General features: G+C 37.3%; 47 protein-coding genes, 1 pseudogene and 1 riboswitch. Of the genes and pseudogenes, 29 read left to right on the forward strand and 19 right to left on the reverse strand.

Translation table 11 applies throughout. The annotated features are described in order from the left end of the window. The 3 genes from BT999_RS00010 to BT999_RS00020 form a co-directional block, all read right to left on the reverse strand. On the reverse strand, window positions 1-183 hold a 183-nt coding region (locus BT999_RS00010; RefSeq protein WP_425429651.1), incomplete at its 3' end, for a hypothetical protein. A gap of 479 nt (window positions 184-662) precedes the next feature. After that, window positions 663-1,175: a permease gene (locus BT999_RS00015; protein ID WP_218587500.1), complete on the reverse strand. Its 513-nt coding sequence runs from the start codon at window positions 1,173-1,175 to the stop codon at window positions 663-665. Beyond that, the gene (locus tag BT999_RS00020) at window positions 1,172-1,648 is read right to left on the reverse strand and encodes a permease (RefSeq protein ID WP_072695249.1); all 477 of its coding nucleotides are present in this window, start codon (window positions 1,646-1,648) and stop codon (window positions 1,172-1,174) included. Before BT999_RS00020 ends, BT999_RS00015 begins: the two co-directional genes overlap by 4 nt. A 268-nt stretch (window positions 1,649-1,916) precedes the next feature. Here BT999_RS00020 and BT999_RS00025 point away from each other — a divergent pair, with 268 nt between their 5' ends. Genes BT999_RS00025 through BT999_RS00050 form a run of 6 tightly spaced genes read left to right on the forward strand, consistent with a single transcriptional unit; the run spans window position 1,917 to window position 5,287 of the window. Further along, window positions 1,917-2,336 (forward strand): DUF134 domain-containing protein, encoded by a 420-nt coding sequence (locus BT999_RS00025; protein WP_072695251.1) that lies wholly within the window; start codon window positions 1,917-1,919, stop codon window positions 2,334-2,336. Beyond that, window positions 2,314-2,667, forward strand: coding sequence for a NifB/NifX family molybdenum-iron cluster-binding protein (locus BT999_RS00030; protein WP_072695252.1), 354 nt, complete (start codon window positions 2,314-2,316; stop codon window positions 2,665-2,667). The genes BT999_RS00025 and BT999_RS00030 overlap by 23 nt, the downstream gene beginning before the upstream one ends. Window positions 2,668-2,670: 3 nt before the next feature. Continuing rightward, on the forward strand, window positions 2,671-3,573 hold the full coding sequence (locus BT999_RS00035) for a 4Fe-4S binding protein (protein WP_072695254.1): 903 nt from the start codon (window positions 2,671-2,673) through the stop codon (window positions 3,571-3,573). After that, entirely contained in the window at window positions 3,566-4,462 is an 897-nt protein-coding gene (locus BT999_RS00040; protein WP_072695256.1) for an ATP-binding protein, read from the forward strand. The genes BT999_RS00035 and BT999_RS00040 overlap by 8 nt, the downstream gene beginning before the upstream one ends. A 30-nt stretch (window positions 4,463-4,492) precedes the next feature. Further along, window positions 4,493-4,870, forward strand: coding sequence for a NifB/NifX family molybdenum-iron cluster-binding protein (locus BT999_RS00045; RefSeq protein ID WP_072695258.1), 378 nt, complete (start codon window positions 4,493-4,495; stop codon window positions 4,868-4,870). Between the two features lie 3 nt (window positions 4,871-4,873). After that, complete coding sequence (locus BT999_RS00050; protein ID WP_072695260.1) at window positions 4,874-5,287, forward strand: hypothetical protein; 414 nt, start codon at window positions 4,874-4,876, stop codon at window positions 5,285-5,287. Window positions 5,288-5,592: 305 nt separating this feature from the next. Here the strand turns inward: BT999_RS00050 and BT999_RS00055 are convergent, their stop codons facing one another. From BT999_RS00055 to BT999_RS00090, 8 genes are all read right to left on the reverse strand, one after another. Continuing rightward, complete coding sequence (locus tag BT999_RS00055; RefSeq protein WP_072695262.1) at window positions 5,593-6,909, reverse strand: SLC13 family permease; 1,317 nt, start codon at window positions 6,907-6,909, stop codon at window positions 5,593-5,595. 280 nt (window positions 6,910-7,189) lie between these two features. Continuing rightward, window positions 7,190-7,735 (reverse strand): Fe-S-containing hydro-lyase, encoded by a 546-nt coding sequence (locus tag BT999_RS00060; protein ID WP_072695264.1) that lies wholly within the window; start codon window positions 7,733-7,735, stop codon window positions 7,190-7,192. Then, window positions 7,735-8,574 (reverse strand): fumarate hydratase, encoded by an 840-nt coding sequence (locus BT999_RS00065; RefSeq protein WP_072695266.1) that lies wholly within the window; start codon window positions 8,572-8,574, stop codon window positions 7,735-7,737. Before BT999_RS00065 ends, BT999_RS00060 begins: the two co-directional genes overlap by 1 nt. A gap of 12 nt (window positions 8,575-8,586) precedes the next feature. Next, window positions 8,587-9,375 carry a fumarate reductase iron-sulfur subunit gene (locus BT999_RS00070; protein WP_072695268.1) on the reverse strand — a complete coding sequence of 263 codons (789 nt, stop codon included), beginning with the start codon at window positions 9,373-9,375 and terminating at the stop codon, window positions 8,587-8,589. Between the two features lie 66 nt (window positions 9,376-9,441). Then, window positions 9,442-11,310 carry a fumarate reductase flavoprotein subunit gene (locus tag BT999_RS00075; RefSeq protein ID WP_072695270.1) on the reverse strand — a complete coding sequence of 623 codons (1,869 nt, stop codon included), beginning with the start codon at window positions 11,308-11,310 and terminating at the stop codon, window positions 9,442-9,444. 13 nt (window positions 11,311-11,323) lie between these two features. After that, on the reverse strand, window positions 11,324-11,977 hold the full coding sequence (locus BT999_RS00080; RefSeq protein WP_072695272.1) for a succinate dehydrogenase/fumarate reductase transmembrane subunit: 654 nt from the start codon (window positions 11,975-11,977) through the stop codon (window positions 11,324-11,326). Window positions 11,978-12,354: 377 nt separating this feature from the next. Further along, window positions 12,355-12,936 carry a DNA-3-methyladenine glycosylase I gene (locus tag BT999_RS00085; protein ID WP_072695274.1) on the reverse strand — a complete coding sequence of 194 codons (582 nt, stop codon included), beginning with the start codon at window positions 12,934-12,936 and terminating at the stop codon, window positions 12,355-12,357. A 29-nt stretch (window positions 12,937-12,965) separates the two neighbouring features. After that, window positions 12,966-13,514: a nitroreductase family protein gene (locus BT999_RS00090; RefSeq protein WP_245790969.1), complete on the reverse strand. Its 549-nt coding sequence runs from the start codon at window positions 13,512-13,514 to the stop codon at window positions 12,966-12,968. A 176-nt stretch (window positions 13,515-13,690) separates the two neighbouring features. Between BT999_RS00090 and BT999_RS00095 the strand changes: the two genes are divergently transcribed. The 5 genes from BT999_RS00095 (at window position 13,691) to BT999_RS00115 (ending at window position 19,964) form a co-directional block, all read left to right on the forward strand. Continuing rightward, a complete protein-coding gene (locus BT999_RS00095; protein ID WP_084650516.1) occupies window positions 13,691-16,402 on the forward strand; it encodes a tetratricopeptide repeat-containing diguanylate cyclase in 2,712 nt (903 codons plus the stop codon). A 169-nt stretch (window positions 16,403-16,571) separates the two neighbouring features. Then, on the forward strand, window positions 16,572-17,471 hold the full coding sequence (locus tag BT999_RS00100; RefSeq protein WP_072695276.1) for an aldo/keto reductase: 900 nt from the start codon (window positions 16,572-16,574) through the stop codon (window positions 17,469-17,471). A gap of 4 nt (window positions 17,472-17,475) precedes the next feature. After that, complete coding sequence (locus BT999_RS00105) at window positions 17,476-18,783, forward strand: aminotransferase class III-fold pyridoxal phosphate-dependent enzyme (RefSeq protein WP_072695278.1); 1,308 nt, start codon at window positions 17,476-17,478, stop codon at window positions 18,781-18,783. A 43-nt stretch (window positions 18,784-18,826) separates the two neighbouring features. Beyond that, complete coding sequence (locus BT999_RS00110; protein WP_072695280.1) at window positions 18,827-19,423, forward strand: SMI1/KNR4 family protein; 597 nt, start codon at window positions 18,827-18,829, stop codon at window positions 19,421-19,423. A gap of 31 nt (window positions 19,424-19,454) precedes the next feature. Further along, a complete protein-coding gene (locus BT999_RS00115; RefSeq protein WP_072695283.1) occupies window positions 19,455-19,964 on the forward strand; it encodes a hypothetical protein in 510 nt (169 codons plus the stop codon). A 532-nt stretch (window positions 19,965-20,496) separates the two neighbouring features. On the opposite strand, the gene BT999_RS00120 is transcribed toward BT999_RS00115, so the two are convergent. Then, window positions 20,497-21,315, reverse strand: a complete 819-nt coding sequence (locus tag BT999_RS00120) for a tetratricopeptide repeat protein (RefSeq protein ID WP_072695285.1) — start codon at window positions 21,313-21,315, stop codon at window positions 20,497-20,499. A gap of 305 nt (window positions 21,316-21,620) precedes the next feature. On the opposite strand from BT999_RS00120, the gene hypB reads away from it, so the two are divergent. From hypB to BT999_RS00160, 8 genes are all read left to right on the forward strand, one after another. Beyond that, on the forward strand, window positions 21,621-22,286 hold the full coding sequence (gene hypB, locus BT999_RS00125; RefSeq protein WP_072695287.1) for a hydrogenase nickel incorporation protein HypB: 666 nt from the start codon (window positions 21,621-21,623) through the stop codon (window positions 22,284-22,286). Further along, a complete protein-coding gene (locus tag BT999_RS12240; RefSeq protein ID WP_178139286.1) occupies window positions 22,252-23,310 on the forward strand; it encodes a Smr/MutS family protein in 1,059 nt (352 codons plus the stop codon). The genes hypB and BT999_RS12240 overlap by 35 nt, the downstream gene beginning before the upstream one ends. Window positions 23,311-23,410: 100 nt before the next feature. Then, a riboswitch (TPP riboswitch) is annotated at window positions 23,411-23,560 on the forward strand. Between the two features lie 140 nt (window positions 23,561-23,700). Continuing rightward, window positions 23,701-23,916 (forward strand): sulfur carrier protein ThiS, encoded by a 216-nt coding sequence (gene thiS / locus BT999_RS00135; protein WP_072695289.1) that lies wholly within the window; start codon window positions 23,701-23,703, stop codon window positions 23,914-23,916. A 6-nt stretch (window positions 23,917-23,922) separates the two neighbouring features. Continuing rightward, complete coding sequence (locus BT999_RS00140) at window positions 23,923-24,789, forward strand: thiazole synthase (protein ID WP_084650518.1); 867 nt, start codon at window positions 23,923-23,925, stop codon at window positions 24,787-24,789. Window positions 24,790-24,793: 4 nt separating this feature from the next. Then, window positions 24,794-25,987, forward strand: a complete 1,194-nt coding sequence (gene thiH, locus BT999_RS00145) for a 2-iminoacetate synthase ThiH (RefSeq protein WP_084650519.1) — start codon at window positions 24,794-24,796, stop codon at window positions 25,985-25,987. A 30-nt stretch (window positions 25,988-26,017) separates the two neighbouring features. After that, complete coding sequence (thiF, locus tag BT999_RS00150; protein WP_072695291.1) at window positions 26,018-26,623, forward strand: sulfur carrier protein ThiS adenylyltransferase ThiF; 606 nt, start codon at window positions 26,018-26,020, stop codon at window positions 26,621-26,623. 96 nt (window positions 26,624-26,719) lie between these two features. Further along, complete coding sequence (locus BT999_RS00155) at window positions 26,720-27,175, forward strand: universal stress protein (protein ID WP_072695293.1); 456 nt, start codon at window positions 26,720-26,722, stop codon at window positions 27,173-27,175. A 177-nt stretch (window positions 27,176-27,352) separates the two neighbouring features. Further along, window positions 27,353-27,802, forward strand: coding sequence for a universal stress protein (locus tag BT999_RS00160; protein ID WP_072695295.1), 450 nt, complete (start codon window positions 27,353-27,355; stop codon window positions 27,800-27,802). Window positions 27,803-27,915: 113 nt separating this feature from the next. Here the strand turns inward: BT999_RS00160 and cobJ are convergent, their stop codons facing one another. Beyond that, on the reverse strand, window positions 27,916-28,695 hold the full coding sequence (gene cobJ / locus BT999_RS00165) for a precorrin-3B C(17)-methyltransferase (protein ID WP_072695297.1): 780 nt from the start codon (window positions 28,693-28,695) through the stop codon (window positions 27,916-27,918). 206 nt (window positions 28,696-28,901) lie between these two features. Between cobJ and BT999_RS00170 the strand changes: the two genes are divergently transcribed. The 4 genes from BT999_RS00170 to BT999_RS00185 all read left to right on the forward strand — a co-directional run bounded on the left by BT999_RS00170 (window position 28,902) and on the right by BT999_RS00185 (window position 32,941). Next, the gene (locus BT999_RS00170) at window positions 28,902-30,188 is read left to right on the forward strand and encodes an ABC transporter permease (RefSeq protein ID WP_072695299.1); all 1,287 of its coding nucleotides are present in this window, start codon (window positions 28,902-28,904) and stop codon (window positions 30,186-30,188) included. Beyond that, window positions 30,189-31,409: an ABC transporter permease gene (locus tag BT999_RS00175; RefSeq protein ID WP_072695301.1), complete on the forward strand. Its 1,221-nt coding sequence runs from the start codon at window positions 30,189-30,191 to the stop codon at window positions 31,407-31,409. 61 nt (window positions 31,410-31,470) lie between these two features. Further along, entirely contained in the window at window positions 31,471-32,577 is a 1,107-nt protein-coding gene (gene cobT, locus BT999_RS00180; RefSeq protein WP_072695303.1) for a nicotinate-nucleotide--dimethylbenzimidazole phosphoribosyltransferase, read from the forward strand. A gap of 52 nt (window positions 32,578-32,629) precedes the next feature. Next, entirely contained in the window at window positions 32,630-32,941 is a 312-nt protein-coding gene (locus tag BT999_RS00185; protein WP_072695305.1) for a hypothetical protein, read from the forward strand. 202 nt (window positions 32,942-33,143) lie between these two features. On the opposite strand, the gene groL is transcribed toward BT999_RS00185, so the two are convergent. From groL to BT999_RS00215, 6 genes are all read right to left on the reverse strand, one after another. After that, the gene (groL, locus tag BT999_RS00190; protein WP_072695307.1) at window positions 33,144-34,790 is read right to left on the reverse strand and encodes a chaperonin GroEL; all 1,647 of its coding nucleotides are present in this window, start codon (window positions 34,788-34,790) and stop codon (window positions 33,144-33,146) included. A 118-nt stretch (window positions 34,791-34,908) separates the two neighbouring features. Then, complete coding sequence (groES, locus tag BT999_RS00195; RefSeq protein WP_072695309.1) at window positions 34,909-35,196, reverse strand: co-chaperone GroES; 288 nt, start codon at window positions 35,194-35,196, stop codon at window positions 34,909-34,911. A gap of 480 nt (window positions 35,197-35,676) precedes the next feature. Beyond that, complete coding sequence (locus BT999_RS00200) at window positions 35,677-36,177, reverse strand: hypothetical protein (RefSeq protein WP_072695311.1); 501 nt, start codon at window positions 36,175-36,177, stop codon at window positions 35,677-35,679. 434 nt (window positions 36,178-36,611) lie between these two features. After that, on the reverse strand, window positions 36,612-38,516 hold the full coding sequence (locus BT999_RS00205; protein WP_072695313.1) for a diguanylate cyclase: 1,905 nt from the start codon (window positions 38,514-38,516) through the stop codon (window positions 36,612-36,614). A 13-nt stretch (window positions 38,517-38,529) separates the two neighbouring features. Continuing rightward, window positions 38,530-40,269, reverse strand: a complete 1,740-nt coding sequence (locus tag BT999_RS00210; protein ID WP_072695315.1) for a hypothetical protein — start codon at window positions 40,267-40,269, stop codon at window positions 38,530-38,532. A 124-nt stretch (window positions 40,270-40,393) separates the two neighbouring features. Beyond that, entirely contained in the window at window positions 40,394-41,188 is a 795-nt protein-coding gene (locus BT999_RS00215; RefSeq protein WP_072695317.1) for an undecaprenyl-diphosphate phosphatase, read from the reverse strand. 506 nt (window positions 41,189-41,694) lie between these two features. On the opposite strand from BT999_RS00215, the gene BT999_RS00220 reads away from it, so the two are divergent. The 6 genes and pseudogenes from BT999_RS00220 to rpoC all read left to right on the forward strand — a co-directional run. Further along, entirely contained in the window at window positions 41,695-41,910 is a 216-nt protein-coding gene (locus tag BT999_RS00220; protein WP_072695319.1) for a hypothetical protein, read from the forward strand. Window positions 41,911-41,931: 21 nt separating this feature from the next. Continuing rightward, window positions 41,932-43,110 (forward strand): LPS export ABC transporter permease LptF, encoded by a 1,179-nt coding sequence (lptF, locus tag BT999_RS00225; protein WP_178139287.1) that lies wholly within the window; start codon window positions 41,932-41,934, stop codon window positions 43,108-43,110. Window positions 43,111-43,154: 44 nt separating this feature from the next. Next, on the forward strand, window positions 43,155-44,231 hold the full coding sequence (locus tag BT999_RS00230) for an LptF/LptG family permease (protein WP_072696071.1): 1,077 nt from the start codon (window positions 43,155-43,157) through the stop codon (window positions 44,229-44,231). A 954-nt stretch (window positions 44,232-45,185) separates the two neighbouring features. Then, window positions 45,186-49,280 (forward strand): annotated as a pseudogene (gene rpoB, locus BT999_RS00240) (DNA-directed RNA polymerase subunit beta); the annotation flags it as partial. 238 nt (window positions 49,281-49,518) lie between these two features. Continuing rightward, window positions 49,519-49,692 (forward strand): hypothetical protein, encoded by a 174-nt coding sequence (locus BT999_RS12455; protein ID WP_178139288.1) that lies wholly within the window; start codon window positions 49,519-49,521, stop codon window positions 49,690-49,692. Between the two features lie 316 nt (window positions 49,693-50,008). Continuing rightward, window positions 50,009-54,088: DNA-directed RNA polymerase subunit beta' (gene rpoC / locus BT999_RS00245; RefSeq protein WP_072695323.1), on the forward strand; the 4,080-nt coding region annotated here is incomplete at its 3' end.

Below are 54,088 nucleotides of genomic sequence, written 5' to 3' on the forward strand. Positions count from 1 at the left end.
AGGACTTGCACGCAATGGTATATTTTTTATGCTTCTCCAAAAACTATCCTTGATACGCAGTTGCTTGCTGCCACAATGCGGGCAAACAGCCTGTCCCATCCAAGAAACTTGTAATACCACGGGTTTGGCGGAAACAACATTTTCTATTGTAAATTCTGGCAAACCGATTAGAATTCTTTCCACAGGGCGATCTCCTTTCTTTGGTCGGAATCGCGTTTTGCCCTGTTAGGCATACCGCTTTATGGCAGTATGTCTTTTTTATTAGATTTTTTCTACCTGCCCCCGTCTTTGAGGGAGAGCCGTTATGTACAATAGTTGCAAAGAGGCTTCCTTCAGAATACTCTTCAAAAAGCCCGAATAAGGAAAATTTAATTGCCTGTAAAATGAGTAGTTTTGCTTAAGACGCTTTATGTGATGCAGGCAGAGTATAAAACGATGATAAAAGCACGCAAACGGAGTTTTGCAATGGTCTTTATTAGAATGAAATAGAGTATTATTGCTCCTTGAGCAAAATTCTTGAGCAAGATGTCTGTCGCCATTTAGCATTCGTTATGTAGATTTGTGTTTTTGTGAAAGTAAAAAAATCTAAGTATAAAAGCTAATTAAAGCGTTTTGTATTTAGATTTTATGAAGATAAAAAGTAAAATGCCAAATCTTGTTGTTTAGCCGATATGCTCCAATTTTTCATTTTTTAACAGAAAAGCAATTACAACAATACCAACAATATTCAATAATAAACGTAAAAGAGTAAAATTAATACCGAGGCTTGCCGATTCAAAAAGAAGCAAGGGGAGTTTTGTGGTTGACCATGCTCCTATGAAAATAAAAATATTGAATAATGTTGAACCTTTATCTTTTAATATTCCGGCAACAGGAAAGGCAGCATATAAAGGCCCTGCGGCAGCGGAACCCAGAATAAAAGCGAGTAGTGAGCCTCTTATACCTGATCCTTGCCCCATATATTTCACCATTGTTTCTTTGGGTACCCAAACATCAAGCAACCCCAAAAGAATAAAAATAGGCGGTACAATTGCCAACATTTCTAAGGTGTTTTCTTTGGTGATTGCAAAAATACGTTCGCCGGTTTGGGGTTTTATAAAGCCAACAGCAATGCTTACAACAAGAAGTATGATGGCAAATTTATACCTGTTTAGAATGGATATTATGGTTTTCACATTATTGCTCCGATAATCAGTGATGAAATAACTGCATAAATAAAGGCAAAAAGATTACGTTTCATAGCGATATTTTTTCCAAAAAATTTTATTTCTAAAGGTAGGGTTACAATTCCGACCATCATTAAAGTTGTTACAAACATGGCTATTTGCCCGTATCCCGCACCGGCAGACAAAAGCGAAGCCGCCAAAGGAAAAGCGATAAAGCCGGGAATCAGCGTAATCGAACCCACAATGGCGGCAATCACCATGCCTTTAAATCCTGATTCTTGCCCAAGTAAAAGAGAAATGGTTTTTGCATCAATGATTGCTAAAATAAAACCTATTATGAGAAGTATGAATAAAAATTGTGGTAAGATATTTTCAAAAGATTTCCATGATTTTTTTAGAGCGACTTGAGTTTTTTCTTTGTTTTTTGAATAAGATAAAACTAATGAACCTAATGCAATACAGTATAAAATAATAGTAAACATAAAGTTTTTAATGCCTTTTGGTGTTTTGTTTTTTATAAATATTATTGACATATGTCATAAAAAAATTATAAAAGATTAATGACATATGTCAATAACTAAAACTTTCAATATGATTCATTTTAGTAAAATAACTTGGCATGAATGTGTTTATTTTTTTCAAGAACGATGTTTTTATGATAACTAGTTTGTTTTTGGTTATATTTATCGATTTTAATTGGATTAAAAGATATTAATTAGTATATTTGTCGTTTTATTGTGGAGTGTTTTTATGTCCAGACCCAAAAAATGGAGAAAGGTTTGTTGTTTGCCTGAACTGACTCGTTTTGGTCCTTTGGGTTTAGTGGCGAATGCAGGCTGTATTTTAAAGATGAGCGTTGAAGAATATGAATCTATTCGCTTAATTGACCTTGAGGGAATGACTCAAGAAGAGTGTGCGGAAAACATGCACATTGCTCGCACGACAGTTCAGGGAATTTATAACTCGGCAAGAAAAAAGATTGCCGAATCTTTAGTAAATGGAAAATCTTTACAAATTGAAGGTGGTCAATATAAATTATGCAATGGGGGGAAAGGTGAAGCTTGTTGCAACGGCGGTTGCAGGAAACATCAACAAAAACGCCCCTGTGAGCAAGGTTTTGAGACATTAAACGAAGGAGAAGGAAAAAATGAAAATAGCTGTTTCGAGTGAAGGACCTACTTTAACTGATTTGGTTGACCCACGTTTTGGACGAGCCGGCGGTTTTATCGTCTTTGATACTGTAAGCAATGCAGTAAGTTATATTGATAATGGAAGTTCTCAGGCAAAAGCCAGAGGTGCGGGAATTGAAAGTGCCGAACGTATGGCGGAAGCCGGTGTGAGTGTTGTGCTTAGTGGTTATGTCGGGCCTAAGGCGTTTGAAGCCCTTATGCTTGCCGATATAAAAATTTGTCAAAACCTAGACGGAATGACCACAGGTGAAGCCATTAAAAATTTTCAAGATGGAAAGGTTCCGTTTGCCGATGCTTCCAATAAGGAATAAAATATGAAGTTAGCTGTTGCCAGTGGGAAGGGCGGTGCCGGAAAAACCATGGTTAGTGCCGCATTGGCGATGGTTTGGGAAAGACCTTGCGTGGTGGTTGACGCCGACGTAGAAGCCCCCAATCTCCACTTGTTTTTATCGCCAGAAATGAAAGAGAGCGAGCCGGTCTATCTTGAAGTTCCCGTATTAAATAAAGAGCTTTGCACTTTATGCGGAGCTTGTCGCAAGCTTTGTAAGTTTGGAGCTATTGCTAAGCTTGGATCTTCTCTCAATATCTTTCCAGATTTGTGTCATGGTTGTGGCGGATGTTTTGAAGTTTGTCCCGAACTTGCTTTTTCTGTTGGACAAAGAGAACTTGGAACTTTAGAAACAGGCACAATACTTTCGGGTAAAAATCTTTTTATTATGGGGCGTTCAAGAATTGGGGAATCTATGACTCCGCCTTTGTTGCGAGCCGTTTATGAACATACCAATCAGCTTTTGAAAACTTATGCTCAAAAAGATGGGGAACTAGACGTTATTATAGATTCTCCCCCCGGTGTTAGTTGCCCTGCCGTTACTGTCGCACGAGATGCGGATATACTTTTATTGGTTGTTGAACCGACGCCTTTTGGTTTTTATGATTTTAAGTTGGCACATCAGGCTTTTCAGAACCTCAATAAGCCAATCGGAATCGTCATGAACAGAGTGGGTATACAAGGTAATGAGCATGGGGAAAAGCTTGTGCGAGAATATTGCTTGGAATACTGCTTGCCGATTTTTATGGAATTGCCGTTTGAACGAGGTGTTGCGGAAGCTTATTCGCAAGGTGTGGTTATTTCTACTCTTTCTTTTGAGTGGAACAAGCGTTTTGTTGTTTTAGCCGAGGCGTTACAGCGTTTTGCAAAAGGGGGGACTCATGTATGAAATTGTTATTATAAGTGGTAAGGGAGGAACGGGAAAGACCTCTGTGGCGACCAGTTTTGCCCACCTACTTGATAGAGGTGTAATTTGCGACCTTGACGTTGATGCCCCTGATTTACATATTATTCTTGAACCAAAAAATGAATTGCATACCGAATTTATTTCAGGCTATGAGGCGGAACTTTCTCAGGAAACCTGTAGCCTTTGCGGGCTTTGTTATGATAAATGTAAGTTTGGTGCTGTCATCAAAACCCATGAGAATAGCTTTAAAATCGACTCGCTACGCTGTGAGGGGTGTGGCGTTTGTGCTGAACTTTGTCCAACAAAAGCAATTAAATTGACTGAAAAAAAATCAGGTGATTGGTATTATAGCAAGAGCCGTTTTGGTCCTTTTATTCATGCCTTGCTTTTACCCGGTCAGGAAAACTCTGGGCGTTTGGTTTCGCTTTTAAAACAAAAATCAAGAGAATATGCCAAAAAAGAAAAGCTCGACTTTATTCTCTATGATGGTTCACCCGGAATAGGTTGCCCCGTAATAAGCTCAATATCTGGTGCTGATTTGGTTGTGGCGGTTGTTGAACCCTCTCCCTCCGGGCGACATGATTTTGTGCGTGTGGCTGATTTGTGTGAACACTTTGGCATTCCTGTTGTCGTCTTGATTAATAAAGCAGATATAAACAGTTCCGAAACTCAGGCTCTTAAAACTTTTTGTAAAGAGCGAAAATATAAAGTTATCGCCGAACTACCTTTTTCCCATGATGTAACTATGGCTATGGTAAAAAAACGTGCAATTACTGAAACCGAATCTCCTTTAGGCAAAATTTTGATTTCTGCTTGGAACGAGGTGAAAGAGATTGCGTTCTCTAAATCGAAAAAAATCAATAAACTGTAACTTATTAAACTAGTAAAAAGGAGAATAAACATGAATAATCTTAGAATAGCAATTCCTTCAAATAATCCCGGTGGTCTTGATGCGGGTATGGGTATGCACTTTGGACATTGTGATATTTATACTATTGTTGATATTGAAGGCGGAGCTGTGAAAACTGTTTCTACTTTGGAAAACGTACCCCATGTTCAGGGCGGTTGTTTGGCTCCGGTTCAACATTTAGCCTCTCACAACGTTAAAGCGTTATTGGCTGGCGGAATGGGAATGCGTCCGCTTATGGGTTTTCGCCAGGTGGGTATTGATGCGTACTTTGCCGGCTCTTTTGCAACAGTAGGTCAGGCGGTTCAGGCATTCATTGACGGTAAATTACCGGCTTTTTCAACTGAATTCACCTGTGGTGGCGGAAAATAAGTTATGAAGGTTTTAATTGTTACTAAGCGATTGGAGTTTTGGGAAGGGGTTCAAGATGACTTTTCAAAATATACTTTAACTATGGGTTTTGTTTCGACAATTAAAAATGCCTTAGAATTTGTTAAAGCAACTCCGCCTGTTTTGATTATTTTGGATCAGGTTTTTTCAGATATTCCAAATTTATCCGAAACGGAAAACGAAAAAGCTCTACGTGGAACTTTGACTGATATTTTAATGATTAATGCGATGATACATAGTGTTGTGGTTACTGACATGGACAAAGAAATTTTTCATGAATTAACCGAAGGACTTGGCATTTTATTAGCTCTACCTGTTAAATTGAATCAAACCGAGCTTCAAAAGTTGTTTGACGCTTTGTCTGAAGTGCAAGTTTTGACTCAAAGTAGTAATAAATAAAATAGCTTATGTGTATTGAGACTATTGCACAATAGGCTCAAAGTGGCTTTCGTCAGAAAAACACTCCAAAAACCCTCGAAACAAAGGAAAATTTAATTTCCCTGTAAAATTAGTGGGTTTTGTGATTTAAGATGTTTTATGCTATTTGCATACAGGGCATAAAACGATGACAAAAGTACGCAAAAAGTAGCTTTGCAATGTTTTGTATTGCGTTATATTAAAAATTTCGTGCTAGCTTAATAATAAAAAGGTTACATTTTTTTATGTAACCTTTTTTTATAACTTTTTATTAATGTTTGTTATTTTTATTGAGCTACTATAGGGGCAACAATATTAAACGGCCAAATAATTGGAATTAATATGGAACATAATATGAAATATATAAAAACCAGCGGACCGCCGACTTTTACATAATCCATAAATCTATAGTTTCCTGCTCCTAAAACCAGTGTGTTTGGCGGAGTTCCGATAGGAGTAGCAAAAGCACAGGAAGCCGCAATGGCAATAGCCATAATAACTCCGTGTGGTGATGCCCCGATTCCTTTTGCGATAGATATTCCAATCGGGCACAATAAAGCAGCCGAAGCGGTATTTGACATAAATTGTGTCAGTATGGCACTTAATAAAAATAGAATTGCAGTTAGTGCATAAGGAGAGGGATTTCCGCCCATTAAACTTATTACACCGTCTGCAATCATTTTACCCGCACCGCTTTTATCAAGGGCAGTCGCAACAGGCATCATTCCTGCAAAAAGGAAGATCGTTACCCAATCAATGCCGCGGTAAGCTTCTTTTTCTTTAAGACAACCGGTTAGAACAAGGAAAATAGCTCCGGCAACAGCAGCCATTTCTAAAGGGATTCTCTTTATATCAAGAGCCATAACGACAACAACAGCTAAAAGAGTAAGCCCGGTGATCCACATTTTTTTAGGGTCATTTGATGTGGGTTTGGCGTCTGCGGTTAAGTCGCCGGCTTCTGCGGCGGCTTCTGCGTTACCTTCTGTTTTGGGTAATAACTTGTTTCCGATAAACATCATGTAAAGCATACCCACAATGGTTATAGGAATGCCTATCAAGGCAAATTCAAAAAAGCCAAACGGTGCTAATGCCGCACCTTTTAATGCTCCGTTGGCAATAATATTAGGTGGAGTTCCGACGAGTGTGATTGTTCCGCCAAAACCTGCGGCAAAAGCAAGAGGCATTAATTGTCTTGATGCCGGAATTTTAGCAACAGAACAAATACCGATAATAACAGGCATTAAAGCCGCGGTTGTCCCTGTGTTGGAAGAAATGGAAGATAAAACGGCGGCGATGAGCATAGTTCCAAACATCAAGCTTTTTTCGCTAGTTCCAAAGCTTTTAACGGCAAATACACCGACTTTTTGAGCCAAGCCCGTGTGGAACATTGCCGCACCGATAACAAACATACCGGCGAAAAGTACGACAGTTGAATTAGAAAGTCCGGAAAAAACAGTTGATGCCGGAATAATTCCTAAAAGACCTAAAGTAATAGCACCTCCCATCGCAGTGATGGTTAGAGGAACAAGCTCGGTTACAAATAAAATAGCCATAATCCCAAGTACGATTAATGTCATAACCGCAGGAGAGCAAATATCTTCCATAAAACAACCTCTTTTTAGATTAGTGTGAAGTAAAATACATATGTTTCTAATCATTAATCAAACCACAAAAATAACTAGTTTGATTTTTTAACTTTTTAATATGAGCCATATTTTAAAGTTAGTGTTTTTGGGCGTAAGGTTGATTTGTTCTTTTTACCTCCAGAGTTTAAGTATATTAAAAACAGTGAGTTTTTTTATAACTGACTTTTTCAAGAGAGTGAATTATAAAGCCAGTTTGACCTATATACTCTTCTCACTGTTTTTATGTTTATTTAATATGTTAAAATTCAAAGTTTGGTTTTACATAAAGTTCACCACCAACAGAATCGTTAATCACCAAAAGAGGAAAGTCTTTTACTGTTAATTTTCTGACGGCTTCTGCTCCAAGGTCTTCATACGCGATAACCTCTGAGGCGGTGATACATTTTGAAATCAACGCTCCTGCTCCGCCTGTTGCTCCAAGATAAACGCCGGTATATTTTTTCATTGCGTCTATAACGGGTGGAGTGCGTTTCCCTTTACCTATACTTGCCCCTAAGCCCAAACTATAAAGTTTGGGAGCATAAGCGTCCATGCGGTAAGAGGTGGTTGGTCCGGCTGAACCTATAGCAAAACCTTTTGGTGCAGGGGTTGGCCCCATATAATAGATAGCGGCTCCTTCAAGCTCAAAAGGTGGTTTTTGTCCTTTTTCAAGGGCGTCTATAATGCGTTTATGGGCTGCGTCTCGTGCCGAATAGATTATTCCGCTTAATAAAACCAAATCTCCGCTTCTAAGTAAGGCAAGATCTTTTTTTTGCAATGGTGTGGTTAAGTGATAAGTTGCCATTAGAAGGTTACCTCCCCGTGTCTTGAAGAGTGGCATTGTACATTAATCGCAACAGGTAAACTGGCAATATGACAAGGCATAACTTCTATTTTAACACCCAGACAGGTGGTTTTTCCGCCTAAACCCATAGGTCCTGTTCCAAGTGCGTTAATTGCTTCAAACAACTCTTGTTCCAAAGCGGCAACAGCAGGGTCGGGGTGTGGAGTATCAAGCGAGCGAAAAAGGGCTTTTTTAGCCAAGCCTGAAACGATATCAAAGGTTCCGCCTATTCCGACACCAACAATCGTAGGGGGGCAAGGGTTTGGTCCGGCTTCTGCCATACGGCGTACGACAAAGTCTTTTATCCCTGCCCAACCTTGAGATGGGGTAAGCATGGTGGTTCGGCTCATATTTTCCGAACCTCCGCCTTTTGCCATATAGCGAATACTGAGTTTATTTCCGGGAACAATTTCGGTGTGAATCATCGCCGGAGTATTATTGCCTGTATTTTTACGAGTAAAAGGGTCGCAAACGGATTTTCTTAAACAGCCTTTATCATAAGCTTCTATGGTCGCTTGGTTAAGAACTTCTTTAAGACTGCCCCCTTCAATATGAATGTCTTCACCATATTCGACAAAAAATACGGAAACGCCACAGTCTTGACATAACGCTAAACCACTTTCTTTTGCGTAATCAGCATTTTCAAGGAGTTGGCGGAATATTTCTTGGGCAACCGGAGTTGTTTCGTCTTTTTGTGCTTTTACAAAAGCCCTGCGAATATCATCGCGTAAGATACGATTACAATCTAAAATCATATCAACAACGGCTTTGTGTATTTCTTTTGCTTTAATATTTTTCATATAATAACCTTATTATTTATGCTTGTCTTGACAGCCGCACTTTTTTTCCATCTTATTTAAGATACTGCGAGGAATAATATTTTTTACGGAATGTAAAGCAAGCATTCTTCTCATTATACCTAATTGGTCTTGAAGCGGAAGTTTTTTAGGACAAACATCTTCACAACCAAGTAAGCCCATACAACCAAATACGCCTTGATCGTTTCCGATCAGTTCGTAAAAATCTTGGACATCACGATTATCACGAGGGTCAAGACAAAAGCGAGCCATACGGTTAATTGTTGTTGCACCCATAAAATCTTCACGCATTCTGGCTGTTCCGCAGGCAGCAATACAACAGCCACACTCTATACAGCGGTCAAGCTCAAAAATCTGTACGGCAAGCTCATTTTCCATGCGGTCTTCTTGAGCATTTTCGTCAAAAGTTTTGTTGTTGTGTATCCACGATTCGATACGAGTTCCAACATTACGAAACCATGATCCGGTATCGACGGAAAGATCGCCGACAAGTTTAAATACCGGAAGCGGGTGTAAAACAATATGATCGGGGAGGTCTCTTGTTTGAGTGCAACAGGCAAGCCCGGGGCGACCGTTTATTACCATTCCGCAAGAACCACAGATACCCGCCCTGCAACAAAAGTCGAACTGTAAAGTCGGATCTTGAGTTTCACGAATTTGCATTAGTGCGACAAAAAGAGTCATGCTTGGGTGTTCTTCTAAGTGATATGTCTGCATGTGTGGGGTACTGGCAGGGTCTAACGGGTTATAGCGTAATACTTCAATGCGTAGTTTGCGTCCCATATTTTCTCCGTATATAAAAAATGTTTTATCGGTGTTATTTTTGTATATAAACTACAGAAAAGTCGCTTAGACCTTTAGCTCTGCGTTGCCGAATGGTTTAATTTGTTCAGCGGGAATTTTGGCTTCAATAATTTTTCCACCACCATACCCTCTGTCTCCCGGAGGAATTTCAAAATAAGGAGTAGCCGGCTCATAAGTTAAAGTTGGAAGCGTATCTCCTTCTTTCCAAGTCGCAAGTGTACGGTTAAGCCATTTTTCGTCGTTACGCTCAGGATAATCTTCACGAGAATGAGCCCCACGGCTTTCGGTACGCATTAACGCCCCGTAGGCAGTACATAAACCAAGTTTAATCATGCCACGAATACGCAACGCCATTGAAAGCTCGGGGTTAAAACCGATATTATTCCCGACAAGAGCGATTTTTTCAGAGCGTTGTAACAACTCTTGAAGTTCATCAACAGCGGTTTGAAGGTCTTTTGCGTTACGGAAAATTCCAACGTTGTCCATCATGGTTTTATGAAGCTGAGAACGCAACTCGTAGCAATTTTCTTTCCCTTTGCGTCCGTGAACCATATTATTGATACGCTCTTCAACTTGTTTGTAAGTAGAGTTGACCATAGCGGTATTAAAAGTAGTTTCGTTGCCTTGTAAATATTCTACTACTTTTTTACCGATAATACGACCGGCAACAATGGTTTCGGCGAGAGAGTTTCCACCAAGACGGTTAAAGCCGTGCATATCCCAACAGGCGGCTTCTCCGGCTGAGAATAAGCCTTTTAAGCCATAAGAGGCACCGTCTTTATTGGTACGCACTCCGCCCATGCTATAGTGGTGGGTCGGGCGAACGGGAATAAGCTGATGAATAGGGTTAACGCCTAAGAATTTTGTGGAAATGTCATAAACTTCACGCAAGTTAGTGGTAATATGTTTTTCACCAAGATGACGAATATCTAACCAAAGATGTTCACCATATGGACTTTGTACTCCAAAACCTTTACGCATATGTTCAACCATACGACGAGAAACAACGTCTCTTGAGGCGAGTTCGGCTTTTTCTGGTTCATAATCAGGCATAAAACGATATTCGTTTACGTCTAATAAAGTTCCGCCGTCTCCGCGACAACCTTCGGTTACTAAAATATCGGTCGGAACTGTTCCGGTTGGGTGAAACTGTACGGCTTCCATATTTCCCAGAGCAACGACACTGGTATCAAGAGCGGTTATTTGCCCGCCTCCATCACAAATTATGGCGTTGGTGGTTGCCGGATAGATACGACCGTAACCGCCTGTTGCGATTAGGGTTACTTTTGCCAAATATGCCATAAGCTCGCCCGTACGCAAACAACGCACGATACAGCCCAAACATTTTTCACCGTCATGAATCAAAGCTTCGGCTTGAGTGCGGTCATGGACTTCAACGCCAAGTTGTAAAAGGCGATTGTCTAGAGTAAATAAAACTGAGTGTCCTGTTCCGTCTGAGGTGTAACAGGTACGCCATTTTGCAGTACCTCCAAAGGCACGGGAGTGGATTAAACCGCGTTTTTCTTCTTTTTCGGTGGCTTCAAAGGGTTTTCCGCCTTTATAATAGGTATGAACACCCGGAACAACCCTACTCCAAGGAACGCCCATCCACGCCATTTCACGCATGGCGATAGGGGCAGTATTGGCGAAAAGTCTGGCGACTTCTTGGTCGCAACCCCAGTCAGAACCTTTAACCGTATCGGTAAAGTGAATATCGGGGCTATCGCCTTCGCTCATTGCTGAGTTTCCGAGAGCCGCCTGCATACCGCCCATTGCAGCGGAAGAGTGAGAGCGTTTTGGTGGTACAACAGAAAGGCAAATAGCGTTAAATCCTGCTTGAGCGGCTTCTATAGCGACGCGTTCACCGGCAAGACCTGCTCCCATACATAATAAATCTGTTTGAAATATACGCATTATTTGTTGCCTCCTAGTTTGGGATTGTGATGAAGTGAAAACGTATTATTGTAAGCAACCCAAGACCAATATAGGCAGCCAGAAGAATATATATGCGTTTTTGCCAAACAGCTCTGTTTTCGGCTGTAATATAGCCATATTTAACACATACGCGAAATAGACCGAGAGATAAATGAATGCCGACAGCCGTTAAAAGAACAATATAAAAAGGAGTCCAACCGTGTTGTTCACGTAAAGCACTTTTTTCTACGGTAATAGGTAAGGTTGAAAGGATTTCACTCATATGAATGATGCTGAAAACCAAGACTATAATGGCGGAAATTACTTGTGCGAACCATTCCCACGTGTATTGATGACGCATACTTTTTGCGTGTTCCCAATAAACTTTAAGACCACCGGTTAAAAAAGGCATTTTACGAGCAGCCAAAATAAAGTGGAAAATTACGAGTAAAAGAATAATTGGTCCAAAAACTTGTGCCAAATAAAGCTCTTCCAATATCCAACCGATTCCGCCCATAAGCCTAGGGCTTATAATAACCGTACTGGTTAAGATAAGGTGGATAATCGTAAAAACAGCCAAAACAACGCCGGAAAGTGCCTGCATTACATCAAGACGACCCGGAAGGGTTGTTTTTCCAAGACTTTTTAGAGTAACAAAACTCTCCATAAACACTCCTTAAAGGCTAAATGTATTATCTTTTTGTTAATAAACAAAAAAATTAAGATAACATTTCATATCATTCATAATATGAATAATATAAACACATTAATCACACTTTGACAAAGAGAATGATGTAAACCAAAATGATATAAGAATACTTATTTTTTAAATAAAGAATATTTTTGGAGAATATAAAAATGGAGTGAGTGAACGTTTTGTTTGTCTAAAAGATACAATGTATAAATATAGAGGGTTAAGTGAAGTACGAGTTTAATGAGATTGTACAATAAAATCTATATATTGCGTTCAGTAAGATATTTTATGCAAGTGATGGTAAGATGTCAATAATTAATTAAGGGCTATAGATAGTATTCTTTTTATTATTATTTAAAGTTCTTAATAGTTTCGTAACGAAAACAAGAGGTTAAATGATCATTCACCAAACCCGTTGCTTGCATGTGGGCATAAATTGTTGTTGAACCCAAAAACTTAAAGCCTTTTTGTTTAAGGTCTTTGGCGATCAAATCTGATAATTGAGTTTTTGCGGGAAGTTCCGTTATTTCTTTCCAGCTATTGCAAATTGGTTTTCCATCAACAAAATCCCAGATATATTTAGAAAACTTTCCGTATTTTGCGACAATTTCTAAGAAACAACGTGCGTTATTGATAGAAGCTTCGATTTTCTTGCGATTTCTTACAATACTGGGGTCTTGTAAGAGGCTTTCTACGTCTTGTTCTGTAAATTCTGCTACAATTTCAGGTTTAAAGTTATGATAACATTTTTTATAGCCCGCTCTTTTATTTAAAATAGTTGACCATGATAAACCGGCTTGAGCAGATTCAAGCACTAAAAATTCAAATTGTTTTTGGTCGTCTCTACAGGGAACGCCCCATTCTTCGTCGTGATAAATAGTTTCTGTTTGGGTTTTTATAGACCAAGGGCAACGTATGAGAGTGTCTGACATCGAGCATTCCTAATAATTTATTTAATATATTATTTTTTTCTAAAATCTTCTAACATAAAATGTTCAAGTGGCTTGCGTTCCAAACTACCTTTTTGATCAGGGTAACCAAGGGCAATTAGCCCCATAAATTCATAAGGTTCCGGGTTTACGCCCATTGCCTTAACAGGTTCGTCGCCGTAATTAATAATCTCGCCAAGCCAAACACCACCAAGACCTAAAGAATGAATTGCCAACAACATATTTTGCATGGCGGCACCGGCGACTTGGTGGTCTTTTATGGTGTTATAACAAGCGTCTTTTTCTAAAAAGATAGCAATATTTGCTTTTGCGTCTTTGATGATGTGTCCATATTTTGATAATGCTGCCAAGGCTTCTAGGCGTTTGTCGCCTTTATGTAAAACTAAAAAACGCCAAGGTTGGTTATTTAATCCGCTTGGGGTTAAACGCCCGGCTTCTAAAATAAGCTCAAGCTGTTCATTACTGATAGCTTCATCGGTATAACGGCGAATAGAGCGTCGTTCCGCTATACATTTTAGAATAGGATTATCGAACATTTTTTTATTTACTTTGTTTGACATAATAAAAAGCTCACTTTTTTATTGTATAATGATTTTTGTGCTAATGACTTTTAAGAGAAGTTTTATTGGTTTAAACTTGAAGTTTTTTATAAAAGTCTATTGTCTAAAAAAAATCTACCGATAGTCTAAAGACAGCTTTTATAAAATCAACCTCGCTTAATTTTTAGGATTACAAAATGAATAATCAAGACAAAAACGAACAAAACGTTGGCAATAAAAATAACAAATTAGTTGATAACGCACAAGACAATTCCAACGCAAACCTTAAACAGACGGAAAAAAAGGAAAACAATAATACTTTTTTTTCTGATTTAAGTCGTAAAGATTTAGTAAATTTTGAACCTAGATTAAGAGAAGCTTTGCGTAATATTCTTAAGTTTGAACAGGGACTTTTATATTTTCCTCGTTTAAATGCGATAAAAGAAACGCAGTATAAACCTGAGTATCTTGAAGAAGAACAAACCTTATTGTTTCCTTTATATAATTTAAACAATGAATTGCTTGCCTTGTTTAGTGCTAAAGGGGTTGAGGCTCTTTTTGCTAAAGCGTTATTGCCTATTATGCCAAATATAACTAGGCTTTGTATTGAAAATTTATCTTTATATAAACAGATTATTTCTGACCCCTTAACAGGTTTAGCCACAAAAGAACATTTTTTGGCTACTGTTGCCTCTGAGCTGGAATTGTTAAGGGAAGGTTTACGTTCGTGGGCTTTGTTTGATAAAGAAAATACGCAAAATAAGTTGAACAATGCCGGCGAGGCAAAGCGTAGTGCTTTATTAAGCGGAACTACTCCTTGTTGTTTTAGTATTTTATCGGTAAAATTAAGTAATTTTAATCTGTTATTAAATAAATATGGGCAAGAATTTACCAATGAAATGTTGGTTGCCCTTGCGAAAGGTTTAGAAAAATGTATTGGCGGAAAAGGTTTAATCGGGCGTAGTTCCGAGCGTGGATTTGCAATCTTTTTGCCCCAACTTATGCCAAAACAGGCAAAAAAAATTGCCCTTGAGTTAGTTCATTGTTTAGCAGGTGTCGGTGTTTACAATGAACTTATGGCGACTCAGGTTTTAGCTGAAATCTCTTTGGGTTTAAGTGCGTGTCCGCAAGATATTGGCAATGTTGCCAACGCTTCTTTTTCTAAGGAAAAGACTCTGAAAACTTTGTCTCGTGCTGAAACTTTAAATTATGATCATGCAAAATTATTGCTTTTTAAAGCGGAACAAGCGGCTTTAACCGCAGATGAACTGCCCGTGAGTGCTTTGTGGCCTCCGCAATATTATTCAGACTCGCAAACAGAAGACGAAGGGGGCAATAACTCTAAAGCTTCGGCTCATATTATGAGTTATTCTCGCATATTATACGAAGGTGGAAAAATAACAGAACTTTTACCTTTAGCCAGAGTAAAAATAAACCTTGGACACAATTTTAAGGTTATGGAAGGTATGCGTTTTGCGGTTTGGGGAATAAGTTCAGGTGTGATTAGTTCTAATGCGGAAGTTTTTTATAAAGGCGAACTTTCGGTAATCAGTGTAAAATCAGATTACGCCCTCGCCGAATTGCATAGTTTAACTGACCCGACTTTTAGTTTAAATGTGGGCGATCGTTTAACCCTACTTCAAGAGTTTACTCCTAGCAATTCATTACAAAATACTCACTCTGACGAGCGTGATAGTTTAACCGGTTTATTGCGTTATTCTGATTTTATTAATGTTTGGAGCGAAGAAAGAGAGAAACATGCTAATTTTCATTTAGCTTTATTGCGTTTAGCCCATAACTCTGAGCTACGTTTTAATTTATTAGAAAATGATATCAATGAATTAACTGATGAATTAAGCAATCAAAACAATGTTGTTCTTAACTCTGATCAAAAATTAGCTTATTTAGTAGAGCTTTGTCATAAAAAGTTTGGAGCTAAGTTAATTGGTGGGCGTTATGGTTTAAATAGCATAATCTTTTTTCATACTGAGAAAAATACTGAGGAAATCGCCAGTTTGTATGCTGAAATAAATAATGAATTTGAAGATGACCTTGTGATGAACAGCTCTTTGGCTGTTGGGATAGTTCCGCATCCTTTTTTAAATTTTCGTTCAGCCGATGCTTTGGCAAATTGTCATAAGGCGTTGGAATATGCTTTATTATTGCCGAGTCCGCAAGTTGGGGTGTTAGATTCGCTCGCTTTAAATATTAGCGCCGATAAAAAGATGAGCATGGGTGATTCTTTTGAAGCATTGGAAGAATATAAACTTGCTATTTTAGCCGATGAAGATAATATTTTGGCGTGGAATTCCATGGCGGTTTGTTTAGCTGAATTAGGGCGAACAGAAGAGGCACGCCGTTATTTTGAAGAAGTTTTAAAACGAAACCCCAACGAGTTGGAAGCTCACTATAACTTAGCACAGGTCTTTCAAAAACTCGGCGAAATTAAAGCGGCTCAAAAACATTATGAAGCCTGTATAAAACTAGAACAAGAACATCTCTTTGCTTATGTGCGTTTAGGTCAAATAGCCGAACAACTCGGAGCCAACAATGATGCACGCAATTTATATGAACAAGCTTTAAGTTTAGTTGGCGGAGAAGCAATAATCAGTCGCCAACTCGCTCGCCTTTGCATAAAAGAAGAGAAAATAACAGAGGCTCGCTCATTTCTTTATAAAGCCTTGGAACATAACCCTCAAGATGCTATTGCTCGTTACCTACTTGCTGACCTTTACTTACAAGGTGGTGAAGACCCGGAACTAGCCGAAAGCCAAGCAAGACAGGCGATTATGGTAAACCCAAAACTAAAACAAGCTTGGATAGTTTTGGCAAAAGCCTTGACGGCGGGCGGTAAAAAAGAACAAGCTAACGAAGCCATGTATAATGCCGATTTGGCGGGACGTAATTAATATTTTGCAGTGAATAATTAAATGAGTTAGATTGATTTTTTTATGATAATGTTTATTGTTTTTTTAAGTATTTTTAAGCGAAGAAACTCTTTAACCAAACTATCTTGCTTATACTTTTTATTGAGCGTTAACAAACTCTTAACAATAAACAAACTAAAATATCAAAATTATGAATGCACAAACTTCTCGTTTAGTTTTAGGTACTGTTCAACTGGGAATGAATTATGGGCTTAACAATCAAAGTGGTCAGCCCGACATAAAAAAAGCCGAAGAAATTATTCATGCGGCTTATGCGGGTGGGGTAACTTGTTTTGACACTGCCCAAGCTTATGGAAACAGTGAAAGTGTTTTAGGTCTTTGTTTAAATAAGCTAGGTTATAGCGATAAAGTTAAGGTTATTTCTAAGCCTTCGCCTGATTTTCAAGGTAAACCGGGAGATTTAAGCACAGCATTGGCTTATTCTTTATCTGAGTTAGGCATAAAAAAACTAGAAGCGTTTTTGTTGCATCGTGAAGAACATCTGAACTTATTAAGTTTAGAACAGATAAAAGAAGGTCAAGTTTTATTACAAAATGGTCTGCTTAAAGGCTTTGGAGTTTCAGTTTATACCCCAAGTGTCGCTTTAACAGCCTTAAAACACCCTTTGATTTCCGCTTTACAAATCCCTGCGAGCGTTTTCGACCACCGTTTTAATCAGGCCGGTGTTTTTAACATAGCTAAATCATTAAATAAACGCATTTATATTCGCTCCGCTTTTTTACAAGGCGTAGTGTGTATGGATTTAGATAAAATTCCGCCGTTTTTATCCTCTCTAAAACCCGCCTTAGAAGCATATCAAAAATTATGTGTTGAATGTGGATTAAGCAGAACAGGACTGGCTTTATCTTGGCTTTTACAAGTATATCCCAACGCTTATGTTCTTTTTGGAGCAGAAACTCCGGAACAAGTAGAAGAAAATTTAGCTTCTTTAGCGTCAACCCCCTTGCCAGTTGATGTAGTTGAGCGTATAGCGAAATTATTCCCTGAACAAGGTGAAAATATTCTTAACCCCGCCCTATGGCAAAGATAAATATATGACTATTAATAAATCTATGGCAGCTCAAGAGCACGCCAAAAAAACTATCCCGGGTATGACACAACTTTTATCTAAACGTCCGGACTTATTTAGCTATGGTGTTTGGCCGGGCTATTATAGCAAGGCAAAAGGTGCTAAAGTTTGGGATTTAGACGGTAATGAATATCTTGATATGAGCATAGCAGGTATTGGTGCTAACGTTTTAGGTTATGCTGATGATGAGATTGATGACGCTGTTTGTTCCGCCATTCGCAAAGGCGTTTCCAGCACTTTAAACTGCCCCGAAGAATTAGAACTCGCCGACCTTTTATGCGAGATTCACCCTTGGGCAAAAATGGTGCGTTATACTCGCTCAGGTGGCGAAGCCATGACTTTGGCTGTGCGTATTGCCAGAGCGCATACTAAACGTAGCGTAGTAGCTTTTTGTGGTTATCATGGTTGGCATGATTGGTATTTAGCCGCTAACGTGGGTACTGATAACGCATTAGGTGAGCATCTTATCCCTGGGCTTGAGCCGGCTGGTGTGCCTGTTGAACTAGCGGGAACAGCTCTTCCTTTTTATGTAAATGATTTAGAAAGTTTAAAAAATATTGCTGAAAAAAGTAAAGATAAACTAGCCGCCATAGTAATGGAACCAGTGCGTAATATTTATCCTACCCCTGAATTTTTAGCTGCCGTACAAAAACTAGCTAAAGATACTGGTGCGGTTTTGATTGTTGATGAGATTTCTGCCGGTTTAAGAATAAATACGGGTGGGGCTCATTTAACTTTTGATAACTTTACCCCTGATATTGCTGTGTTTTCAAAAGCTTTGGGTAATGGCTACGCTATTTCTGCGGTTATTGGTAACGCTGATGTAATGCAGTCCGCTCAAAAAACTTTTATTAGTAGCACAAACTGGACAGAAAAAGTTGGTCCAACTGCCGCCCTCGCCACTTTAAGAAAACATGCGAGAGTGAATGCGGGTGTGCGTTTAGTTGAGTTAGGTAGAACTGTTCAAGCTGGTTGGTCAAAACTCGCTGAAAAACATGGCTTATCTTTACATGTCGGAGGTTTAGAGCCTCTGAGTCATTTTAGTTTTGATGAAAATCCTTTAGAAACCAAGGCATATTTTATTCAGCTTATGCTTGATAAAGGCTTTCTCGCTTCTAATCTTTATTATGCTATGTTTGCACATAGCGATGCTGATGTTGAGTCATATTTACATGCTTGTGATCAGGCTTTTAAAACTATATCCGAAACCAAAGATATTAAAGCTGTTTTAAGGGGTGCTCCGTCTGGCGCCGGCTTTAAACGTATTTCGTAAAGCTTAGATGGCTTTACACTTTTAAAATACAGGTAGGTATTTTTTGAAAAATACACAATTTAAAGACTTGCAAGAGTCAGGCATTACTTTTGCTCCTGCAGCCGTTCCAATTACTGTACATGATATTCAGGAATTTGAGTCGCACATTAACGCAAAATTGCCAGATTGTTACAGAGATTATTTGCTTTATTCTAACGGAAAGCGTTTTAACTTAAACGTATCTCCCAATGATAAATTTAGGTATAATGCTCCGGTAGAGTGGCCTGTAGGGCACCCGCTGTATAGAGACGATTACAAAGTGCGATTAGACTATATGCTGGGCATTGACCATAGTTTAACAGAAGAAGACAGTATGATTGTAACGACCCTACAATGGCGCTATGATCTTATGTCTGGTGCATGGCCAAAGAATACTATTGCGATAGCGGTTGATCCAGGTAATGACCTTATATTACTGGGTGTGGGTGAGGAGAATTATGATCAGGTTCTTTTTCTAACCTATGAAAAACTTGATGCACGACTTTACGAGGAAAATGAGGGTTCACTGCTTATAGCGTACCACGGCAAAGTAGCGAATAGCTTCTATGATTTTATAAAATCACTGGAACTTGCACCTCCTATTTCTTCATATCAAAGGTAAAACTTCATTTTTTGTTTTAGGTAAATATGCAATGATTCACATATCTGAGAGCCAACTTACTGATTTTCATAATAGTGAGATTGAGCAAGCTATTACAGAATTGCAGGGAAAGATATTGGAAGACTTCCCTTGGGCACACGAGGCTTACTCCCCGTTGCAGCTTCGCATAGACATTAAATATGCCATTATGAGAGCGGTCATTGCCAATGAACTTGTGGAACCATATGATATTGAAGCATATGTTGACTTAATGTTCCGAATTTCGCCAGACTTTGACCAAACACCAGAATTGCATAAGCTGATTTTTGATAAAACCCTTACTCCCCATGAGCGTTGGGATAGTCTTATCTTAGACCCGCAGTACAAACCTATATTGGAACGATTGGCAGACATCGACAACATGGCAACAAGCCGCCCAGAAAAATATGGGAATATAGCGAAAGCTTACCCCCTCACTTACAATTTGTCAGGATTTCAGAAGCTATATGCCCGCTTACGCAAAACAGCATATCATTTTTTAGAAGATGGAGAAGACCTTTAACCGCTTGCTTACTTATTTGATGTATGAATTAACAATAAAGTATTTCGTAAAGCTTAGAATAAAAAACAAAAACCGCCGGATAATGACTAGTAAACAACTTAAGTTATTATTTGGCGGTTTTTTTGTTGATTAAACAGAATCAAGACCATTGCAAAACTCCGTTTTGCGTTCTTTTGTCATCATTTTATGCTCTGTATACACATAGCATAAAACGTCTTAAGCCACAAAACCCACTCATTTTACAGGAAAATTAAATTTTCCCTTTGTTTCGGGGGATACCCCCGAAGCCCCCAAGTCCACTGGCAGGCAAAGCCAGCCTAGTGTCCTTATGTTTCGGGGGATACCCCCCAAGCCCCCAAGTCCACTGGCAGGCAAAGCCAGCCTAGTGTCCTTATGTTTCGGGGGATACCCCCCAAGCCCCCAAGTCCACTGGCAGGCAAAGCCAGCCTAGTGTCATTATTCGTGGTTTTTGGAGTGTCTTTCTAACGAAAGCCACTTTGAGTCTATTGTGCAATAGTCTCAAATCAGTTTATCACTTCTTCTTTATAAATTTTAAAAACTGTTTCGCTTCTGCAAAGTCGGGGTTAAGATCTAAAGCTTTTTCCAAATAAGTTATGACTTTTTGCTTGTGTTCTAAGTCATAATGCAGTCTTGCCATATTAAAAAGAATGTGTGGGTCATTTGGCGAGAGGCTTTTAGCTTTTTGGTAAGCTTTTAGCGATAGGCGATAAAGTTTTAACTTTCTTAATTCTCTGGCAATTTCACAAAATAAACCGGCGTGTGCCTCAGTAATTTTGGCTTTTTGTTTTATAACTTTTTCAATTAAAGATAAGGCAGCACTATGGTTTGCACCGTTTAGATGTTCTTTGGCGATTTGAAATTCTTTCCTGATGCCTTCGCTAAGCATATCAGTCGCTTGTACGCCGTTTTCTGTAATTCTTTGACTGCTGACAATAGGAAAAAACTCAGTCAGTTCAAATTGAGGAGTTCTAGGTTTTTTTAGTGGTTGTTTGGTCGATGCTTCGAGTGGGTAAGTGTTTGTGCCTATAAAATTATCGCTGAACATATCAACGGGAGCAGAGGCGGGCGTTGGAAAAATATCCAATAACTCTTCGCGGGTTAAAGAAGGGGGGTTAGGCGTTATTGTGGCACTTAGTTCTTTGTCTTTTGTATATTCAAGTTCTAGCTTTATTTCGCTTATACCTTGATATTTCCCGTTGCGTTCAAGTTTTTCGTTGATGTGTTCAAGAATAATTTGATCATAATTGTATTGCCATACAAAAAATAAAGGTCTTGACTTGCTTTGTTTTTTACTGAAAAATACTTTTGAATAAACGCCCATAAACTCCATAATAACACCTTTAACCGCATTTTTTAAGAATATTCTCAAACTTGTTTGATTTACATAAGCGAATATTTTTTATATGATTGTAAAAATTTCTTTATATTAAGACTATTACATAATAGTCTCAAATAAATTTAGTAATTTTTGTGTTTTAAGACGTTTTATGCTATGTACATACAGAGCATAAGATGATCAAAGTACGCAAAATGGATTTTTGCATTGGTCTTATATTAGAGAATTTTTTGTTTTTTACAATACCCTGATTATCATAAAAATATTTTATATTGCAAGAAAATAAGGAAGAACCGATTATGCAAGTTACTGTTATCAGAAATATTTTAGAAGCTAACGACAATGTTGCGGCTGAACTCAAAAAATTTTTTAAAGAAAATAAAATTTTAGCAGTAAATTTAATTAGTTCTCCGGGTGCGGGAAAGACTACTCTTTTAGAAAATACTTTAACCGCCCTTAAAGACAAATTTAAAATGGCAGTTATCGAAGGAGATTTGCAAACCGATAATGATGCCAGAAGAGTTGCCGCCACCGGTGCTCAGGCGGTTCAGATTAATACCGAAGGCGGTTGCCATCTTGATGCAAAAATGGTGAGAGAAGCCTTACAAGCGATAGATACAAAAGATTTAGATATTTTATTTATTGAGAATGTGGGAAACTTGGTTTGTCCTGTTGAGTTTGATTGTGGAGAAGACCATAAAATTGCTTTGTTGAGCGTAACCGAAGGCGACGATAAGCCGGAAAAATATCCCCAACTTTTTAGTCTTGCCGGTGCTATGTTGTTGAATAAAGTTGATTTATTGCCATATGTTGATTTTGATGTAGAAAGATCAATAAAATTTTCTCGCCAAAACAATCCGAGTTTACCTGTTTTCTCTGTTTCTTGTAGAAAGCCCGAAGGCTTAAACCTTTGGTATGAGTGGCTTGAGAGTGAAAGAAACAAAAAACTGTCGGATAAAAAATAAAGAAATGGCAAAGCATAATGATGCGTTTTTTATGCTTTCAGAACTTTTTTCAGTAAAAATAAAGCATAAACAAAACAGTTCCTTTGAAGAAACAAACTCTAAAGATGTTTTAAAGTCGCAAAAGCGGAGTAAAGAGGCGTTTTCTTTTTTTCCGAAAGACAGAAAAAAAACAGAACTTGACGATGTCGAATTGTTTCAAAAAGAAATGCAAACTCTTAAAAAAAGTAAAGGGAAGTGCGTTGAAACGACGCATGGCTATTTTTCTTTGGCAACCCAGCTTGGCGATAAAGTTAAATTAAAAGAGCAGATTATTTCAGAAAGATCAGAACAAAAAAATTTAGCTTCCAAACAGTTGATGACAAAAAAGACAATAAAAAAACCAGCGAAAAAAAAAGAAAACGCCAGCAACACCGAAACTATGTCGGAATATTTGAATCCAAATGTTAATGATGATTTATTTACTAAGGCTATGTTTGGAGTTGTTCCCGTTAAATCAAAAGGTAGGGAACTTGTTGTTGCAAAACCGAATAAAATTCTTATTTCTCCCGAAGAACACAATAAAACCTTACAGGGCTTGATTGACGGGAGTGTTGAGTTTTCTCTTGAATACTCCGGCGAGTTTATGCAATGTCATGTAAGGGGTTTAGACCCTTTGGTTATAGAAAAATTAAAGGCGGGAAGTTATAGTTATGAAGCTAACCTTGACCTACATGGGCAAACAACGGAACAGGCATATCGCTCTTTAATTTATTTTATTCAAAATTCTTACCAAAGAAATTTGCGAACGCTTATTGTTGTAACCGGTCGAGGTTTAAATTCGCCAAACGGTATTTCTGTTTTGAGAGAGCGTATTCAAACTTGGCTTACTAAAGATCCGTTTAAGCGTGTTGTTTTGGGGTTTTGTACGGCACAAGCTTATGACGGCGGAACGGGGGCTCTTTATATACTTTTAAGAAAATATAAAAAAACTCGCTTTAAAATTGCTTGGGACAGACCTATTGATTTAGATACTTTAGATGGATAAACTTTAATATATTTTCTTTATTTGACTGAGACAAAGCTTGACTTTTTCAACATTCTTTATATATTTTTTTTAGGTAAAATATCTTGATTTTGCTTTAAGATATTCCGGCTGGGGGAGCTTAAAATTTTAACTTATTGTTAAGCGATTTAACTTTAATTTAAGAGATCTTTTAAGCTGAGAGTGGTTTAATGCCTGACTCCTCGTACCTGATGCAGTTAATACTGACGTAGGAAAGCTCGATAAAATTAAGCTGAAAAACAATCTTTCAATTAGATTGCTTTGGTTTATATTTATAATTATTATTTCACAATGCATAATATATTGTATTTATTATAATAAAAAATATCGAGACCTTCGTAAAGGTCTTTTTTTATTTTAAGGAGCGTAACAATGCCGAACTCTTCATTTGAAATTACAGTTAACGGTGAACAGCGTTTTTGCGCTCATCAACAAACTGTCTTAGAGCTGTTGCAACAACTGAATTTACAACCTGAAACCGTTGTTGTTGAAATTAACCAAGAAATTATTCCGCTTGAACTCTATAAATCTCATATTATAAACCCTAAAGACAATGTTGAAATTGTTTATTTTGTGGGCGGAGGTTAAAAAAACATGCTTGATGTTCAATCAAATCAGCTTAATACAAGTTTTGATATTTCAGATGACTTATTTAATATTGGCGGAGAACAACTAAAAAGTCGCTTGTTTATCGGAACAGGTAAATATGGACAAGATGCTCTTATCTCAGAAGTTGCTAAGGCTTCGGAAGCAGAGGTGATTACTGTCGCCATGCGACGTGTGGATATTTCTTCAGCTCCTGACAAAAGGCATAATATCCTTGATTTTATTCCTAAAACCATGCGTTTATTGCCGAATACCTCCGGTGCAAAAAATGCCGATGAAGCAGTGCGTATAGCTCGTTTGGCAAAGGCCAGCGGTTGTGGAAATTGGATCAAGATTGAAGTGATTTCAGATTCTCGCTATCTTTTGCCTGATGGTTATGAAACCGCAAAGGCAACTGAAATTCTTAGTAAAGAAGGTTTTGTGGTCTTGCCTTATATGAACCCAGATCTTTATGTTGCAAGATCTTTGGTTGATGCCGGTGCCGCCGCCGTGATGCCTTTAGGGGCTCCGATTGGTAGCAATAGAGGGCTACAGACTAAAGAGATGATTCGTATTTTAATTGATGAAATCAAATTGCCGATTATTGTTGACGCCGGAATAGGTCGTCCGTCTCAGGCCGCTGAAGCTATGGAAATGGGAGCGGCTGCTTGTTTGGTTAATACGGCGATTGCCGGGGCGGCTGATCCTGTAACAATGGGAAGGGCGTTTGGTTTGGCGGTTAAGTCGGGACGTTTGGCTTATTTGTCGGGCTTAGGTCAAGTTTTAAATAAGGGTGCGTCTGCGTCTTCTCCGATTGAGAATATATCGACTGTTTCAGGTGATTCTGAGGCTGGCTTAACAAGCTTTTTAGGATAATCTTATGAAGGTTTTTAATGCGAAAAACGGACATGGTTTAAATTTAAAATCTGAACATTTTTCTGATTTAAGTGTGTTATATGAAGATTTTTCTTTTACTTTGAAAGACGTTTTGAAAGAATTTTCTCGTTCCGATATTTTATCGGCTTTAAGACAACATAGAATAGACTTACCGGCTTTGATTGCCCTACTTTCTCAAGAGGCGGGAACAGAGCTTGAAGCTATGGCAAAGCGTGCCAGTGAGCAAAGTTTAAGACAATTTGGACGCACTATTCAGCTTTTTACGCCGTTATATATTTCTAATCACTGTATAAATCGTTGTGTTTATTGTGCCTTTAGCTCTAAAAACCATCTTAAACGCCATAAACTAAGCCTTAGTGAGATAGAAAAAGAGGCGGAAAATATCGCTTCTACGGGTTTACGCCAGATTTTAGTTTTAACGGGAGATTCTCCAAAGTTTTCCTCCGTTGCTTATATTGCTGATGCCATAAAGATTTTAAGTAAATATTTTAGCAGTGTCGGTGTAGAAATCTATGCTTTAAGCCAAGATGAATATAAACAATTGGCAGATGCCGGTTGTGATAGCTTGACTATCTATCAGGAAACCTATAATAAGTCCCTGTACGCTAAGTTACACCCGGCAGGTCCTAAAAAAGATTATGCTTTTCGCCTTAATGCACCCGAAAGAGCGGCAAGAGCCGGTTTTAGGTCTGTAAATATAGGTGCTTTATTGGGCCTTGGTAGTTGGCAGGAAGATGTTTTTATGACAGCAATCCACGCAGAGTGGTTACGACAAAACTTTCCGCATTTGGAACTTGGAATTTCTTTGCCGAGAATGCGTCCTTGTTATGAAGATACAAAAGAAGCAACAGGGGGCGATATTGATACTTTTCAAGTGCAAGTTGTCTCCGATCGTGATTTTGTTCAGGCACTTTTGGCGTTGCGTTTATTTTTGCCGGAAGCCGGGTTAAGTATTTCTACCAGAGAAGAGGCGAGCTTTAGAGATAATTTAATATCTTTGGGGGTTACTCGTATGTCGGCGGGGGTAAGCACGGCGGTTGGCGGGCATGTTGTTGACACAGATGATAATATTCCGCAATTTGAAATATCAGATACACGCTCGGTTGATGAAATGGTCAACAGTATTTTAAAAAAAGGTTACCAACCTGTATTTAACGACTGGTTTGGCAGATATTAATTTAATTTTTAACTTTAACACCTTAAAATAATGAACGATTTGAATTCAGGTTTAAAACAATATCTAACAGACGCACAACTTGCAAAACTTGCTTCCGTGCGTGTTGGAATTATCGGTGCGGGCGGTCTTGGTTCTAATGTTGCCCATATGCTTGTTCGCTGTGGAGTGAAAAAAATAACTATAGCTGATTTTGATCGTATTGAGGCGTCTAATTTAAACCGTCAATTGTTTTGGCCCGATGATATAGGCATGTTTAAAGTTGTTATGTTGGGTCGTCTTTTAAGGCGTTTAGACTCAAAACTTGATCTTTCTTTACATATTAGCGAGGTAAAAGAAGGTAATATCAGAGAAGTTTTTTCCGATTGTTCCATTATTGTTGAAGCGGTAGATAACCCCAAAACTAAGGCAATGATTTGTCGAGTTTTTAAAAAGCATGTTGATTTGCTGGTTACCGCATCAGGAATATCGGGAATAGGCGGAAAGCCTCTTGGTGTAAAGAAAATATCTGATAACCTGATTTGTGTTGGAGATTTTACAACAGAAGTAAGTCAACAAAATCCACCTTTTATGCCAAGAGTTATGATGGCGGCCGCTTTACAAACAGAGGCAGTTTTTGAATATTTGTTAAATAAATAACTTTCACGCTCTTGCATATTTAATTTATCTGTATTAAGATTTAGCTAATAGTAAGTTTTTTGTTGTTATAAACTTTTACAATAAAAGGGGGCTGTTATGCCTAATATAAAGAAAATTGTTTGTACTGTTGATTTAGCCGAACATAGCACGGCTGTTGCTTCTTATGCTAAAGAATTTGCACAAAAGTTTGATGCCGAAGTTTTGGTTTTATATGTTGCTCCGGCTTTAACTCAATATGTTGCCGGTTTTCATATTCCTGATTCTTCCGTAGATAGTTTTGTTGGTGAAATCGTTTCCGGTGCTGAAGCCAATATGAAAAAATTTGTGAATGAACACTTTTCAGGTGTTAAAGTTTCAAGTAGTGTTGCGACCGGATATGCCGCAGAAAAGATATTGGAAATCGCCGAGAAAGCTAAGGCTGATCTAATTATTATGGGAACTCACGGACGTCTTGGTATTAACAGAATTATCTTTGGCTCAGTCGCAGAGAAGATAGTTAAAACTTCTACAATCCCGGTTTTAACAATTCGCCCACAAAAAGACAGCAAATAATAATTTTTTATATTGTCTTAGAGAAATACAATTGTTTTAACAGCTTGAGATTATCTCGTTACTTTTATTAACTATAAGTTTTTTTGTACATAATTTGCTATTGAATTTTATAAATAATTAGATTAGTATAATTTCGTCATTGCTTATTTGTTAACTTATAACAAGAAGGAGTCTTTTATGCCCGCTGTAAAAAAAATTGTTTGTACGGTAGACTTTGCAGACCACAGCTCTTTAGTTGCGTCTTATGCCAAAGAATTTGCACAAAAGTTTGATGCCGAGGTATTGGTTCTTTATGTTGCACCAGCTTTGGCCCATTATTCTGTTGACTTTGAAGTTTCTGACGATTCTGTTCAAACCTTTGTTAAAGAGGTAGTTACAGGTGCAGAAGCCAATATGAAAAAATTTGTTGCGGCTAACTTTAGCGGAGTTAAAGCTTCGGGGCGTGTGGCAACTGGTTATGTTTCCGATAAAATATTGGAAATTGTTGACGAGGTTAAAGCCGATATGATTATTATGGGAACTCACGGACGTTCCGGATTAGCCGGATTTATCTTGGGCTCTGTGGCTGAAAAAATAGTTAAATTGTCTAAAGTTCCTGTTTTAACCGTTCACCCTCAAAAAAAGTAAGAACTGATTTTTAATCTGTTTCTTTAATCTTAAATAATATAACTCATACTTACTTTGTTAAAGTTTTACAACACTTTAGCTCTGATAAGTATGAGTTTTTTTGTTGTTTAAAATTAAAACTTATATTTATCAGCATAGCCTCTTGGAGTAAGCAGTTTTGGCTGTTTTGAATCGGGGAATATAATGCGTGTTTGTGAATTCCCTATAATTAAAATACTAAGCATATCAACAGATTCGGGGTTAAGCTCTTTTAATTGCAGTACTCTCACTTGTTCGTTTGGACGATATGCTTCTTTGACCAAACCTATGCCATGATTGGGTTTTAGTTTTTTATTCAGCAATTCCAAAACTTTTATAAAATTTTCTGAACGTCTTTTAGAGCTAGGATTATATAAAGCGATAACAAAATCAGCATCTAAAGCGGCATTTAAGCGTTTTTCAATTAAGTTCCAAGGTGTTAAGAGGTCTGATAAACTTATGCACGCAAAATCATGGGTTAAAGGGGCACCAAGCCTAGCCGCGGCGGCACAAACCGCCGGAACCCCGGGAATAATTTCCAGATTAAGCTGTTCAAAATTAATGTTTTGTTTTTCCAACAACTCTAAAACCAAGCCGGCTAAGGCATATATTCCCGGATCGCCGGAACATATCAGGCTTGTGTTTTTTCCTGATAAAACACTATCTATTGCTTTTTGACAACGTTCTATTTCTTTCATCATACCGCTAATGATAAGTTCTCGATTGCTTAACAGTTCTTGTGGCAACAGTTCAATATAAAGATTATAACCAGCGATTACGCTACTGTCTTTGATAGCGTTAAGAGCTAAAGGCGTTAAGAGCTTATTGTCTCCCGGACCTATACCAACTATATATAAAGTAGCTTTGTTTTTCATTGTATTCCTCATAAAATATAATTACCTTGACCCTTATATTAAGAATGCAGTAGAATTATTTTAGTAAGTTTTTAATATCTATTTTTTATGAAATTAAATTTTTGTTACAGTTTTATCTAAAAAGAAGCTATAAATTAAAAGATTGATATTCACAACAAAATTAACCTGTTTCTTTGAGCTTGATATTTGAGCTGAAATTTATATATATGCAAACCACAACAACAAGACTTAAAACAACTTTTTATTCTCAAGGCTATGCGTTAAAGATTATTTTTTTATTACGCTTTTTAGTCCTCTCTTTTCAGGCTCTTTTAGCATATAAACTTAGAAGTTTGTTTGTTATCTTGGCAATTTCTTTGGGAATAGCCTCGCTAACCATTATTATTGCCTCTATTGACGGAGCCAATAAAAAAGCCGATGAAATTAGCAATGTCTTTGGCCCTGATGCTTTAATGGTTTTTGGTGGCGATATTTTGGCACAATCGAGCGGAAAACGCACACTTACTTTAACGTGGGAAGATGCGAAAGTAATGCGAGCCAGCCTGCCGAGTGCATATATTGTTTTACCCATGCGAGCTAAGAGCCAGGTTCTTTTACGTTATCAAAACAACAGCTTTACTACTAATATCGTAGTTGGTTCAACTGAAAATTATGCAACAGCTTGGAACTGGCCTTTGGCAGAAGGTAGAGATTTTACAGCAGAAGATGTTGAAAAAGGTGCAAGTGTTTGTCTTTTGGCACATTTACCGGCAACGAAACTCTTTGGAAACGCAAATCCCGTAGGGAAAAATATTTTACTTAACGGAGTTCCTTTTACTGTTATCGGTATTTTATCTTTTAGGGGGTTATCCACTCCCGGCGGAGGTGAGATTGATGACCGTGTTATTATTCCTTTAACTACATTAACCAAACGTTTTAATATGGATAAATTGTATTTTAGAGCTTTAAGGGTAAAATTTTTAGATAGCGAAAATATGGAGTATAATAAAGAGCAAGTTGCGAGTTTGTTGAGAAAGTTACATAAAATTGAAGATGGCGGTTCTGATGATTTCAGTATTATTACAGCAATGGACATTCAAAAATTTTTAAATATGCTAAAGGGCGGTTTGGTTATATTTTTAGGTATAACGGCGGCGGCGGCAATGAGTGTTGGCGGCTTTGTCTTGGCTAATTTATTTTATTTGTCTGTTGCGGAACGTAAGGTTGAAATTGGTTTAAAAAAAGCTTTGGGAGCGACTTCAAGAGATATTTTAATACAATTTATGTTTGAGTCGGTTTTGTTAACTTTATTGGGGGCTGTTTTAGGGTTAGTTATAGGTTTGTTTTTTGGGCAAATCTTGACGAGCTTAGGCTTAATCGAAATAGCCTTATCTTTTAAAGTCTTTCTTTTGGCATTATTGGCATCTGTTTTGATTGGGCTTATTTTTGGTTTGCGTCCGGCTAAAGAGGCTGCACGTCTTGACCCTATTTTAGCCTTAAAGGGTGGCGATTAAATGCATAATATTAAGCTTGCCCTTGCTTCTTTGGCGGCTCATCGTTTAAGAGCCATACTCGCCATGCTTGGTGTTTTTTTAGGAGCTTTGGTTTTAACGGCGATTTTGCATATTTCTCAAGCCATGATTTTAAAGGCTGATCTGGAAACTCAAAAACTTGGTCCTAACTTAGTACAGGCAGTCGCAGGGCAAGTGCGTTTTGGTGGCGGTGGTAGTGCAAGAGTGCGTGGTCTTAGCACTACTTTTACCTTGGAAGATGCTGAAGTTTTAGGACGACAAGTACCTTGGGTAAAAGCTTATACTTCATATACAAATGCCAATCGCAGTATAAAGTTTGAAGCAAAAGCCACTCAAACCCAAGTTGTTGGAACTTTGGATAGTTACCCCAATGTACGCACTTTTTTTCCTCAAATCGGACGTTTTTTTAATGCCCTTGAAGTTGAAGAAAAGGCAAAGGTTGTGGTTTTGGGTTCTGATATTGCCAAGAGATTATTTACAAACATAGAAGACGCAATAGGTAAAACCGTTTTGGTTCAAACCACAAGCCTTAAAGTTATAGGGGTTATGGAATCAAAAGGGCAAGATCTTTCGGGGAGTAACCAAGACGAACAGGTTTTTGTGCCTATAACGACTTATATGCGTCGCATGAATAATATAGATTATATTTCCGGTGTTTATTTTACCTTGTATAATGCCGAAAATGAACAGGCGACAATGGAAACTATGCGGAATATATTAAGAAAACGTCATAATATTAAGAATGTAAAAGCTGATGATTTTTCGGTTTTTTCCGCAAGAGACGCAAGCAAACTTCGCACGGAAGCTTTAAATTTAGTGCAAACTTTGGGTTTTATCAGTGCAACTGTTTCTTTTGCCGTTGGCAGTCTTGGAATTTTATCAGTTATGATTTTATTGGTTAGGGCAAGACGCTTGGAAATAGGAATACGCCGTGCTGTTGGGGCGAGTGCCGGAAATATTGTCAGTCAATTTTTGACCGAAGCGGCTATTATGTCCGGTGTAGGCGGAATTTTAGGCGTTTTTGTCGCAGTAATCCTGTGTATTGTGATATATATATTGGGAAACTTTCCTTTTTATTTTAACGTATGGCTTTGCATTTTATTGGGCATCGCCTCAATCGTTTTAGGGGTTGTTGCCGGGGCTTATCCGGCTTGGGTCGCCTCAAAAGTACAAGTTCTTGATGTTTTAAAGAATCAAGAGTAGTATTATGTCTAGTTGAATTTCGCCTTTCAGTATCTTTTAACCCTTTAGCAATGAAATTAATATGCACACAGAAGAACAATTAAACATTAAAATAAATAATATCATCAAAAATATAAAAAAAATTGATACTTCGTTATATAGCTTAGCCCAAGCCCACCTTGATTCTCTTGCAAAACCTCTTGGTTCTTTGGGACAGTTGGAAGAAATAGCGGCGAGAATTTTTTGCATTCAAGCTGGGCAAGATGAGTCCCCAAAAAAAATGCCTAAAATATCCGTTGATCCGGCGTGTATTTATACGATTGCCGCCGCTCACGGTGTTAGTGCCGAAGGGGTTGCCGTTCACCCTGATGTTGTGAATAATGTGATGGTTAAAAACTTTCTTCAGGGCGGTGCGGGAATAAATGTTTTTTGCAATACCGCAGGGGTTGAGCAATTTGTTGTTGATGCCGGTTGTACGGGGGCGGAATTTGAAAAACACCCGCGTTTACTTTCCGAACGTATAGCAAACGGGACAAAAAACCTTGCCAAAGAAGCTGCCATGAGCAGGTTTGAGTGTTTGAAAGCTTTAGAGTTGGGAATCCGTCTTGCCGAAAAAGCCAAGAATGCAGGCTATAAGGCGGTTGGTACGGGAGAAATGGGAATAGGTAATACAACTCCGTCCACAGCCTTGTTTGCGGCTTTTACTGGTCTTGAAGTTGAAAAATTTGTTGGAGCGGGAGCAGGGCTTGATCAAGCAGGCATCAAGCATAAAAAGAATGTTATTACCAATGCCCTTAAACTGCATAAAAAAGTTGTTGACGGTCAAGACCCTATTGAAATTTTAGCGACTCTTGGCGGTTTTGAAATAGCGGCTTTGGCGGGGCTTTGTCTTGGAGCCGTTTATTATAATTTAGTTTTGGTGATAGATGGTTTTATCAGTAGTGCGGCATTTTTAACGGCTTATAAACTCAACCCTGATGTTTTGGATTATGCGTTTTTTAGTCATCTTTCGGCGGAACAAGGACATATTGCTTTTTTAACAACCTTAAAACAAAAACCTATTTTAGATTTACAGTTACGCTTGGGCGAGGGCACTGGTGCCGCTTTGGCTATCTTTCTTTTAAGGGCAGCCTGTAATATTTTTAATGATATGGCTACCTTGGAGAGTTTGAATGTTTTGTTGGAATAAAACGAATATAATTTAACATCTTACTTGATTTTTTCAAAGTGAGGAAAGAAATATGTTTATTGTGCAATCTTGTCAAACTTGCGGTTTTTTAAGGGCTTTGTTTATAGGCTGTGCATTAATGCTGATTGTTTTAAGTTTTGGCTGTAGTAAAAACGAATATTCTTATTATAATTCCGATGCTTACTATAGCGATCAAGAAGGCATTTCTGCGTCCGGTGTGTCTGACCCGCTTTCTATTTATCCCGGTATTCAAAATAATAGGGATAGAGAACGTAATTATTATAATCAGAAAATACCAAACGAAAGATCTCGTAACGTTTGGGACAGCGGATCTTCTCGCAATACGAAAATGTTAATAAAATAGAGAAGTTGCAATCGCTTAAATTTTATTTGTCATAATAATGTGTTATTTTAATATGTTAACGACTAAAACATTATTAAAATCTTGAGAAGAGCATGAATTGATAATTAAAAAATATCTAACAAAAAAGGGTACTTCTTTTACGAAGTACCCTTTAATATTAACTAAGCTAAAGAGCAAGAGTTTAATGTAAAAAGCTAAAAGCTTAGTACATGCCACCCATTCCGCCCATGCCACCCATTCCGCCACCACCGGGCATCATGTCTTTTTTAGACTCAGGCTTTTCAGCAATGGCACATTCGGTAGTAAGAAGTAGAGAAGCTACGGAAGCAGCGTTTTGTAATGCGATACGGCTAACTTTTTTAGGATCGATTACACCGGCTTGGATAAGGTCTTCGTAAACGCCGGTTGAAGCGTTAAATCCGAAACCGTCTTTGCCTTCACGTACTTTTTCAACAACGATAGAACCTTCAAATCCTGCGTTAGCGGCGATTTGACGTAAAGGCTCTTCTAAAGCACGACGAACAATATTAACACCGGCAACTTCATCGTCATCAACGGTTTTAATGCTGTCTAAAACTTTAGAACAACGTAAAAGAGCAGTTCCACCACCAGGAACGATACCTTCTTCAACTGCTGCACGAGTAGCGTTAAGAGCATCTTCTACGCGGTCTTTCTTTTCTTTCATTTCAGTTTCAGTCGCTGCACCAACGTTAATAACGGCTACGCCACCAACGATTTTAGCAAGACGTTCTTGAAGTTTTTCACGGTCATAATCAGAAGTTGTATCTGCGATTTGAGCACGGATTTGGCTGATGCGAGCTTTAATGTCTTCAGCTTTACCGGCACCATCAACGATAGTAGTATTTTCTTTGTCGATAACAACACGCTTAGCAGTACCAAGCATAGCAACAGTCATGTTTTCAAGTTTAACGCCCATTTCTTCTGATACAACAGTACCACCGGTTAAAATGGCAATATCTTGTAACATGGCTTTACGACGATCGCCAAAGCCAGGAGCTTTAACAGCAACGATTTGTAAAGTTCCGCGTAACTTGTTAACAACAAGAGTAGCAAGAGCTTCGCCGTCTACATCTTCAGCAATAATTACCAAAGGACGGTTCATTTTTGCGATTTGTTCAAGAACAGGCAACATTTCTTTCATGCTGGAGATTTTCTTTTCATTTACTAAGATGAAAGGTTCGTCAAGTTCACAAATCATTTTATCAGGGTTGGTTACGAAATAAGGAGAGAGGTAACCACGGTCAAACTGCATACCTTCAACAACGTCAAGGGTAGTTTCTAAGCCTTTAGCTTCTTCAACGGTGATAACGCCTTCTTTACCAACACGGTTCATGGCTTCAGCAATGATGTTACCGATAGTAGCATCAGAGTTAGCGGAAATAGTACCAACTTGAGCTATTTCTTTTTGGTCACGAGTTGGCTTAGCAAGAGTACCGAGTTCTTTAACGATAGCTTCAACGCCTTTGTCGATACCACGTTTAATTGCCATTGGGTTACGACCGGCGGCAACAAGTTTAACACCTTCGCGATAAATAGCTTGAGCTAAAATAGTAGCGGTAGTTGTTCCATCACCGGCGATATCGCTGGTTTTAGAAGCAACTTCTTTAACCATTTGAGCGCCCATGTTTTCAAATCTGTCTTCAAGTTCGATTTCTTTGGCTACGCTAACGCCGTCTTTGGTAATCACAGGGGAACCAAAAGATTTTTCTATAACAACGTTACGACCTTTAGGTCCTAAAGTAACTTTAACTGCATTTGCAAGTTTATCAACACCAGCTGCAAGTTTTTCACGAGCTTTAACATCAAAAAGAATTTCTTTAGCAGACATTATTATCCTCCTGCCGGTCTTGCCGGCTAAGACTTATTTTTATTTTTTTATAAGTGAACAATAGATAAAGGTTTAACAACAAAGGGGTAAACTTTGGTTAAACTTTAATTTAGCAAAATTAGCCGATAATAGCGAGAATATCATCTTCGCGCATCATGATATAGTCATTTACATCGTCTTTAACTTCGCTACCAGCATACTTATTGAAAAGCACCTTATCGCCAACTTTAACAGTCATTGGGATAGCCTTGCCATCTTTAGATACTTTACCTGGTCCAACGGCGATGATTTCGCCTTTAGATGGCTTTTCTTTAGCTGTGTCAGGAATATAAAGACCACCGGCGGTTTTTTCTTCTGATTCTAGACGTTTTACCAATACACGATCGTGAAGTGGGGTTAATTTCATAGTATTCAATCCTCCAATTTAATATATATTTTATTTAAAAAAACAAAACAACACACAAGGAGCTGTTTGTTTTAATTTAACAAACATTGTTAAATCACATAAAATCAAAAGTTTTATGTATTATATAAAGAGAGCTTATGCAAATAGAATCAGGGTGTGCCAATTAATACGAAAAAGGTAAAGACATTTTTGTTAAATTAAACCATTCTTGTCTTAAGCACATAAAAGAAAAACTGATTTTTATTTGGATAAAAGCACCGAATGAATTATTCAATCCATTCTTGTAGCTAAATAAAACCCATTTGAACTTTGTAAAGGGGTAAATCTTATTTTTTTATATTTTTTATTTTACCCCTGATTTGATAAGTAAGCAGGCTTTTTTAAAAGTAAAGAGGGATAATAAAAAATATTTGTAAAATAAAAGCTAAGATAGATTTTTTATTATTATATTAAAAAAATCAAAGTATTGTAAACGTAAGTTTATTGCTTTTTGATAATTGTATCAAAATCTTGAATATTTAACTCTGAATTAAAAAAACGGGGGAGGTAATCATAATAAAAACGACAAACTAAGGTCTCATCAGTCGGAAGCCAATCATCATGATTTTTAAAGTAAGATAAAAAAGAAGTTTCAAACGTTCCGGTTTGAACATTTGGATTTAAGTCTCTTTCTCTAAAAAAAATAACCATTTCTTCAAACAAAGAAAAACATACTTCATTGATATGTTCTAAGTAAGAGGGAATTTGTTTTTTTGAAAGTTGTTGTTCCATTTGTGAGAGGCTAGTGATATTTTCTTTAAAATAAGTAATAAAAGGTTTGCTTGCTTTTAAGCTTTTTCCAAAGGTGTCAATGTTTTCCAAAATATGTAAAATACCTGTGTAAACATATTTAATATGTACATTTTTTTTGTTTACCACCATGACTTTTTCCAATAGGTTTTTGGCATCGTTGAGTTGGTTTTCGAGAAGTAGCAGTTCCATAATGTGCCTCGCTATTTTTATTAGTATATTGCAAAATATCTCTTATTGAATATTACTATAGCATACGCTATTAAAAAAGGCAATTATTTAATATTATTTCTTTCAATAAAGCATTCTTTTTTATGTTTATTATATTTAGTAAAATCAGCGAGGGTGTAATATTTTATAAAAGTTGCTTTTATTCTCTTCTCAAAACGTTATTTTTTGTGTACTATAAAGCAGGTTAATATTATTCGGGACTATTGCACAATATAAAATAAAGAGGAGTTTGCTATGGACTTTTTATTCTTTTTTGCCGGTATTATCGCTGTTGGTTTAGGGCTTAGTTATATTAAAAAAGTGTCTAAAAATTTAGACTAAACTTTTTGATTGATTTTAGACTAAGCTTTTTGATTTGTTGCTTTTTATCAGGCTAAAGGCAAACCATAAACTATTTATATTAAGAGAAAGTTTGCTTTATTTTTTTTCTTGTTTTTTAAGGAATATAGATTGCGCTTGGCTTCTAATAACAACTCAAGAGAATTTTTACGGTTTTTATAATTGCTTTCAGCGTAACCCAGGCTAAACTTAAGCTCATAATCCGAATAGCTAAAGCCTGCGTCTTTTTTTAGCATATCTGGCAGTTCTGCAAAAAACTCTTGGGCATTTTCCAAACTAACGTTTTGCATACAGATAATAAGCTCATTTAGGTTGGTGCGAATAATTTCGTAATCAACCTTTCTCATTTTTATGGTTCTAACGACAAAAGCGAGCATTTCGTTATCATATTCCGGGTTATTTGATTTGTCTAAGAAATGATAATTATCAAAGCTTATACAGGCTAAAGTTAAAGACGTTTCGGTAGTGTCTGTTTTTTTTGTAATTTCGTCTAAAAGATTTAGTCCAAACTGTAGATACAAAGCACCGCTTGAGCGATCTATCGTAGCTAGGCGTTGGCGTACGGCATATTCCTCTTTTTGGCTGGTAATATCTAAAAGATAAATAATTAAAAGCTCGTTTGATTTGTCATTTAATTTTTCGGAGAAAAGCTCAAAACAAGACGCAAAAACCCAACGTACTCTTTCCGGAAAAAAACACTCAAAGGTTAAGTCTGGGTTTGTGTTATTGATTGAGTTTTGTTGGTTATTTTGTCTTTCTATTTTTTGTTTTGCATATTCATTATAGAGTACGTTTAAATCAAAATAGTTATTAATCTTGCTTGATGGTTTTATTTCATCGCCAATTAACAAGTTAAACATTGTGTTGGAATATAATATTGTACCTGATTTTTTGTTTATTAGGCAGATTCCCGATTCAGCCAAAGATAAAAGTTCTTTTAAAGCTTTTTTATAGCTTTGAGCTTGAAGGGCTTTTCTTTTTAAAGAAATAAAGACAGCGATAAAATGGGCTGTTTTGGTTAAAAATTCTTGTTCTTTTTTTGTCCATTTTTCTTGTTTGATGCTGTGTTCAAAGATAATATACAAAGTTTTTTGTTGTTTTGAGTAAGCTGTTGGTGTTGTGTGATAGGGAAAGATCCATAAACATTCAACATCTAAATTTTTAAAAGCTTTATTGTTGTGTTTAGTTAATAGCTTATGATCTGAGAGGTAATAAGTTTTTTTGTGTGAAGTAATAAACTCTATTAAAAGTGGAGTATCTAGTTTTTGCTTGTGAAAGCAATATGGAGTCTGGTTGTTAACCATATCTCTTTTGGTCGTTTGGTTTTCTTCGCAATATGTTTGTTGAGGGTTCGACCATTCATAACACATTTTATGGTTATTTTCTTCTTGTTCGATAATGAGAATTTGTTTGGCTTTAATAAATTCTCCCACAATATTCAGAATTTCTTGAGCAATATTTTGGGTTGAAAACTCACTAAGGGCTATGTTCCATATTTGTTGCCAAATATGTTGTTCTTTAATCTGGTTAATTTCAAAATTAGTATTATTTTTTGAGATTGTTTGAATAAAAAGTTTGTAACCGTGTTTGTTGTTGCTCGGTTTGGCGTTTTTTAAAGGAATATCTTCTATTTCGCTCGTATTTAGCTCAACGGCAAAGATGCTTGTTTCAATTGCAGTATTTTTATCAACATAAATAGGCGTAGATAAGACTGTTGTATTTCCATTTTCTTTGGTTTTTTTAAAGATGATGTTTAAGATTGTTTTATCTTTAAACAAAAGTTCTGACCAAGTATCAACCGACATTTTCTCTATTAATAACTTAACTTGATTAGGCGTTATTTCATCTTGATTTTTTAAGAGTTTTGAAAATATTGGGTTCAGGTTTTCTGACGCATCAATTATTTTTCCTTGAGCGTCAAGTTCGAGAGTATATAAAAGTTGTGTATTTGGAATTGTCATTGTGTTCATTGGATTATAATAAAGTATTATTAAGAGAGTTGAGTTTGTTGCGTCTAAACAAGAGCATGTTTTTGTGTGCCGCTTTTACCAATTCATGAGCATTTTGGGTGTTTAGTTGTAACGAGTTGGCTGTTCCAAAGCTAGATTCCGTCATATAAGATGAGATGTTATTAATATTTTCGTTTGCTTTGTTAAAATATTGTCTAATGTTAAACTTAAGTCTTGTGGTTGATACTGTATTATCAAAAATTGCAAAAAAGCTGTTTTTATTGATTATTATTGCGTCATTAAAGCCAAATTCGTTTTTCATTGTAATGATAAATTTTTTGAAGGCAAGTATTGCGGCTTCGCTGCCTAGTGCTTCTTGGAGTGTATTATAGTTATCTAACCCAAAAGCAACAACCTCTATTCCCATTTCTGAGATTTTAGGCAGTAGCTTTGTTTTATCGTCTTTGGTTTGGGCAGAGTTAAGCATTTGTTGAAGCAGTCCAAACCCGGTTTCTATATTAAGCTCGCCAGTTAAAGGGTCGGTTTTTAATTTTTTTTGGATATTGTGTTCATCAATTCTCATAGGGCTTATATTTTCAGCCCAAAATAAGATAAGACGTTTATTGTTGACCCAGTTAAAGGTTTTATGTTCAATTCTAAACCAAGCTTTTAAATTTGGTAGGTAAACATCTTTGGTAAAGCGACCGGTAAATTGCTTGTTGTTTAAAACACAGTTTTCACAACTTTGAGCTTCCGAGTGCACAACGCTGTTCCAACAACGTAAATTCATCGTTTCAAAGTCTGTTGTGTCCATAAAAAGTTTGTTGGCAAAGAGTACATTATTTGTTTCTTGATCAACAATTCCTATTATCGCCTTTGATTCGGCTATAAGTTGTTCTAAAAACTTTGTTTCGTAATTTCCGGTTGTCTCTTGTTTTTCAATTATAAAAAGATTTAATAGTTGTGATATTTTTGAAACGGTATCAAGTTGAATTGCAGACCATTTGATATTTTTATTTTCAAAAACAAAAATGGCGTTTAGCGTGTTATTTTCTTTTAAGGGAAGAGCTAGTAACGATTTGAGCTTGTTGAGTTGAATAAAACGTTTAAATATATTTCCCGTATTGATTTGGCTTGTTTCCAAAAAATAATCATGAGATGAAAGATAAGTTGCCAAGCTTGGAAGAATAACTTGGATATCAAGTTTGCGTGGAAGGACAATTTGATTTTGTGCTGTGGTTTTACTTTGAATAAGCCTAAACTCAAGGTTGAGTGGGTCGCATTTAAAGAGTTGAATATTGTCTGTTTCAAGATAACGAGACAACAATTTGAAAAGCTCTTGAATTTGAACGCCAAATTCTTTGTCGGATAAAAAAATTTTCAATGTTTTATCTAGTAAGACTTGGGCTTTTTGTTTTTCGCTGTTTTCGTCATTTTCCGCATTTTGACAAATAAACAGTTGGGTTTGTTCATCTTCCGAAAAGGCGTAAAGGTTGTATAAAGGCTGTGGCTTTTTAGTCTCTAAGTTAAGTGAAGCCTCGAATAACATGGAAAAGCCGTTGGTTTGAGCTTCTTTAAAAAAGTCAGTTAGATTTTTCTTTGTGCAAAATAAAGATGTGGGTTCATTTTGAGCTTCAATATTTATTGCATGTGCTTCAAATAGGTCTTTTGCTAAAAGATTATAGTCTATAATCTTACTTTGAGTGTTCAAAATAAGTAGGGGAGCTTGGAATTGATTTGGCTGTTTAGAAAGGGTCTGTTTCATAAACTACGACTTTAGGCTTTTAAAAATTATTGACTATGATTTAATAATATACCGTTTACAAGTTTTTCGCAATATATTTTAGGTTTTGAGTGTGTTTTTTATAGCTTTTACTGTGGTTTTGCGGTTATACAAGCACAAAATATATGACCAGAGCTAAAATAATACGATAAACGGCAAAAGGGCGAAGAGTCATTTTTCCCATTAAGATGATAAAGGTTTTTATGGCAATAATAGCTGTAGTAAACGAAACAATAAAGCCGGTTAGAAAAAATGGAAGGTCGTTGAGTTCCAATAATGACCAGTTATTGTAAAAATCAAAGCTTGTTGCCGCAAACATAAGCGGAACAGCTGCAATAAAAGAATATTCGGCGGCAAGGCTACGTTTTGCACCAAGAATCATTCCACCCATAATAGTAGAAGCCGAGCGGGAAAAGCCGGGAAATAACGCAAAACATTGAAAAAGACCTATACCGAATGCAAGCTTTGGAGTCATCTCGTCCAGAACAACATGGCGTTCACGTTTTTTAGTTGATTCAACTATAAACATTAAGATTCCGCCAATAAAAAGAGCGATTGCAACAGTTAAAGGACTCCACAGATATATTTTTATATATTTATGTAGTAATAACCCTAATAAAGCCGCGGGAAAAGAGGTTAAAAACAAATAATAAAGACCTCTGATACCGGCAAAACGCACATAAGGTTGGGGAAAAAGTAAACCCCAAAAACGCTTGAAATAAAGTACGACTACCGCCAAGATTGCACCAAGTTGGATAAAGACTTCAAAAAAAGCAATTTTTTCTCCGCTTAACCCCAAAAGGTAACTTGTAATTATTAAATGACCTGTGGAAGAAATCGGTAAAAATTCTGTTAAACCCTCTACCGTTCCAAGGATAAGCGCTTGTAATAGTTCATTCATATATTTCTCTGTGTTTTTTTTTATATAATAAAATTGTTTGTTGTAATACGTTCAATAAACAGCTAAAATCTAATAAAGACCATTGCAAAACTCCGTTTTGCGTACTTTTTTCATCGTTTTATGATCTGTACGCACATAGCATAAAACGAGTTAAAACACAAAACCACTCATTTTACAGGAAAATTAAATTTTCACTTTGTTTCGGGGGATAGCCCGGAAGCCCCCCCCCCAAAGAACTTTAAGGCCCACTGGCAGGCAAAGCCAGTCAAGTGTCTTTATTCGTGATTTTTGGAGTGTCTTTCTAGAGTATCTTTCTGGCGAAAGCCACCTTGAGACTATTATGCAATAGCCTCAATAAACTATGCAATCAAAAGTTGCAAGCTTTGGTATATTAGTATAAGAAATAAAGATTGGTAAAGCATATTGCTGAAAGGTATTGTGTTTCTCAGGTTTTAAATCGCTTTAACATTTATTTTTCATTGTAAAAATATGGAAAAGGATTATTTATGCCGACTATAATTACAAATGCAAATTTATTGCATGAAGCACAAGCATATGTTTTGGAAAAAGTTAAGGAAACACCATATAAAGAGAGTACAGCCTTAGAACAAAATCGTAAGCTTATGCAGTTTATTGATGAAGCTTGTGTGCGTTTTAACCTTGGTCCTAAAGATGCCGAGGCTATGCTTAGGCTGTTTTCTGTTGAATCAGAGAAAAAATAATGAAATATTTTAGGGCGTAACTTGAAAATAAATATATTACATCGTTATTTGAGCAAAAGTTTAACAATAAATTTTATATTTTGCTTAATCATCTTGCTGACTGTTGTTTTAATAGGGCGTATGGTGCATTATAAAGAGATGTTTATTGGTTTGGAACTTGGTCTTTTAGATACTTTAAGTTTGTTTGTTTATCTTAGCCCTATGTTTTTATTAATTATTATTCCTCTGTCCACTATGTTTGCCGTTTTTTTAAGTTTTTTACGCATGAATACTGATAGAGAGCTGATTGCTTTAAAAGCCGGTGGAATAAGCATCAAAGAGATTTTGCCAAGCCCTTTGATTTTTTCGTTAATTACGGGAATAATAAGTCTTTTTATCTCGCTATATGGAATTTCATGGGGAATGGGCAACTTTAATGCCCTGCTCTTAGACGTTGTGCATAATCGTGCCAAAATAATTATCCAACCTGGTGTTTTTAATCAAGATATTGCCGGCGTTACTTTGTTTGCACGCAATGTTGACGTTAAAACAGATTTACTACATCATATTATCTTTGAAGATAAAACCCAAGCCAAAGATAAAGATACGCGTATTATCGGATTGGCATCACAAGGTAGTTTGAGTAAAAACGTCGCAGAACGCAAACTTAGTTTTGTCTTGAATAATGGACAACTTTATTATTTGAGCAAAGACAGCTTGAGTGTTTTAAGCTTTGAAGAATATGTTGTAAATGTGGATATTTCAAAAATAGTTTCGGGTTTTACTTTTGATGAACCCAAGCCAAAAGATATGTCATGGTCTCAACTTGTTTCATTAAAGACAAGTCCTGAGTTAGGTGAAAAAGATTCGCGCTTTTGGAATAAGGTGGCGGTTGAAATACAAAAACGTATTGCTTTACCGGTTTCTTGTCTTGTTTTGGGTTTGTTTGCTATTCCTTTGGCGGTATCTTTGGGTGGAATAGGACGCCAGGGAGCGACACCTTTGCTTTTTGTCTTTTTTATTTTATATTACAGCCTGTTATCTTTTGGAATAGCTCTTGGTGAATCTGGTTCTTTAGCCCCGATTATCGGGCTTTGGATTCCAAACGTCTTGTTTTTTATTATTGCTCTTTATGGTTTATATTTAACAAGTATAGAACGCATTCCTTCTTTACAATCCTTTACTCTTTTTATTAAAAGAAAAGTGTTCAAAAAAACTTAACGTTTAACTGTTGTTTAACAATAATATTGAATAATAACCAAAATATGAATATACTTTTTCGTTATACGGCACGCCAGAACCTTTTTTTGCTGGCTTCTGTTTTATGTCTTGGAGTTGGCATATATCTGCTTGCTGATGTTTTTGAAAATCTTGAGCGTTTTATTGCCGCTGATGCCGGTTTTTTGACGGCGATTACTTATTTTGCCGTAAAAATTCCTATGATTATTTCTCAGATTTTACCGGCGGTGTTTTTGCTTGCCTGTATAGTTCAGATTAGACTGATGGCAAACAATAAAGAATTAATTGCCCTCGGAGCCGGGGGAATATCTCCTTTAGTTATTGTTAAATATTTTATGATTATTAGTTGCATCTGGGGCGTAATACAATTTGCTTTTTCAGATTATTTGGGAATAAAAGGTGAAAACCTAGCTCGCAAGATACTGACAGAAGATGTTAAGGGGCTTTCTGCGTCTCAAAAAACAATTACCGGTGTTTGGTTTACGGAAGGTGATTATATTGTACATATTCAAGAAGCAAGACCTATGTTAAAAGAGGGTGTTGGCTTTTCCGCTTATCAACTTTCCGCTGATAAAAATCATATAGAAAATATTATTTTAGCAGACAGTTTTGTTACTCAAAAAGATTTTTGGCTGTTAAAAAATGCAAGAATAACAAATACAAAAAATTATTCGATTAAAGAAGAGCCGTCTTTTCAAATTGCTTTGAAACAAACTTTATCTGCTTTTGTCGTTGCCCAATCTAAAAAAACTTTTTCGCAATATAGTTTTGGAGAGCTTGGGGCGACTATTAAGCGTTTAAAAAATTCAGGCTCTAACGTCGAAGCTCTAAAAACTTCTTGGCACAATAAATTGGCATATGCCGCCTCACTTTTAGTTATGGGGCTTTTGGCGTTAAGTATAAGTTTAAGCGGAAAAAATATGTATATTTGCCTTGGGCAAGGCTTGATCTGTATTTTTTTATTGTATAGCTTTAATGCTTTTGCAAGTAGTTTGGGTGCAAAGGGCGGTTTAACCCCAATTTTGGCGGCGTGGTTGCCTAATCTTTCTTTCGGGGTTCTTAGTTGTTTGTGGTTGTATCAAGCGTTTTTTCGAACGAAATAGTTTTTTTTGATAATACTATCAATACGTTAAAGTTCTTTTTTATGAAAAAAATCCGACAATATTGCGAGTTATTGTCGGATCTTTTGCGAGGAGCAAAAAGTTTTTTGACTTTAAAAGTGAGGAATAAAGCCAGAAAATTATCAAAAAGTTGGCGTGTTTTGAGCTTTCTTTTTGCCTTAAGCCTATTGTGCTATATTTAGCATAATAAATCAAGTTATTTTTTATAAAAAATAAAAAAGTTTTTTTGAGTGTCTTTCTGGCTAAATCCGCTTTGAGCCTATTGTTCAATCGTCTCAAAACATAAAATGATGATAAAATAAGGTAAAACTGAGTGTTATAGTAATCTTTTTTTAGCAAAGAAATCTTATTCTTATACTCTTTTTTTAAAAAATAATTGACAATGTATATTAAATTTTCTATTGTTAACCTGAATATAAAAAAATCATGAAAAAATGATAAAAGCTCTTGCTATTTTTTTTTTATTTTGTTAGTGGTAGCAGTTCGATGTTATAAATTTACCTTAGTATTGTTTTTACCAGGGGCTTTTAATTGAATGACAACGCCAAATAAAACGATAGCTTAGCTATATAGCCACCCCAGAAACATGGTTTTAAGCCTGTTTCCTCTTAGTGGCATTTTTTTGTTTATGTGGATTGTTTTGGTTTTTTAAGTTTCTGTTTTTTTATAATTTAAACCGGTGAAATAAAAAATTTATGTTTATCTTTTGTAGCGGTAATAAAAAATAGCCGTCATTTCTGTTCAAATCTGTCCAAAGTTTCAATTTTTCTAGTCTTTGTTTTTGTGTCAATAAAAAAACATAAACCTTAAACCTTAGTTAAGTTTTATATATAATAATGTAGTAGTGTTGTTTTGACCTTTTGGTCTTTTGTCTTTGACAAGCTGCTATTATAAAGTAACCCTATAGAGATTTATTCCCACCCAGAGGTAACAAACATGGGCCAACTCAGTAAAAGATTCGGCAAAATCGATGTAACCCTCCCGATTCCTCACCTGTTAAATCTACAGGTTGATTCTTATATAAAGTTTTTACAGCTCAATGAAGCGGAGAGAGTTCCCGACGAAGGGCTTGAAGGCGTTTTTCGCTCTGTTTTTCCTATAGAAGATTTTAACCGAACAGCTAGTTTGGAATATGTCAGCTATGAGATAAGCGAGCCGAAATATGATCAAGATGAGTGTATTTCCAAGGGCTTAACCTATGAATCTCCTATTCGTATTAAAGTGCGTTTAGTGGTTTATGATGTTGACGAAGCTTCGGGAAATCGTTCTATCAGAGATATTAAAGAACAAGATATTTATTTTGGAACTGTGCCTTTAATGACTGATAAGGGAACTTTTATCATTAACGGAACAGAAAGAGTTATAGTTAACCAGCTTCAACGTTCTCCGGGAATTATCTTTGAACATGATTCCGGGCGTACTCACTCTTCCAAAAAGGTACTCTATTCTTCTCGCATAATTCCTATGCGTGGTTCTTGGCTTGATTTTGACTTTGACCACAAAGACATTCTTTATGTGCGTATAGACCGTCGTCGTAAAATGCCTGCTACTATCTTATTTAAAGCTATGGGCATGACTAAAGACGATATTTTAAACTATTTTTATCGCAAAGAATATTATACGCTTGATATGAGCGGTAGAGTCTTTTTAGAGATTAACGAAAATCTTTATCGCAAAGAAAATAGTTTTGCTGATATTGCTGACTCTAAAGGTAATGTTATTTTAAAAGCCGGTCGTCCAATCAATAAACGTGCTTGGAGACAAATGCTTGAAGCCGGTGTTACCCAAATAGAGGTTGCTCCTGAATATGTAGAAGGTCTTTTCCTTGCCGAAGATATTATTGAACCAAATACGGGTGAAGTGCTTGCCGAATCTACCGACGAGCTTAGCTCTGCGTTGATGACTCGCTTACATGAGCTTGGAATAAACCGTATTCCCGTTCTTTATACCAACGGACCTGATACTTCTTCTTCTTTGCGTGATACTTTGGTACTTGATAAAACAACAGACGTCGAAGCTGCTCAAATTGAAATTTTCCGTCGCTTGCGACCTTCTTCTCCGCCTACTCCTGAAGTTGCGGCGAGTTATTTTGACAACCTTTTCAGAAATGGCGATTATTATGACCTTTCTCCGGTTGGACGCTATAAACTTAATCAGCGTTTAGGTCTTGACGAGCCTCTTACTTTGCGTGTTTTGACTGATAACGATATTTTACAAGCAATCAAAATCTTAATGCACCTTAAAGATACTCATGGCCCTGCTGATGATATTGACCATCTGGGCAACCGCCGTGTTCGTCCTGTTGGTGAGTTGGTAGAAAACCAATATCGCATAGGTCTTGTGCGTATGGAACGTGCAATAAAAGAGCGTATGAGTTTGCAAGAAGTTGCTACACTCATGCCCCATGACTTAATTAACCCTAAGCCTGTTGCCGCCGTACTTAAAGAGTTTTTTGGAACTTCTCAGCTTTCACAGTTTATGGATCAAACCAACTCACTGTCAGAAGTTACCCATAAACGCCGTCTTTCTGCCTTAGGGCCGGGCGGTCTTACTCGTGAAAGAGCCGGTTTTGAGGTTCGAGACGTTCATACTTCTCACTATGGGCGTATTTGTCCTATTGAAACACCGGAAGGTCCGAACATTGGTCTTATCGTTTCTTTAACCACTTATGCAAAAGTTAACGATTTCGGTTTTATTGAAACCCCTTATCGTGTGGTACAAGAAAACCAAATTACCGATGAAATTCGTTATCTTGACGCTTCGAGTGAACAGGGCGAAGTAATCGCACAGGCGAACGCCGTAGTTGATACAGAAGGCAATCTTTCTGATTCTTATGTTACAACTCGTGTGCGTGGCGATGTTTTGATGAGTCCTAAAGAAGATGTTTCTTTAATGGATATTTCTCCGTCTCAAATGGTTTCTATTTCCGCTGCTTTGATTCCGTTTTTGGAACATGATGATGCAAACCGTGCACTCATGGGTTCTAACATGCAACGTCAGGCTGTTCCTCTTTTACGTAGTTGTAAGCCTATTATCGGAACGGGTATGGAAGGCGAAGTCGCTAGAGACTCTGGTGCTTGTATTATTGCTGAAGATGATGGTGTTGTGCGTTATTCCGATGCAAACCGTATTATCGTAAGCTATAATAACACTGATATTGCACCCAATAGCGGTGGGGTTAAAGCTTATAATTTACAAAAATATCATAAATCAAACCAAAACTCTTGTTTTGGACAAAAACCTGTTTGCCTCCCCGGTCAGGTAGTTAAAAAAGGTACTGTTCTGGCTGATGGCCCCGGTATTGATACCGGAGACTTGGCGTTGGGTAAAAACCTAACTGTTGCGTTTATGCCATGGTGCGGATATAACTTTGAAGACTCTATTTTGATTTCTGAAAAATGCGTTAGTGATGACGTATTTACTAGTGTTCATATAGAAGAATTTGAAGTTGTTGCCCGTGATACCAAGCTTGGACCTGAGGAAATTACCAGAGATATTCCAAACGTAAGCGAAGAAATGCTTAAAGACCTTGATGCGTCTGGTGTTATTCGTATTGGTGCCAACGTTAAACCCGATAATATTCTTGTTGGAAAAATTACTCCAAAAGGCGAAACTCAACTATCTCCCGAAGAAAAATTGTTAAGAGCAATATTCGGTGATAAAGCTAGAGATGTAAAAAATACTTCTCTTAAAGTTCCGCCGGGAATAGAAGGAACCGTTCTTGCGGTTAAAGTGTTTAATCGTCGTTCAAGTGAAAAAGACGAACGTACGGTTCTGATTGAAAATTCAGAATTGACAATGCTTGATGAAAAAGAAAAAGACCATGTTAAAGCCCTTGGTCAAACCACCAGAGAAAAAATATATGCCTTGTGTTTGGATAAACAGCTTAATACGACCTTAACCGGTAAGAAAAAAGGCGAAGTTATCGCAGAAGAAGGTGCTGTTGCGACTACTGAAATCTTAGATCAAGTTCCGCTTAAAAAGTTAGCAAATGTTTTCCGTAGCCGTGAAGTCAATGATGCAATTGCCGAATTTCTTTTGGAATATGACAAGCAAGTTGATTATATTCATAATATTTATGAAGTAAAACGTGAAAAAGCCGTTGAGGGCGATGATTTACCTCCGGGCGTTATCAAAATGGTTAAGGTTTATATTGCGGTAAAACGTAAACTTAACGTTGGTGATAAAATGGCGGGGCGCCATGGTAACAAAGGTGTTGTTTCTTGTATCTTGCCGATAGAAGATATGCCTTTCTTTGCTGATGGTCGCACAGTAGATATAGTTCTTAACCCGCTTGGTGTTCCTTCTCGTATGAATATTGGTCAGATTATGGAAACCCACCTTGGTTGGGCGGCTAAAGAGCTTGGCGGTCAATTATACGATATGCTTAAGAAAAATCTTCAAGATGTGCGAGCTGAGGTAAAGAGTGTTTTTGACTCACCTTCCGTTTCCAAACTTGTTGATGCTATGAGCGACGAAGAGTTTGTTGCAAGCGTTAAGAAAATGAAAGACGGTATTGTTGTGCATACACCGGTTTTTGACGGAGCCAACGAAGATGAAATCTGGGGTTGGTTGCGTAAAGCGGGCTTGCCTGATGATGGAAAAACAAATCTTTATGACGGTCGTACCGGAGAAGCCTTTGCTAACCGTGTTACCACCGGGGTTATGTATATTCTTAAATTGCACCACTTGGTTGATGAAAAAATCCATGCTCGTTCAACCGGACCTTACTCTCTAGTTACTCAACAACCTCTGGGCGGTAAAGCACAGTTTGGTGGTCAGAGACTCGGAGAGATGGAAGTTTGGGCGTTGGAAGCTTATGGAGCGTCTTACCTCTTGCAAGAATTCTTAACCGTTAAGTCTGATGACGTTTCAGGGCGTGTTAAGATGTATGAAAAAATCGTTAAAGGCGATAACTTCCTTGAAGCCGGGTTACCTGAGTCATTTAACGTATTGGTTAAAGAACTTATGTCTCTTGGTTTAGATGTTACTTTACATCAAGAAGAGGGTAAAAAACGTCCTAAACGCTTGTCTGTTTTTGGTGATGGTCATTACGAAACAATTCGTCGTCCTGAACAAATTATTGATAGAGGCGATTTAGATCGCAGTATGGACAGAGATGACGATGATGATGACGATGATTTGGAAAGCTTAGTATTTAATCAATATGAAGACGACTCCGATGAAGACGACAAAACCAGTCGTGATTCTGATGGTTATGACTTTGACGGAGGTTCTTCTCACAATTCAAATGAAGAGGACGATGAAGATGAATAAGGTTTTTGCATATCTTAAAAATGTTTTAATCTTGAGTGTTGTTTTATCGTTTGTGGTGCTTTCCGCTTGTGCCGGTTCAAAAGAACAAAGTAGTCCAGAAGTAAAAGCACAAGGTCAATTTGAAGGTGCCGGCGGTTACTCTTCCGGTTCAAATAATTCAAAATAATGGTTTTTAGTGAGCTTATAAATAATAAAATTATAAGCTCACTTTTGAAATTTTTTATATAAAAAAGCTGATGCTTTAAAGTTGTGTTCAGACCTTTAAAGCCACTCGTTGAAAAATTCACGGTGAGCTAAGCAGTTTTTTAACTGGTTCTGACAAAAGCACAACCGAGGGTTGTGGCTTATATGCAAAAGAAAAAAGATAACAATACTATAGAGTTATTTTGTTTAAAACCTTGTTTGTAAAACAAAGTTTTTGTGGCTCTATAGAAAACATATATAATACCTCTTCCTAATTTTTTGAGGTATCAGGAGTAAAAATGAGTCTTGATGATCTTTTTACCACACATGCTGCCAGTGCCAGCGTTAGTAATATAAAAAACTTAACCGCAATTCAAATTTCTATTGCTTCCCCCGAGTCTATTCGTGAATGGTCTTTTGGTGAAGTTAAAAAACCGGAAACCATTAACTATCGTACCTTTAAGCCGGAAAGAGACGGGCTTTTTTGTGCAAAGATTTTTGGACCGGTAAAAGACTACGAGTGTAACTGCGGTAAATATAAACGCATGAAACACCGTGGAATTGTTTGTGAAAAATGTGGTGTTGAAGTTATTGCCTCTAAAGTTCGTCGTGAACGTATGGGACATATCGAACTTGCCGCTCCGGTTGCACATATTTGGTTTTTAAAAACTTTGCCTTCTAAAATCGGTACTTTGCTTGATATGACGATGGCAGACTTGGAAAAAGTTTTATACTTTGACTCCTTTATCGTTTTAGAGCCGGGTACAACCGGTTTTCAACGCCTTCAGGTTATTAGCGAAGACCAATATTTTCAAGCCCTCGACAGTTATGGTGAAGAAGCCATGGTTGTTGGAATGGGTGCTGAAGCTATTCGTTCTTTGCTTGAAGAGCTTGACCTTGAAAAACTTAAAGTTGAATTACGTGAAGAGTCTCAATCTACTCGTTCTCAAACTCGTAAGAAAAAATTAACTAAACGTTTAAAAATAGTTGAAGCTTTTTTAGAGTCAAATAACAAACCCGAGTGGATGATTTTAGAAGTTATTCCGATTATTCCACCGGAACTGCGTCCGCTTGTGCCTTTAGATGGCGGTCGTTTTGCTACTTCTGATTTAAACGATTTATATCGCCGTGTTATTAACCGTAACAATCGTCTAAAGCGTTTAATGGAATTAGGTGCTCCGGAAATTATTATTCGTAACGAAAAACGTATGTTGCAAGAAGCGGTTGATGCCCTTTTTGATAACGGTCGTCGTGGTCGTGCGATTACGGGAACAAATGGTCGTCCTTTAAAATCTTTATCAGATATGATTAAAGGTAAACAAGGGCGTTTTCGTCAAAACCTTTTGGGTAAACGTGTTGACTATTCCGGGCGTTCAGTAATTGTTGTTGGACCAAATTTAAAATTACACCAATGCGGTTTACCAAAGAAAATGGCGTTAGAGCTGTTTAAACCCTTTATTTATGCCAAACTTGAAGAAAGAGGACTCGCCTCAACCATTAAAAGTGCTAAAAAAATGGTGGAACGTGAAGAGTTAGCTGTTTGGGATATTCTCGAAGAGGTAGTACGTGAGTATCCAATCATGCTTAACCGTGCTCCGACTCTCCACAGACTCGGTATCCAAGCCTTTGAACCTTTACTTGTTGAAGGAAAGGCCATTCGTCTTCACCCCTTAGTTTGTTCTGCTTACAACGCTGACTTTGACGGCGACCAAATGGCTGTTCACTTGCCTTTATCTATCGAAGCACAGGTTGAGTGTCGTGTTTTAATGATGAGTACAAACAACATTCTTTCACCTGCTAACGGTGCACCGGTTATTGTACCTTCTCAAGATATTGTTTTGGGTCTTTATTATATGACGGTTGATCGTGATTTCCAACCGGGCGAAGGCATGACTTTTTGTGCCCCTTGGGAAGTTATTGCGGCTTATGATGCACAATCAGTTCATTTACATGCGAAAATAAAAGTGCGTATGACTAATGAACAAGGTCAACCTGTTTTGGTTGAAACTACTCCCGGGCGTATTTTGGTTGGTGATATTTTGCCAAGCGGCGTACCTTTTAGCCTTGTAAACTGTACTTTAACCAAAAAGAATATAGCTCGTTTAGTTGGTTCTGCTTATCGTGATGCCGGAACTAAAGCCGCTGTATTGCTTTGCGACCGTTTAAAAGATATTGGTTACGAATATGCAACCAGAGCCGGTATAACCATTGGGGTTAAAGATTTAAAAATCCCTGATGAAAAGAAAACAATTATTACCAACTCTACTAACGAAGTTGATAATATCGAAAGTCAATATCGTGATGGTATTATTACCAGAACGGAAAAATATAACAAAGTTATTGACGTATGGACAAAGGCAACTCAAGACGTTTCCAATGCCATGCAAAAAGCTATTTCAACAGATGAAATTAAAGATCCAAAAACCGGAGTGGTTAAAACTAACCCATCGTTTAACTCTATTTATATGATGTCAAATTCCGGTGCTAGAGGTAACCAAGACCAAATGCGTCAGCTTGCCGGTATGCGTGGTCTTATGGCAAAACCTTCCGGTGAAATTATTGAAACTCCGATTATTTCTTGTTTCCGCGAAGGCTTAGACGTATTACAATACTTTAACTCTACCCACGGTGCTCGTAAAGGTCTTGCCGATACGGCTCTTAAAACCGCTAACTCAGGTTATTTGACTCGTCGTTTGGTTGACGTTGTTCAAGACGTTATTGTTAGCGAACTTGATTGCGGTACTGTTGACGGTCTTGATATGACCCACCTTATTAAAGGTGGAGAAATTAAGATGCGTCTTGCGGAACGTGTTGTTGGTCGTGTTCTTTTATATCCTGTTCAACACCCTGAAAAAGATGAAGAGTTGTTCCCTGCCAATACTCTGATTACTGATCAGATAGCAGAACAGATTGACGTATTGGGAATCAACTCGGTTACTGTCAGATCGACTTTGGCTTGTCAGTCAAAACGAGGTATTTGCTCACGTTGTTACGGACGAGATCTTGCTCGCGGACACCTTGTAAATATTGGTGAAACCGTCGGTATTATTGCTGCTCAATCTATCGGTGAACCAGGAACTCAGTTGACCATGCGTACCTTCCACATCGGGGGAACGGCGTCTCGTGAAATTGAACGTTCAAGCCATATCGCTCAACATAACGGACGCGTTATTGTTTCACGCTTAAAATCTGTTACTAACAAAGACGGACAAACTTATGTTCTTGGTAAAAGCGGACAAATCAATATTGTTGATGATCAGGGACGTGAAAGAGAAAAATATATCTTGCCTAACGGCTCTCGCTTAAACGTAAAAGACGGTCAAGAAGTTAAAAAAGGAGACTTGCTCGCTGAGTGGGATCCATTTAACGAACCGTTTATTTCTGATGTTAACGGTATTGTTTCGTTTAACGATATTATCGAAGGAAGAACAGTACAAGAAAGAATAGACGACGCAACCCGTATGTCTACCTTATCTATTATTGAATATCGTAGCACAAGCTTTAAACCACAAGTATTTCTTTGTGATGAAAACGGAACGTCAATAATTCGTCCGGGAACAAACCTTCCCGCAAGCTATAACTTGCCTGTTGGTGCGATTATCATGGTTAAAAACGGACAACAAATTGCCGCCGGTGATATTATTGCTCGTAAACCTCGTGAATCTTCCAAAACAAAAGATATTGTTGGTGGTTTGCCGCGTGTTGCCGAATTGTTTGAAGCTCGCAAACCTAAAGATATTGCTGTTGTTTCAGAAATTGACGGAATTGCCAGCTTTGCCGGAGACAGTAAAGGAAAACGTAAAGTTACCATTACCCCTGAGGTTGGTGAGGCTAAAGATTATCTGATTCCAAGAGGAAAACATATTACTGTTGCTGATGGTGATTTTGTTGAAGCAGGAGAAATGCTCACCGAAGGTCAACCAGAGTTGCATGACATTCTTAAAACCAAAGGCGAAAAGCATCTTGCAAACTATTTGGTTGAAGAAATTCAAGAAGTTTATCGTTTCCAAGGTGTTAATATAGATGATAAACATATTGAAGTTATTGTGCGTCAGATGATTAAAAAACTGACCGTGCTTGATCCGGGTGATACTTCTTTCCTTGCCGGCGAACAAGTTGATAAGCAAGAGTTTAAACTTGAAAATCAAAAGGTTATTGCTAACGGTGGAAGACCTGCGATTGCCGAGTCTTTGGTTTTAGGTATTACTCAAGCTTCTTTAACCACATCTTCGTTTATTTCTGCGGCTTCTTTCCAAGAAACAACCAAGGTTCTTACAGAAGCGGCCTTAAAATCAAAATCTGATAAACTCAGAGGTCTAAAAGAAAACGTTATTGTCGGTCGTTTAATTCCTGCGGGAACAGGTTATCGTGAATATGTA

This window comes from Desulfovibrio litoralis DSM 11393 (genome assembly GCF_900143255.1).
GTDB classification, from domain to species: Bacteria; Desulfobacterota; Desulfovibrionia; order Desulfovibrionales; family Desulfovibrionaceae; genus Frigididesulfovibrio_A; species Frigididesulfovibrio_A litoralis.

Excerpts from the sequence above, each read along its gene's own strand:
- BT999_RS00020 (WP_072695249.1), bottom strand. The coding sequence starts at position 1,648 with ATGTTTACTATTATTTTATACTGTATTGCATTAGGTTCATTAGTTTTA.
- BT999_RS00025 (WP_072695251.1), top strand. The coding sequence starts at position 1,917 with ATGTCCAGACCCAAAAAATGGAGAAAGGTTTGTTGTTTGCCTGAACTG.
- BT999_RS00030 (WP_072695252.1), top strand. The coding sequence starts at position 2,314 with ATGAAAATAGCTGTTTCGAGTGAAGGACCTACTTTAACTGATTTGGTT.
- BT999_RS00035 (WP_072695254.1), top strand. The coding sequence starts at position 2,671 with ATGAAGTTAGCTGTTGCCAGTGGGAAGGGCGGTGCCGGAAAAACCATG.
- BT999_RS00040 (WP_072695256.1), top strand. The coding sequence starts at position 3,566 with ATGTATGAAATTGTTATTATAAGTGGTAAGGGAGGAACGGGAAAGACC.
- BT999_RS00045 (WP_072695258.1), top strand. The coding sequence starts at position 4,493 with ATGAATAATCTTAGAATAGCAATTCCTTCAAATAATCCCGGTGGTCTT.
- BT999_RS00050 (WP_072695260.1), top strand. The coding sequence starts at position 4,874 with ATGAAGGTTTTAATTGTTACTAAGCGATTGGAGTTTTGGGAAGGGGTT.
- BT999_RS00055 (WP_072695262.1), bottom strand. The coding sequence starts at position 6,909 with ATGGAAGATATTTGCTCTCCTGCGGTTATGACATTAATCGTACTTGGG.
- BT999_RS00060 (WP_072695264.1), bottom strand. The coding sequence starts at position 7,735 with ATGGCAACTTATCACTTAACCACACCATTGCAAAAAAAAGATCTTGCC.
- BT999_RS00065 (WP_072695266.1), bottom strand. The coding sequence starts at position 8,574 with ATGAAAAATATTAAAGCAAAAGAAATACACAAAGCCGTTGTTGATATG.
- BT999_RS00070 (WP_072695268.1), bottom strand. The coding sequence starts at position 9,375 with ATGGGACGCAAACTACGCATTGAAGTATTACGCTATAACCCGTTAGAC.
- BT999_RS00075 (WP_072695270.1), bottom strand. The coding sequence starts at position 11,310 with ATGCGTATATTTCAAACAGATTTATTATGTATGGGAGCAGGTCTTGCC.
- BT999_RS00080 (WP_072695272.1), bottom strand. The coding sequence starts at position 11,977 with ATGGAGAGTTTTGTTACTCTAAAAAGTCTTGGAAAAACAACCCTTCCG.
- BT999_RS00085 (WP_072695274.1), bottom strand. The coding sequence starts at position 12,936 with ATGTCAGACACTCTCATACGTTGCCCTTGGTCTATAAAAACCCAAACA.
- BT999_RS00090 (WP_245790969.1), bottom strand. The coding sequence starts at position 13,514 with ATGTCAAACAAAGTAAATAAAAAAATGTTCGATAATCCTATTCTAAAA.
- BT999_RS00095 (WP_084650516.1), top strand. The coding sequence starts at position 13,691 with ATGAATAATCAAGACAAAAACGAACAAAACGTTGGCAATAAAAATAAC.
- BT999_RS00100 (WP_072695276.1), top strand. The coding sequence starts at position 16,572 with ATGAATGCACAAACTTCTCGTTTAGTTTTAGGTACTGTTCAACTGGGA.
- BT999_RS00105 (WP_072695278.1), top strand. The coding sequence starts at position 17,476 with ATGACTATTAATAAATCTATGGCAGCTCAAGAGCACGCCAAAAAAACT.
- BT999_RS00115 (WP_072695283.1), top strand. The coding sequence starts at position 19,455 with ATGATTCACATATCTGAGAGCCAACTTACTGATTTTCATAATAGTGAG.
- BT999_RS00120 (WP_072695285.1), bottom strand. The coding sequence starts at position 21,315 with ATGGAGTTTATGGGCGTTTATTCAAAAGTATTTTTCAGTAAAAAACAA.
- hypB (WP_072695287.1), top strand. The coding sequence starts at position 21,621 with ATGCAAGTTACTGTTATCAGAAATATTTTAGAAGCTAACGACAATGTT.
- thiS (WP_072695289.1), top strand. The coding sequence starts at position 23,701 with ATGCCGAACTCTTCATTTGAAATTACAGTTAACGGTGAACAGCGTTTT.
- BT999_RS00140 (WP_084650518.1), top strand. The coding sequence starts at position 23,923 with ATGCTTGATGTTCAATCAAATCAGCTTAATACAAGTTTTGATATTTCA.
- thiH (WP_084650519.1), top strand. The coding sequence starts at position 24,794 with ATGAAGGTTTTTAATGCGAAAAACGGACATGGTTTAAATTTAAAATCT.
- thiF (WP_072695291.1), top strand. The coding sequence starts at position 26,018 with ATGAACGATTTGAATTCAGGTTTAAAACAATATCTAACAGACGCACAA.
- BT999_RS00155 (WP_072695293.1), top strand. The coding sequence starts at position 26,720 with ATGCCTAATATAAAGAAAATTGTTTGTACTGTTGATTTAGCCGAACAT.
- BT999_RS00160 (WP_072695295.1), top strand. The coding sequence starts at position 27,353 with ATGCCCGCTGTAAAAAAAATTGTTTGTACGGTAGACTTTGCAGACCAC.
- cobJ (WP_072695297.1), bottom strand. The coding sequence starts at position 28,695 with ATGAAAAACAAAGCTACTTTATATATAGTTGGTATAGGTCCGGGAGAC.
- BT999_RS00170 (WP_072695299.1), top strand. The coding sequence starts at position 28,902 with ATGCAAACCACAACAACAAGACTTAAAACAACTTTTTATTCTCAAGGC.
- BT999_RS00175 (WP_072695301.1), top strand. The coding sequence starts at position 30,189 with ATGCATAATATTAAGCTTGCCCTTGCTTCTTTGGCGGCTCATCGTTTA.
- cobT (WP_072695303.1), top strand. The coding sequence starts at position 31,471 with ATGCACACAGAAGAACAATTAAACATTAAAATAAATAATATCATCAAA.
- BT999_RS00185 (WP_072695305.1), top strand. The coding sequence starts at position 32,630 with ATGTTTATTGTGCAATCTTGTCAAACTTGCGGTTTTTTAAGGGCTTTG.
- groL (WP_072695307.1), bottom strand. The coding sequence starts at position 34,790 with ATGTCTGCTAAAGAAATTCTTTTTGATGTTAAAGCTCGTGAAAAACTT.
- groES (WP_072695309.1), bottom strand. The coding sequence starts at position 35,196 with ATGAAATTAACCCCACTTCACGATCGTGTATTGGTAAAACGTCTAGAA.
- BT999_RS00200 (WP_072695311.1), bottom strand. The coding sequence starts at position 36,177 with ATGGAACTGCTACTTCTCGAAAACCAACTCAACGATGCCAAAAACCTA.
- BT999_RS00205 (WP_072695313.1), bottom strand. The coding sequence starts at position 38,516 with ATGACAATTCCAAATACACAACTTTTATATACTCTCGAACTTGACGCT.
- BT999_RS00210 (WP_072695315.1), bottom strand. The coding sequence starts at position 40,269 with ATGAAACAGACCCTTTCTAAACAGCCAAATCAATTCCAAGCTCCCCTA.
- BT999_RS00215 (WP_072695317.1), bottom strand. The coding sequence starts at position 41,188 with ATGAATGAACTATTACAAGCGCTTATCCTTGGAACGGTAGAGGGTTTA.
- BT999_RS00220 (WP_072695319.1), top strand. The coding sequence starts at position 41,695 with ATGCCGACTATAATTACAAATGCAAATTTATTGCATGAAGCACAAGCA.
- BT999_RS00230 (WP_072696071.1), top strand. The coding sequence starts at position 43,155 with ATGAATATACTTTTTCGTTATACGGCACGCCAGAACCTTTTTTTGCTG.
- BT999_RS12455 (WP_178139288.1), top strand. The coding sequence starts at position 49,519 with ATGAATAAGGTTTTTGCATATCTTAAAAATGTTTTAATCTTGAGTGTT.